This is a genomic window from Candidatus Phytoplasma bonamiae, from assembly GCF_030586845.1.
Lineage (GTDB): Bacteria > Bacillota_I > Bacilli_A > Acholeplasmatales > Acholeplasmataceae > Phytoplasma > Phytoplasma bonamiae.
Window position 1 is genome coordinate 1 of record NZ_JAOSIQ010000001.1, and the last position, 55,107, is coordinate 55,107.

Annotated in this window: 40 protein-coding genes and 1 tRNA gene; 18 read left to right on the forward strand and 23 right to left on the reverse strand. The window is 23.0% G+C overall.

From position 1 onward, the window contains the following. Positions 1–301: 301 nt before the first annotated feature. The 5 genes from pth to yihA form a co-directional block, all read right to left on the reverse strand. Positions 302–889: an aminoacyl-tRNA hydrolase gene (gene pth / locus OC701_RS00005; RefSeq protein ID WP_304514068.1), complete on the reverse strand. Its 588-nt coding sequence runs from the start codon at positions 887–889 to the stop codon at positions 302–304. A 133-nt stretch (positions 890–1,022) separates the two neighbouring features. Beyond that, entirely contained in the window at positions 1,023–3,812 is a 2,790-nt protein-coding gene (locus tag OC701_RS00010) for a cation-translocating P-type ATPase (RefSeq protein ID WP_304514069.1), read from the reverse strand. A gap of 133 nt (positions 3,813–3,945) precedes the next feature. Next, positions 3,946–4,728 (reverse strand): alpha/beta fold hydrolase, encoded by a 783-nt coding sequence (locus OC701_RS00015; RefSeq protein ID WP_304514070.1) that lies wholly within the window; start codon positions 4,726–4,728, stop codon positions 3,946–3,948. 32 nt (positions 4,729–4,760) lie between these two features. Then, positions 4,761–7,355: a valine--tRNA ligase gene (locus tag OC701_RS00020; protein WP_304514071.1), complete on the reverse strand. Its 2,595-nt coding sequence runs from the start codon at positions 7,353–7,355 to the stop codon at positions 4,761–4,763. A 159-nt stretch (positions 7,356–7,514) separates the two neighbouring features. Next, a complete protein-coding gene (gene yihA, locus OC701_RS00025; RefSeq protein ID WP_304514072.1) occupies positions 7,515–8,117 on the reverse strand; it encodes a ribosome biogenesis GTP-binding protein YihA/YsxC in 603 nt (200 codons plus the stop codon). Between the two features lie 423 nt (positions 8,118–8,540). Between yihA and pheS the strand changes: the two genes are divergently transcribed. The 8 genes from pheS (at position 8,541) to OC701_RS00065 (ending at position 19,184) form a co-directional block, all read left to right on the forward strand. Further along, positions 8,541–9,581 (forward strand): phenylalanine--tRNA ligase subunit alpha, encoded by a 1,041-nt coding sequence (pheS, locus tag OC701_RS00030; protein WP_304514073.1) that lies wholly within the window; start codon positions 8,541–8,543, stop codon positions 9,579–9,581. 57 nt (positions 9,582–9,638) lie between these two features. Beyond that, on the forward strand, positions 9,639–12,065 hold the full coding sequence (gene pheT / locus OC701_RS00035) for a phenylalanine--tRNA ligase subunit beta (RefSeq protein WP_304514074.1): 2,427 nt from the start codon (positions 9,639–9,641) through the stop codon (positions 12,063–12,065). Between the two features lie 33 nt (positions 12,066–12,098). Beyond that, complete coding sequence (gene rsgA / locus OC701_RS00040; RefSeq protein ID WP_304514075.1) at positions 12,099–13,007, forward strand: ribosome small subunit-dependent GTPase A; 909 nt, start codon at positions 12,099–12,101, stop codon at positions 13,005–13,007. Between the two features lie 147 nt (positions 13,008–13,154). Beyond that, entirely contained in the window at positions 13,155–14,972 is a 1,818-nt protein-coding gene (gene lepA, locus OC701_RS00045) for a translation elongation factor 4 (protein WP_304514076.1), read from the forward strand. 79 nt (positions 14,973–15,051) lie between these two features. Further along, positions 15,052–16,353, forward strand: a complete 1,302-nt coding sequence (locus tag OC701_RS00050; RefSeq protein ID WP_304514077.1) for an ABC transporter ATP-binding protein — start codon at positions 15,052–15,054, stop codon at positions 16,351–16,353. After that, entirely contained in the window at positions 16,347–17,201 is an 855-nt protein-coding gene (locus OC701_RS00055) for an ABC transporter permease (RefSeq protein WP_420887963.1), read from the forward strand. Before OC701_RS00050 ends, OC701_RS00055 begins: the two co-directional genes overlap by 7 nt. A gap of 5 nt (positions 17,202–17,206) precedes the next feature. Next, complete coding sequence (locus OC701_RS00060) at positions 17,207–18,004, forward strand: ABC transporter permease (protein WP_304514078.1); 798 nt, start codon at positions 17,207–17,209, stop codon at positions 18,002–18,004. Continuing rightward, on the forward strand, positions 17,994–19,184 hold the full coding sequence (locus tag OC701_RS00065; protein ID WP_304514079.1) for an ABC transporter substrate-binding protein: 1,191 nt from the start codon (positions 17,994–17,996) through the stop codon (positions 19,182–19,184). Before OC701_RS00060 ends, OC701_RS00065 begins: the two co-directional genes overlap by 11 nt. A 57-nt stretch (positions 19,185–19,241) precedes the next feature. Here the strand turns inward: OC701_RS00065 and OC701_RS00070 are convergent, their stop codons facing one another. From OC701_RS00070 to OC701_RS00110, 9 genes are all read right to left on the reverse strand, one after another. Beyond that, on the reverse strand, positions 19,242–19,886 hold the full coding sequence (locus OC701_RS00070) for a lambda-exonuclease family protein (RefSeq protein WP_304514080.1): 645 nt from the start codon (positions 19,884–19,886) through the stop codon (positions 19,242–19,244). Positions 19,887–19,959: 73 nt separating this feature from the next. Beyond that, positions 19,960–20,733, reverse strand: coding sequence for a TatD family hydrolase (locus OC701_RS00075; RefSeq protein ID WP_304514081.1), 774 nt, complete (start codon positions 20,731–20,733; stop codon positions 19,960–19,962). A gap of 475 nt (positions 20,734–21,208) precedes the next feature. Next, positions 21,209–22,594, reverse strand: a complete 1,386-nt coding sequence (gene lpdA, locus OC701_RS00080; protein ID WP_304514082.1) for a dihydrolipoyl dehydrogenase — start codon at positions 22,592–22,594, stop codon at positions 21,209–21,211. 249 nt (positions 22,595–22,843) lie between these two features. Then, on the reverse strand, positions 22,844–23,608 hold the full coding sequence (locus OC701_RS00085; RefSeq protein WP_304514083.1) for a dihydrolipoamide acetyltransferase family protein: 765 nt from the start codon (positions 23,606–23,608) through the stop codon (positions 22,844–22,846). A 69-nt stretch (positions 23,609–23,677) separates the two neighbouring features. Then, complete coding sequence (locus OC701_RS00090) at positions 23,678–23,944, reverse strand: biotin/lipoyl-containing protein (RefSeq protein WP_304514084.1); 267 nt, start codon at positions 23,942–23,944, stop codon at positions 23,678–23,680. A gap of 109 nt (positions 23,945–24,053) precedes the next feature. Then, a complete protein-coding gene (locus OC701_RS00095) occupies positions 24,054–25,040 on the reverse strand; it encodes an alpha-ketoacid dehydrogenase subunit beta (RefSeq protein WP_304514085.1) in 987 nt (328 codons plus the stop codon). A gap of 4 nt (positions 25,041–25,044) precedes the next feature. Continuing rightward, a complete protein-coding gene (gene pdhA, locus OC701_RS00100) occupies positions 25,045–26,103 on the reverse strand; it encodes a pyruvate dehydrogenase (acetyl-transferring) E1 component subunit alpha (RefSeq protein WP_304514106.1) in 1,059 nt (352 codons plus the stop codon). Between the two features lie 155 nt (positions 26,104–26,258). Further along, on the reverse strand, positions 26,259–27,596 hold the full coding sequence (gene pyk, locus OC701_RS00105; protein WP_304514086.1) for a pyruvate kinase: 1,338 nt from the start codon (positions 27,594–27,596) through the stop codon (positions 26,259–26,261). A gap of 280 nt (positions 27,597–27,876) precedes the next feature. Beyond that, positions 27,877–28,659, reverse strand: coding sequence for a YitT family protein (locus tag OC701_RS00110; protein WP_304514087.1), 783 nt, complete (start codon positions 28,657–28,659; stop codon positions 27,877–27,879). A gap of 1,646 nt (positions 28,660–30,305) precedes the next feature. Between OC701_RS00110 and OC701_RS00115 the strand changes: the two genes are divergently transcribed. Then, complete coding sequence (locus OC701_RS00115) at positions 30,306–31,979, forward strand: DEAD/DEAH box helicase (RefSeq protein ID WP_304514088.1); 1,674 nt, start codon at positions 30,306–30,308, stop codon at positions 31,977–31,979. A gap of 41 nt (positions 31,980–32,020) precedes the next feature. Here OC701_RS00115 and OC701_RS00120 read toward each other — a convergent pair whose 3' ends face one another. The 3 genes from OC701_RS00120 to OC701_RS00130 form a co-directional block, all read right to left on the reverse strand. After that, complete coding sequence (locus OC701_RS00120) at positions 32,021–35,302, reverse strand: ATP-binding protein (protein ID WP_304514089.1); 3,282 nt, start codon at positions 35,300–35,302, stop codon at positions 32,021–32,023. 1 nt (position 35,303) lies between these two features. After that, positions 35,304–35,918: a DUF4194 domain-containing protein gene (locus OC701_RS00125; protein WP_304514090.1), complete on the reverse strand. Its 615-nt coding sequence runs from the start codon at positions 35,916–35,918 to the stop codon at positions 35,304–35,306. A gap of 112 nt (positions 35,919–36,030) precedes the next feature. Beyond that, a complete protein-coding gene (locus OC701_RS00130) occupies positions 36,031–36,813 on the reverse strand; it encodes an HAD-IIB family hydrolase (RefSeq protein WP_304514091.1) in 783 nt (260 codons plus the stop codon). A 626-nt stretch (positions 36,814–37,439) separates the two neighbouring features. Between OC701_RS00130 and OC701_RS00135 the strand changes: the two genes are divergently transcribed. Next, positions 37,440–38,840, forward strand: coding sequence for a 2-hydroxycarboxylate transporter family protein (locus OC701_RS00135; RefSeq protein ID WP_304514092.1), 1,401 nt, complete (start codon positions 37,440–37,442; stop codon positions 38,838–38,840). Between the two features lie 575 nt (positions 38,841–39,415). Beyond that, entirely contained in the window at positions 39,416–40,036 is a 621-nt protein-coding gene (plsY, locus tag OC701_RS00140) for a glycerol-3-phosphate 1-O-acyltransferase PlsY (RefSeq protein WP_304514093.1), read from the forward strand. A 30-nt stretch (positions 40,037–40,066) separates the two neighbouring features. On the opposite strand, the gene priA is transcribed toward plsY, so the two are convergent. The 6 genes from priA to OC701_RS00170 all read right to left on the reverse strand — a co-directional run bounded on the left by priA (position 40,067) and on the right by OC701_RS00170 (position 47,853). Then, positions 40,067–42,295, reverse strand: coding sequence for a replication restart helicase PriA (priA, locus tag OC701_RS00145; RefSeq protein ID WP_304514094.1), 2,229 nt, complete (start codon positions 42,293–42,295; stop codon positions 40,067–40,069). Between the two features lie 90 nt (positions 42,296–42,385). Then, entirely contained in the window at positions 42,386–42,739 is a 354-nt protein-coding gene (rbfA, locus tag OC701_RS00150; RefSeq protein WP_304514095.1) for a 30S ribosome-binding factor RbfA, read from the reverse strand. After that, the gene (infB, locus tag OC701_RS00155) at positions 42,732–44,540 is read right to left on the reverse strand and encodes a translation initiation factor IF-2 (RefSeq protein WP_304514096.1); all 1,809 of its coding nucleotides are present in this window, start codon (positions 44,538–44,540) and stop codon (positions 42,732–42,734) included. The genes rbfA and infB overlap by 8 nt, the downstream gene beginning before the upstream one ends. Before the next feature lie 118 nt (positions 44,541–44,658). Continuing rightward, entirely contained in the window at positions 44,659–45,711 is a 1,053-nt protein-coding gene (gene nusA / locus OC701_RS00160) for a transcription termination factor NusA (protein ID WP_304514097.1), read from the reverse strand. 326 nt (positions 45,712–46,037) lie between these two features. Next, a tRNA-Leu gene (locus OC701_RS00165) sits at positions 46,038–46,124 on the reverse strand. A 43-nt stretch (positions 46,125–46,167) separates the two neighbouring features. Further along, the gene (locus tag OC701_RS00170) at positions 46,168–47,853 is read right to left on the reverse strand and encodes a DAK2 domain-containing protein (protein WP_304514098.1); all 1,686 of its coding nucleotides are present in this window, start codon (positions 47,851–47,853) and stop codon (positions 46,168–46,170) included. 749 nt (positions 47,854–48,602) lie between these two features. Here OC701_RS00170 and OC701_RS00175 point away from each other — a divergent pair. The 7 genes from OC701_RS00175 to OC701_RS00205 all read left to right on the forward strand — a co-directional run bounded on the left by OC701_RS00175 (position 48,603) and on the right by OC701_RS00205 (position 54,409). Next, positions 48,603–49,565: a tyrosine-type recombinase/integrase gene (locus OC701_RS00175; protein ID WP_304514099.1), complete on the forward strand. Its 963-nt coding sequence runs from the start codon at positions 48,603–48,605 to the stop codon at positions 49,563–49,565. A 5-nt stretch (positions 49,566–49,570) separates the two neighbouring features. Continuing rightward, on the forward strand, positions 49,571–50,026 hold the full coding sequence (dut, locus tag OC701_RS00180) for a dUTP diphosphatase (protein WP_304514100.1): 456 nt from the start codon (positions 49,571–49,573) through the stop codon (positions 50,024–50,026). A gap of 169 nt (positions 50,027–50,195) precedes the next feature. After that, the gene (gene rpsB, locus OC701_RS00185) at positions 50,196–50,954 is read left to right on the forward strand and encodes a 30S ribosomal protein S2 (RefSeq protein ID WP_304514101.1); all 759 of its coding nucleotides are present in this window, start codon (positions 50,196–50,198) and stop codon (positions 50,952–50,954) included. Between the two features lie 124 nt (positions 50,955–51,078). Further along, positions 51,079–51,771 (forward strand): translation elongation factor Ts, encoded by a 693-nt coding sequence (tsf, locus tag OC701_RS00190; RefSeq protein WP_304514102.1) that lies wholly within the window; start codon positions 51,079–51,081, stop codon positions 51,769–51,771. A gap of 156 nt (positions 51,772–51,927) precedes the next feature. After that, on the forward strand, positions 51,928–52,656 hold the full coding sequence (gene pyrH, locus OC701_RS00195; RefSeq protein ID WP_304514107.1) for a UMP kinase: 729 nt from the start codon (positions 51,928–51,930) through the stop codon (positions 52,654–52,656). Between the two features lies 1 nt (position 52,657). Next, entirely contained in the window at positions 52,658–53,221 is a 564-nt protein-coding gene (locus tag OC701_RS00200; RefSeq protein WP_304514103.1) for a ribosome-recycling factor, read from the forward strand. Positions 53,222–53,284: 63 nt separating this feature from the next. Further along, positions 53,285–54,409 (forward strand): phosphatidate cytidylyltransferase, encoded by a 1,125-nt coding sequence (locus tag OC701_RS00205; RefSeq protein ID WP_304514104.1) that lies wholly within the window; start codon positions 53,285–53,287, stop codon positions 54,407–54,409. Positions 54,410–55,107 lie beyond the last annotated feature (698 nt).

A 55,107-nucleotide genomic window follows, 5' to 3' on the forward strand; every position in this document is an offset into this window, starting at 1 on the left:
CTCTTCGTAATAAATCATTTAAATAAATAATATTTATTTAAATATCGTTTAATATTTAATAATTTTTATAATATATAGAATATTATAATAAATAATAAAATATCATCTTCAGTTTTCAAAGAAGTAGTTAAACTTAAAATTATATGATCTTACTTAATATACACAAAGATAAAATAAACATAATTTCAAGGTTATTTTTTCCAAAGTATAAAGTAACACAATAATTGTAATTTAAAAAATTCATATTGTCAATATTTATTGGACATTTTATTTCCAAAAATTTATTTTATCAAAACAATAATTAATTATTCTTTTTAAAATCAATTATTATTTTAAATAAAGATTCTACAGAATTTGTATTAATAAAAATCTCTATTAGTCGTTTGAAAAAACAAAAATTGGAAGTAATTAAATTAATATTTTCCGGATTCATCTTTTGCAAAACATATTGTGATAAAACCAAATTAGAGTCGCGACCTACACCTATCTTTAATTTTAAAAAATCTCGTGTTTTCAAAACCTCTATAAGATTTTTAATACCATTATGACCACCATAATTTCCATTTTGTTTGATTTTAAACTGACCTATATTTAAATTAATTTCATCATGAACTATCAAAATATTCGACAATTCAATCTGATATTTATCTATAATTTTTTTCACAGCTAAACCTGATAAATTCATATAAGTTTTAGGTTTAATTAATAAAAAATTTTGATTATCCATACAACATTGATAAATTAAATTAAATTTATCATTTTTTATTTCAATTAAAATAGATTTTTGAAATTCTTTTAATAAATAATCAATTAACATAAAACCCACGTTATGAGGAGTAAAATGAAAATTTACTCCCGGATTACCTAATCCTACAATTAATTTATACATCCAAAATAATACTCCATTAAAATTGTTTCTTTTGATTCAAATTTATTAAATAAAAATAAATAAATATTCCAATTCTTCAAAAATCAGAAATTATATTTATCAAAATAAATCAAATTGATCAATTATTAAATATTCATGATCTTAATTTAATATTATTTATAAATTTATAAATAGTATCCATAGTTAAAATAATTATAATGCATAAACTTAAATATAAATAATGTTTAAAATTAATGAAAGTAGTCCCAAAAAAATTATTTAAAATGGTTAAATTTTGAGAAATCAAAATAAATAACATTAATTCACATAAAATTCCGACAAACAGAAGATTATTTTTTTTTGTAAAATTTTGCCAAAAATAAAATTTATCAGATCGGCAAGCAAAAACATTACCTATTTGCGAAAAAATTACCGCACCAAAAGCCATAGTAGAAGCAAAAATAAACTCAGATTGTTGGGCAATAATTTTAAAAGGAATGTTTTTATGCATTAAAGACCAACCGCCATAATATAAAAAAAATATTAAAGCTAATATACCTTCTACAATACCTAAAAAACCATAACTTCTTTTCAACAATTTAGCATCTAACAAATGATCTTTAGAAGTTCGAGGTTTTTGAGACAATAAATTTTCCTCAGGTTCTTCCGCTCCTAAAGCTATAGCAGGTAATAAATCCGTAATTAAATCTATAGCTAAAATTTGCATAACAGTTAAATAAAGTGGTATTTTAAATAAAGCCATAAAAATAATTGGGAAAATTTGCGGAACATTAGAGCAAAAAACATAACTAATAAATTTTTTAATATTAGCATAAATAGCTCTGGATTCTATTACTGCTTTTGGTATGGTAGAAAAATTATTATCTAACAAAATCATATCAGCAGCATTTAAAACAACATCTTTAGTATCTTTGCCCATAGTAATACCAATATGAGCAGCTTTCATAGCTAAAATATCATTAACACCGTCACCAATAACTCCCACAATCTCGTTATTTTTGACATATGCTTCAGTAATTTTCAATTTATGTTTCGGAGTGGTACGAGAAAAAAAGATTGGAACTTTAGTGTTTAAAACTTTTTGCAGTTCTTGAACCGACATATTATCCAATTGAGAGCCATCAATATTTAAAAAATTATCATCTTTAATCAAACCCACTTTTTTACCAATTGAAATAGCAGTTGGGCCATAATCTCCAGTAATAACAGTAATTTTTAAACCAGCTTTTAATAAATCTTCAACAGCCTGACGAACTTCTATTTTCGGAGGATCAAAATTAATTGCAAAACCTAAAAATACCATATCTTTATCTTGATTTGATTGTTCAGATTCTTCTATTTTTTTATAAGCAATAGCTAAAATACGATAACCTTGACTAGACAATTCCTCATTACAACGAACAAAATAATCTTTATCATTATCTTTGAATTCGCTAACTTTATTATTGCTGTACTGAAAATTACAACTATTTAAAATAACATCAGGAGCACCTTTAACAAAAAGATATTTATTATTAATGTCATAATATTCTTGAGATACATTAAGAACTAAAACACTCATTTTTTTATTTTCTGAATTAAAAGGGGTGATTTTATCAATAATAAAATTTTTACGAATATTTTGAATATTAAAACCGTATTTAGTAGCTGCAACCAATAAAGCTGCTTCTGTAGGATTACCAATAATATTAATATTATCAGAATTTGCATCAATTAAGTTAGCTTCCGAACACATAATAGTAGCTATTAACATCTTAGAAATAATTTTATTATGAGTTAAAATATCACCATCATTATTATCAAATTTTCCTTCTTTTTGCAATCCATGACCGGTAATATCCACGCAACCTCCAGGAAATAATAATTTTTTACAAGTAATCTTATTTTCCGTTAAAGTTCCTGTTTTATCAGTACAAATTACTGTAGCAGAACTTAAAGTTTCTACAGAAAATAATTGTTTAATCAAAGCTTTTTGCTTTGACATCCTTTGAGTACCAATAGCCAAACTTAAATTAATAGTAGGCAATAAACCTTCAGGAATGTTAGCTACTAACATACCTAAAGCTACTACAACAGCTGATTTAAATGCTGATAACCAACTAGATTCACCTTGAAACTTAAAACGCCATAAACAAATTAAACAAACAAAAATAGCTAATGAAGCTGCCAAAAAACTAATTCTTTTAACTACTCTATGTATTTCTAATTCTAAAGTACTAGTACTTTTATTAATATCACGAGCTAATCGAGCTACTTCTCCTATTTGAGTATTTTCTCCAATAGCATAAACAATACCTTTAGCACTTCCTTGAGCTACTGTAGTCCCAGCATAAACTAAGTTAGGGATTTCAAAAATATTATCCTTTTGATCGTTTTTCAAAGCATTTCTATTTAAAGGAATAGTTTCTCCTGATAATGTCGAATTATCTACAAAAAAATTATTAGCTTCTATCAAACGAACATCTGCAGGAATAATAGAACCCATTTCTAAAAAAATTAAATCTCCTATAGTTAATTGTTGTGTATCTAAAATCTCTATTTTATTATTTCTATAAACTTGAATTTGTTTAGGAATCATATCACTTAAAGAAGATAAAATTTTTTCTGCCTTATATTCTTGAAAAAAAGAAAAAATACCATTTATAATTACAACCGAAATAATAGCTATACCAATAGCTTTTTCATGAATAATAAAAGCTAAAAAACCTGCAATCCATAATAAAATAGCAAACATTGAAAAAAATTGTTTAATAAATTGTTTAAAAAAAGAAAAATTTTTACTCTGCTTCATCACATTTAAACCATATAATAATTGTCTTTGACGAACTTCTTCTGTTGTTAAACCTGATTTTTGCATTTGAAAATAATCCCAAATCTCATCCAAAGATAAACGACTAATTTTAATAATATTTTCTTTGTTCATATATTTACCTCATTAATTTAAAATATTAAACAAATTATTAATAAAATTTGTTCTAGAAAATAGATAATCAATAATGAAATCGGTTTTAATTCTCAAAAAAATAATAGTAAATTAAAAACCAAACAAATATTAATTATATTATTCTACTATTTAACCACACTAAAACATCATGACAAATTTGAAACTTTTCGATATCATGAAATAAATTATGATATGTTTCATGATACAATTTTAATTGTTTATCCTTAGAATGAATAGAATCTAAAAGATAAATGCCATTTTGATAAGATACTACTTTATCTTTAATACCATATAATAATAAAACAGGAGTTAAATAAGAAAAAAAATTTTTTTTTAAATAACGCATACTTAAAACTAATAAATTTCTTAATAAACGATAACTAACAGATTCTAAACGATAAGGATAATAACCTATATCTAAAGGAATATGGGATATTTTAGAAGAACTAAAATTAAGTTTTTTTCTTTTCAATAAACTAAATACATAAAAAGGATAATTTAATAAACGATTTGAAATTTCTCTACTAGGAGCAGCGCTAATAATAACTCCATCTATATTTTTATATTTAATAACATAATTATTGGAAATAATTCCGCCCATACTATGACCAAGTAAAAAAGTTTTCATAGGATACATTTGTCTTACATATTGAACTAATTGCGCTAAATCATCTAAAAAAATATGAAAATCTTTAATATCTCCTCTTTTACCTAAACTTTTGCCATGGCCTCTAACATCATAAGCAATTACATTAAAATTATTTTTAAATAAAAAATCAATTAAAAATGAATAATCATAAGAACTTTCGCCTAAACCATGAGTAATAATAATATTAGCTTTTGCTTGTTTAGATATTGACCAAACAACATTCAAATAAGAATTATTAAATAACATAACAACAAACCATTTTATTTAAAACATTAAATTTATCTTTTTTTTATTAACTTTTGATATTGTAATAAATATTTATTATATTTTTCTTTTTCTTCTTGAACTTTTAATTTATTAGCCTTATTTAAAAAAGATTTATTTTTTAAAAGATTTTCACTTCTTTTTAACTCATCTAAAATTTTATTAATTTGAAAATTTAAATTTTTATTCTTGGATTTTTGATTAATTTTGAATAAGATTGTTCGTTTTATAAAAACAAAAATATTTTGATCTGCGAACAACAATTCATATTCAGAAATACAAGGAGAAATAGTTTCTAATTGTATATCAGATGCTTTAAACAATTTTTTCAATTCAAATAACATCTTTTGAAATTCCTTTAAATAAGACGTAGGAACTTCTAAATATAATTCCAACAAAAAGAGTTTATTCAAAGAATTCATTTGACGAAATTTACGAATTTTAGTAACCAATTGTTTTAAAGATTCAACAATAGATAAAGATACTAAATCATTAAATTTTAAAGGAGATAATTTTTCTGAAATAATAGAATATCCCAAACCTAATTCTTTATAAATAGCGTCTGTAACAAAAGGCATAAAAGGATGTAGCAATAATAAAATGGATTTCCAAATATAAATAATTACTTTATGACTATTAAGGATGAATTCAAAATTTTTATCATTATCTTGCCAACAAATTTTATAAAACTCTAATCCCCAATTAGCAAACTCGTCCCAAACAAAATTATATATTAATTTTCCTATCACACTAAATTCATATTTATTATATAAAACATCTATTTTTTCTAATAATATTGATAATTTAGTTAACAAAAATTTTTCTAGCAATAATAATTTATTTTGATTAAAATCTGTTTTCTGCGTTTTAAGATTATTTTTAATAAAAAAACCAATATTCCATAGTTTATTAGCAAATTTCCAACTAGAAATAATTTTATTTATATCAAAATAAAAATCTAAACCTGGAGAAGAGTTAGTTGTTAAACACCATCTTAACGAATCTATTCCGTATTGATCAATAATATCTTTAGGATCAAGGCCATTACCTTTAGATTTAGACATTTTATGACCTTGAGAATCTCTAATTAAACCATGTAATAAAACATCTTTAAAGGGTATTTTTTTTACAAAAAAGATACTTTGTAAAACCATTTTAACTACCCAAAAAGTTAAAATATCATAACCAGTTACTAAAACATCTATTGGAAAATGTTGCTGAAATAATTGCGAATTGTCAGGCCAACCTAAAGCGCACAAAGGCCATAAGGAAGATGAAAACCATGTGTCCAAAACATCAGGATCACGCACAAAATCATTACCTGGATTATCTATTTGAACTTTAACCTCGTTATTTGAATTATACCAAGCCGGAATAGGATGACCCCACCATAATTGACGCGAAATACACCAATCTTCTATTTTAGTTAACCATTGGTTAAATAATATTAAAAATCTTTTAGGAAAGAAATTAATTTTATGTTTTTTTAAAATTAACTGAGATAATTCTTTAGTTTTTAAAAACCATTGCAAAGAAAGACGTGGTTCTATAATAATACCTGATATATTAGCGAAACGAAGAGAATGATTATAATCTTCTACTTTGAATAAAAAATTGTTTTTATCTAAATCTAAAATTAATTTTTCTCGACATACAAAACGATCTAATCCTTGATATTTTCTCGCTAATTCATTCATAGAACCATCAGGATTAATACATAAAACCGCTTTTAAACCATGTTTTTGACCTAATTGAAAATCATTCAAATCATGAGCAGGAGTTACTTTTAATAATCCACTACCAAATGACATATCAACATATTTATCGGCAATAATAGGTATTTTTAAATTGGTACCAGGAACTAAAACCTTTTTACCAATAAAATGTTGATATCTTTTATCATCCGGATGACACATTATAGCTTGATCTCCGAAAATTGTCTCAGGGCGAGTAGTAGCTACTACAACATAATCATTACTTATACATTCATCTTTAATTAAAAAATATTTTAAATAAAATAGTTTACCTAAAACCTCACGTTCATGAATCTCGGTATCAGATAAAGTAGTTTGAGCACTAGAATCCCAATTTATTATTTTATAATCACGATAAATCAAACCTTCTTGATACAAAGATACAAAAACTTTTTCAACAGTAGAACTTATAGAAGAATTTAAAGTAAATTGTTCGTAAGCATAATCTAATAAAAGACCTAGATCTCGCCATTGTTGACGAATATCTTTCATATATTTTTGTTGCCATTCATAGGCATATTTCAAAAAAATTTCTTTAGTTAAATCACGAATGCAAAAACCTTTTTCTTGTAGTGTTTGTTTAATTTTAATTTGTGTAGCTATTCCCGCATGATCCATACCAGGAACAAAAAGAACATTATAACCTGTTAACATTTTTCGACGAATTAAATTATCTTGCAAAATATTATTCCAAGCATGTCCTAAATGTAATTTACCTGTAATATTAGGCGGAGGAATTACAATAGTAAAATTCGGTAAATTAGAAAAATTACTTTTTTTTTGTAATTCTTTGTACTTTAACCAATCAATATATTGATTTTTTTCAATAATTTTAAAGTCATATTTATTATTCATATAGTTTAAATTTTTCTCATTTATAATTTCCTAATAAGGATAAAATAGGTAGTAATATTCTACCACTTACAAAACAAATATTAACCAATCAATAAACTAAAATATAAAAAAAATTAAAATTTATATATTTTATACAAATATTTTTTATAATAATTTTTATTATACATGTAAACTTTTAATCATAAAACTAATAATTTCTGAAATTCCATATTTATCCCGGCAAGAACATAAATAAAAATTTTTAATACTAAGAAAATTATTATTAAAACATTCCTGAACAAACTTAATTTGAGATAATAAATGATTTTTTTTAACTTTATCCTTTTTATTTAAAATCACTACAATAGGAATTTTATATTTAATTAAATTGTTAAATATTTGCAAATCTAATAAAGTTGGACCAATATTAAAATCAATTATTTGAAAAATAATTTTAAGCTGATTATTATTGGTATTGGTAATAAAATGCTCAATCATTAACATTTGTTTAATACGTGCTTCTTTATTTCTTTTAGAAAAACCATAACCAGGCGAATCTATTAAATAAAAATAATTATTAATTAAAAAATAATTCAAAGTAGTAGTTTTTCCTGGTTTTTTAGAAAATAAAGCTAATTTTTTATGATTAGTCAAAGCATTTATTAAAGAACTTTTGCCAACATTACTACGTCCTATGAGTAAAAATTCAGGAAAATTTGAAAGAGGACGATCTTGTAAATTAGTAATACTTTTAATAAAAATAGCTTTCTTAATTATATTCATAAATTCCGATTAATCTCAAAATATCGATATTTTTAAAGTTGATTTGCCCCTTATCTTATATTTTTTATGCTTTAATTAACATAATATTCATTAATATAGAAAATTTTATAACAAATAAATCTAATTAGTAAAAAACTTTATTTTGTGTATTAAAAGCTTAACAATAATAAAATTAACTCTTTAAATTGTAATTATGATAATATTATAATATCACATCATGAAAATTAAAAATTTGAAACTTAAAATCTTAAAATAAAAAATTTTAATAATATTGCGATACTAAAAATTAGCCTTAACACACTAAAAAAAATTTACTTTTCTATAAAAATTAGAATTCCAAAGTCAAATTAAATTAATTTAATAAATACTAAATATTTATTTTTATTCAAATATCATAACTAAAAGGAAATTAAAATTAAAATAATGAATGATAAAAATGAAACTTTACAAAACAAAATATTCAAATTAACACAAGAAATTAGATTAAAAATTCAAGAATTAAACGAAATAAATTATTTACATCAATTAGACATTCAATATAATAAATTTAACAAATATTTTACAGAATTATTTAAATATATTAAAAAATGCGATTTAAAAACAAAAAAAGAATTAGGCCAAAAAATAAATGAATTAAAAACACACTCTATCTTTATTTACCAAAAAAATAAAATAAAAATTGAAAACAAACAATTACAAAAAAAAATAAAACAAGAAAAAATCGATATTACTTTGCCAGGTTTTTCATTTCCAACAGGAAGCATACATCCTCTAACAACAATAATTGAAGAATTAGAAAATTTTTTTTTAAAAATAGGTTATAAAATTTATGAAAGTGAAGAGATAGAAACAGATTTATATAACTTTGAACTTTTAAATATAAGCAAAAATCATCCAGCTAGAGATATGCAAGACTCTTTTTATCTAGACCAAAAACAAGAAAAACTTTTAAGAACGCATGTGTCTGCCATGCAAATTAAAGCTATGTTACAACATCCTAATAAACCTTTAAAAATAATTTCATCAGGAAATGTTTATCGCAGAGATAAAGATGATGCGACTCACAGTCATCAATTTACTCAATTAGATGGTTTTGTAATAGATTACAAAGCTAATTTGGAAAATTTAAAAACCACTGTTACCTCTCTAATAAAACATATTTTTGGCAAAAAACAAAAAATATTTTTTAGACCCTCTTATTTCCCTTTTACAAACCCAAGTTTAGAAGTAGATTTGATTCTAACAAAAAAAAACAAACAAAAAAGATACCTTGAAATTATGGGAGCAGGACTAATACATCCGAATATTTTAAAGCAAGGCGGATTCGATCCTAATAAATACCAAGGTTTTGCCTTTGGCATGGGAATTGAACGTCTAGCTATGTTAAAATATCAAATAGAAGACATCCGAGATTTTTATAATAATGATTTAAGATTTTTAAAACAATTTTCATTATTAAATTGAAATATCAATCTTTAATAAAGATTTATATTTAAAAAATAATTAAAAAGAGAAAATACCATGATTATCAACGAAAACATTTTAAAAAAATATTTATTCCGATCTATTCCTAAAAACTTAAAATTTCTAATTAACAATCATATAACAGAAGTAGAAAAAATAGAACTAATTCACTCCCAATTAACAATCCAGAATAACCAAAAATATATTATCGGAAAAGTTATTCAAATTATAAATCAAATAATTACAATAGATATTGGTGAAAATATAATATCTATTAATCAAAATAATAAAATTGTTAATTTGGATAATTGTTTAATAAATAAAAAAATTATTGTTTTAATAGAGCAAAAATCACAAAATATTATTTCTAATTTGAATAATAACCCAAATTCAAATATTAATGATAAAAACATTTACAAAAAAAAAATAATTTCAGCTAAAGACTTAAAATTATCTGATAAAAATTTAATAGAATCAGAAAAAAATGAAATCTTATATTTAGACGATCAAGCTCCTATTGGTGAATGCGCTTTGACATATTTAAATTTAAAAGGTTCGGTTATAAGATTAGCATTAACCCCTAATAGAGTAGATCTGTTATCACATATAGGATTCGCTAAAGATCTAAATGCTGTATTAGAATCATCTGCTCACAAATTAAATAATTTTCAAAACTTCAATGATACTCCTTGTGAATTAGATGAATTAAATCCTTTCTGTATAAACATCGAAAACAACAATTGTTATGAATATAATTTAAGATATCTAACAAATTTAACAATAAAACCTAGCCCTTTATGGTTACGCAATTTACTAATAACAAATCAAATAGAACCTATTAATAATATTATAGACGTTATTAATTTAATAATGATAGAATACGGGATACCGTTGAATGTTTTTGATGCTGAAAAATTAACTAACAAACAAATCGAAATAAGAAATGCTAAACCAAACGAAAAAATCGTTCACTTCACGAAAACATATCTTTTAAAAGATCAACAAGACATAGTAATTACTAATAACAATAATATTATCTCTTTAAATGAGATCTTAAATAACCCAGATTATGAAATCAAAGACAAAACTCAAAAAATTATTATTACAAGTAGTTATTGGAATATAGAAAATATTTCCAAAATAGCTAAATATCATCAAATAAATAATAATAAAACTTTATTATTTACCAAAGGAATCGATCAAAATTTAATTCAAAAAGCATTAGAAAAAGCTGCATATTTAATACAAACATTAACTTATGGAAAAGTGTACAATAAAATTGCATCTCAAAAAATACAAAAATATCATAATCCAAAAATAAGAATTACATTACAAGAAATTAATAAAAAAATAGGTTTAAAATTATCTTCTACTAAAATTATAAATATATTGAATAAATTAGATTATAATGTAGAATTTATATCTAAACCTTCTCATAATTATTTTATAGCACAAGCTCCAGAAAGACGTTATGACATTACAATTCCCGAAGACATAATAGCAGATTTAGTTAGATTAAAAGGTTTAAATAATAAAACCAATCAATCCACCATAAATAATTGTAAAGAACATAACCATCTACAAAAACAATTAATTAAATTAAAAAAATTTTTAGCTAACTTAGGATTTTACGAAATCAAAACTTACAAACTCATTAATCCAACAATTTTTAACTTATTTCATCATGATCAAAATTATTTATCAATTATAAATCCTATAAACGAAGAAAGAAAAATTCTTAGACAATCTTTAAGTGGAAATATGATGGAAGTCTTAGAATTTAATCATAAAAATAAAAATACAGATAATGCTTTTTTTGAAATATCAAATGTATTTTACAACAATAAAGAGATTTTGCATTTATCTTTGGGTATTAGCGGTTATTTCATAAAAAATAACTGGTTAAAACAAAATATAGAAAGTTCTTTTTTTATTTTAAAAGGAATTTTGGAAAAAATAGCTCATTTTTTAAAAATTAATTTATCGTTTTCAGTTACCAAAAAATATTTAAATTTACATCCAGGAGCACAAGCAAATATTAAAATTAATCAAAAAAATATTGGTTTTATAGGGGAAATACATCCAAAATTCAATCTAAACCATTTAAACAAAAGTTTTTTAGCCGAAATTAATCTAGATCTCATTTTAAAAAAATCTCTAAAAAATCAAATAATTGTTCATAAAATTAATAAATTACCTTATATAACTAGAGATTTAAGTTTTTGGATAAGCAAAAAAATCAATTTTAAAAAAATATTAGAAAGTTTGACCGAAGATTTTCAAAAAATTTTAATAAAATGCGAATTGTTAGATGTATATATACCAGATTCTAATTCCCACAATACAAATCCAGGATATTATTCTTTATCTTTTCGTTTAACATTAGAAAATATCAATAATGACTTAAATAAAAATACAATAGAGCAAATTATCAATCAAATAGAAAACAATTTAAAAAATAAATTTCAAGCAAAAATAAGATAAACAAAAACTATATATAATAAACAGGAGATTATCTTGTATAAAGGAATTGTTATTAAAAACTTAATTACTAAATATGTTATTATTGATTTATCCCAAAAAACAACCATAATCGCTCAACCTAAAGGCAAAATGAAAGATTTTAATCAAAAAAAAATAATAACTAAATCAATATATCATTTCCCTATCAAAATAGGAGACATAGTAGAATATGAATTTAAATATAACAGTTTTTTTATTATAAATATACAAAATCGTAAAAATGAATTAGAAAGGCCTAATATAGCCAATATTGATCAAGTTCTACTAATATTTTCTCTTACAAAGCCTAAAATAGATTTTAAGTTATTAGATAAATTTTTAATAATTCTGCAAAGACTAAATATTAAAATAATATTAATTCTAACTAAAAAAGATTTAATAAATCAAGAACAATTCCAATATATCCAAAATCAAATTTCATATTACGAAAAATGGTATTCTGTAATATATATGAACGCTAAACAAAAAGAGGATATAAATTATATAATTGAAAAATTAAAAAATAAAATAACTATTCTAGCAGGGCAAACTGGTGTAGGAAAATCAACTTTATTTAATAATTTAACTTCTCTTCAAGTTAAAACTCAACCGATCTCACTTCATTCACTTAGAGGTAAACATACCACAACAAGCGCACAATTATATATGTGTCATCAAGGTTATTTAGCGGATACACCTGGCTTTTCAAAATTAAAACTATCTAATTTAAAAACTAATGAAATTAAAAATTTTTACCCAGATTTTAATTCTATATCTGAACAATGTTTTTTCGGAAATAATTGTTTACATATCAAAGAAAAAAAATGTAAAATAATAGAAAATTATCAAAAAGGTTTAATTACCGAAAGTAGATATCTTAATTATGTATTCTTAGTCAAACAAAATAAAAAAAATAAAAATTAAAATAAGATTAATAAAATATTTAAATCCGATTTATCTATATAAAGTATTTTTTATTATATAAAACTAAATAAGCAATTATATACTAATACTTTAACTAAATTTTAATGATTATATAAATAATAAAGAAAGTCGGTTGCATAAAAAAATATGGATTTTGATAAAATAAAAAAAAGGCAAAAACAAATAAGAAATTTTTCTATTATTGCACATATAGATCATGGCAAATCTACTTTAGCTGATAGAATTTTAGAAATAACAAATACTGTTAAAAAACACGAAATGAAACCTCAATTTTTAGATTCTATGGCTTTAGAACAAGAAAGAGGAATAACCATTAAATTAAATGCTATTCAAATTAAATATAATAATTTACAAAACAAAGAATATATTATGCATTTAATTGACACACCAGGGCACAGTGATTTTCGATATGAAGTTTCTCGTTCTTTAGCAGCATGCGAAGGTGCTTTATTAGTAGTAGATGCTACTCAAGGAATACAATCACAAACTATATCTAATCTAGAATTAGCTTTAGAAAATAAACTTATAATTATACCTGTTATAAATAAAATAGATTCCCCTAACGCAAATATACCTAAAATTCAACAAGAAATTCGAAATCTTCTAAAAATAGATATAAATTCAATTATATTAGCGAGCGGAAAAACAGGAATAGGAATTCAAAATGTTTTGGAAAAAATTATAACCAATATTCCTTATCCTAAAGGAAATCCCCAAGCACCGTTACAAGCTTTAATTTTCGATTCAAAATTTAATAATTATAAAGGAGTAATACCTCATATTAGAATTATAAACGGAACTATTAAAAAAGGAGATCGTATACGCTTTATTAAAAGCAAAGCTGTGTATGATGTTATAGAAGTAGGTACTTTTCAACCCAATCCTGTTATAAAACCTTTTTTAACCACAGGAGATGTAGGTTACTTAACTGCTTTTATCAAAAATATTGATGATGTCAAAATCGGCGACACCATTACTTTAAACAAAAATATTGAAGTTCAAGCATTACCAGGCTATAAAATTATTAATCCTGTAGTTTTTTGTGGTTTTTATCCTGCCGAAAGTAAACAATACATTAATCTTCAAGAGGCATTACAAAAATTAAAATTAAACGACTCATCATTAATTTACGAAAAATCTAATTCTAATATTTTAGGCATGGGGTTTCGTATTGGTTGCTTAGGCTTATTACATATGGATATTATTAAAGAAAGAATTACTCGTGAATTTCAAATAGAAGTTATCATTACTGCTCCTTCAGTTATTTTCCATGTTTATACCAAACAAAACCAAAAAATTATTATAGATAACCTGCAAAAATGGCCTCAAAATCAAGCTATCGAAAAAATAGAAGAACCTTTTATAAAAGCTTTTATCACATGTCCTGAAAAATACATAGGTTCAGTAATGAAAATAACACAAAATAAAAGAGGAATTTTACACAATATTAAATATTTAGAAAACCAAAACGCAATATTAACATATTTATTACCTTTTGGAGAAATTATTTATGATTATTTTGATCAATTAAAATCTACTACTCAAGGATATGCTACTTTTGATTATCAAATGGAAAATTACTATCCGAGTAAATTAAAAAAAATGGATATTCTATTAAACTCTGAAATAGTTGATGCGTTATCTTTAGTAGTTCATGAAGACTTCGCATATACTAAAGGTAAAATAATCTGCAATAAATTAAAAGAATTAATACCAAAACAAATGTTTGAAATTACAATTCAAGCGGCTCTTGGAAAAAAAATCATAACTAGAGAAAATATAAAAGCTTTAAGAAAAAATGTTACAGATAAATGTTATGGTGGAGATCATACAAGAAAAAAGAAATTATTAGAAAAACAAAAAGCTGGAAAAAAGAAAATGAGAGCTTTAGGAAAAGTAAAATTACCTCAACAAGCTTTTTTAGCTATTTTAGCAAATAAATAATTAAAATATTTTTACAAAAATTTAGTTCAAAATAATTTTATTAACATCAAAACAAGAGGGAGGTGAGAGACACATATATATGAATAATTTGATAGAACTAAAAAATATTACTAAAGTCATAAATAATCAAATAATTTTAAAAGATATTAATTTAAAAATTAAAACAAATGAATTTGTAACTCTATTAGGACCTTCAGGATGCGGTAAAACAACTATTTTAAAAATTATAGGAGGTTTTGATACTTGCAGTAGTGGTGATATTTTTTTTAAAAATAAAAGTATTTTAAATGTGCCTCCTCACAAAAGATTAATTAATACAGTTTTTCAAAATTATTCGCTTTTCCCTCATTTGAATGTTCTAGAGAATATAGCTTTTGGTTTAAGAGTAAAAGATTTAAATTACGAAACTAAACAAAAAATAAAAAACGTTAACAATACTACAAAACAAAAAGTTAATTCTCTTAAACAACAATATAAACAAAAAATAAAAATGATTCAAAATACTTTAAATCAAAATTATTTATTTTCATGGTTACCATTTTATAAAAAAAACCCTTATATTCAACAATTAAAAATAGATTTAAAAAAAGAAATAACAATTATCCAAAATCAACAACAACTATTATTAAGCAAATTACATCACAACTTATTATGCACAATAAAAAAAGAAGAATTTATCAAAAATAAAGTATTACATTATTTAAAATTAGTAGGATTACAAGGATTTGAAAATAGAAATATTTATCAACTATCTGGGGGACAACAACAACGAGTAGCTATCGCTCGAGCTTTAATTAATGAACCTGAAGTGGCTTTATTTGACGAACCTTTAGCGGCATTAGATCTAAAATCAAGACAAGAAATGCAATACGAATTAAAAGAAATGCAAAAAATTTTCGGTATTACTTTTATAGTAGTAACACATGATCAATCTGAAGCTTTAACTATGAGTGATAAAATAGTAGTTATCAAACAAGGAACTATTCAACAAATAGGCAACCCTGAAGATATTTATAATGAACCTGCTAATAAATTTATAGCTCAATTTATCGGAGAATCAAATTTAATTTCTGGAATTATGAAAGATGATTTTGTAGTTTTATTTGATAATAAAGAATTTCGTTGTATAGATTATGGTTTTCGTAAAAATCAACCTGTCGACATAGTTATAAGACCAGAAGATATAGATATTGTAAATTATAAAGATGGTTTAATTACAGGAAGAGTGCATTCTATATCTTTTAAAGGAGTTTATTGGGAAGTGATTATCCAAACTAAATATAGAAATTATTTAATTCACACAACAGATTTTATTGAAAAAAATACCCAAATAGGAATCTCTTTCAATCCTGAAGACATCCATATTATGGAAAAATGGTAAAATTAAAAATGAATAATATTGTTAAAAATAAATCCAATAATTTTTACAAATGGTTAGCTTTACCATATTTAATTATTATAATTACATTAATTATAATGCCAATATTAATAATTTGTTTCGATTCAATTCAAGAATATGATGATACTAAAATTATTAAAATTGTTTTTACTACCAAATACTATTATAATTTTTATACTAATTTAAATTTTATTTACATTATTATAAGATCTATTTCTATTTCTATTATTGCTACTTTTTTTGTTATTATTATTACTTACCCGTTAGCATATGGCGTTTCAAAGTTAAATCCTTTAATTCAACCTATAATTGTTTTATTAATTAACGGTACTATTTGGATTAATATGATTTTAAAAATACAAGCTTTAGTGCAAATTTTATCTTTAACAGAAAAATTTTTAAAAATTAATATATTAGAAACTAATATAGCCATGTTTATTGGTTTTTTATATTTGTTTTTGCCTTATATTTTTTTATCTATTTATCTAAATATTTCTAAAATAGACAAAAGTTTGATTGAAGCTGCGCAAGATCTAGGAGCTAATGAACAACAGGTTTTTAAAAAAATTGTTTTTCCTTTATCATTACCAGGAATTATCGAAGGAACTATTTTAATTTTATTACAAATAGTAACCAATATTATTGTGCCGAAATATTTAGGTCCTACCAATGTCATGGTTATAAGCGAATTAATAGAAAACAAAATCTTTTTAAATGATGAAACAAAAAGCGCTTGTGTTATAGCTATTAACTTAACCATTATAATGTTACTAATATTAAAGCTTTGTCCTAAAAATAAATACCAAAAATACACTAAAGAAGGGAAATAGTAATTATGAAAATTAATATAAAAAAAAATTTATTATACATATATTTAACAACTATGTTAATTTTTATTTATCTCCCTATTATATCTTTAATAATTTTTTCTTTTAACGAAAACGAAGGAAGAATAGCTTCATTAATACATTTTAACAAATTTGGTTTTAAATGGTATTATAAAATAATACAAGATGAATCAGTTAAAAAAGCTATAATAGTAACTTTAGAAATAGCTTTCCTATCCACTTTTATATCAACTGTAATCGGCACTTTAGCGGCCATTTCTTTAATGAATTATAATAAAAAATGGCAAAAAATAATTTTATCTACAAATAAATTTCCTATAGTTATACCTGAAATTATAAACGCTCTATCTTTATTCGTTTTATTTAGCTTTATGAGATTAAATAATGGATTTTGGCGTATGTTATTGTCGCACATATCTTTTAGCGTACCTTATGTTTTAATTACCATTTATAGTAAATGTTGCAATTTAGATTTAGATACTATAGAAGCAGCTTATGATTTAGGTGCTACGCCAAATCAAACTTTAATCAAAATTATTTTACCTCAATTAAAAAACTCTATTATAGCAGGAGCTAGTATAGCGTTCGCTTTATCTTTTGATGATTTTATTATTTCGTATTTTGCAGGAGGTTCTGAATTTCAAAACATCTCAGCTTATATATATAGTTTAAAAGGCACTATTAATCCTACCATTAATGCTTTATCATCATTACTAATTTTATTCATTTTAATAAAAATAATTTTTAATTGTTATTATGTGAAAAAAAATAAACATGAATACTAAAAAAAAAATAATAATTATAATATGGTGTCTATTAATAATTTTTATTTCCAACTTATATCGAATTATATATCACAATTCTGCTAAACAAAATATAATATTATTTAATTGGGGAGAATATATTGATCCTAAAATTATTTCAAATTATAATAATCAATCAAAAAATTTTATTATTAAACAAAATTTTTTCTCATCAAATGAAATAGCTATAAACAAAATAAAAACAGGAGATATATATGACATTGCTATTTTAAGCGAATACGCTATAGAACAATTAAAAGATAATTATCTCAATAAAATAGATAAAAATAAACTTATCTGTTATCCTGAACTAAATCAAAATTTTCAAAAAATTCAACAAGATAAATTACCCAACAATATAAAAGAATATATTATCCCATATTTTTGGGGAAAATTAGGTTTATTATACAATAAAAATAAAATAAGTCGTGAACAAATAAGTAAAAATTGGACACAAATATTACCAAATAATAATTATAGAGTAGCACTATATAATAATCCTTTTGAAGGGATATTTATAGGATTAAAAGCAACTCAAGGTAATATCAGCCAAGCCACTCCAACAGAAATTCTTAAAGCCAAAGATTGGTTATTAAATTTAAAACAAAAAAATAAAAATTTATTTTTTGTAACGGATCAAATTTTAGATAATATGCGTATAAGTGGTCAAGAACGTTATGACATAGCAGTTACTTATTCTGGTGACGCTAGGTATCTAATGAAACAAAATCCTAATCTTGAATACTATGATTTTGATAATCAGGAAAATAATATTTATCAGACAAATATTTGGGTAGATAGTTTAGTCTTACCTAAAGGCAGTAATATAACAGGAGCTTATGATTTTATCAATTTTTTATTAAAAACTAATAATCTTAAACAAAATGCTTTATTTGTAGGATATGATTCTCCTTACGAAAATATCAATGAAAATGATGATATTTTAAAAATAAATATAAATAAAAAAGATAATATATATAAATATAATATTCAAACAAAAAAACAAATTAATGATGCCTGGAATGAAATTTACGCATATCCTAGGCCACAAGATAAATATTTATTATTATTAAGTTTTATAATAATTATATTTTTTCTAATAATAAAACTAAAAATAAATTTTCCTAAAAATACTAAATTTTTTATTACCAAATATAAATAAATTAAAAAAATAATCTCAAAATTGTAATTAAAATAACAAAATTATATTTTTAATTTTTTATAATTTAATCCAGTCTTGCAGTTGCTTTAAATTACCTAATTGTTGTAAAATTTGCTTAGCTTCAGTAAATAATTTATAAAAATTAAAACATTTAGCATACATCTTATCAATAAATTCTAAATCTCTATACACTTCCTTAACTTTAGAATGTTGATAAGTATAATATACTAAAAAAAAAGCTTTATCAGCATTAGAACAATAAAGTTGAGCTTGAATTTGCGCATAATAAAATTTTGGTATTTTATCATTCAAAAAAAAATCTTTCCAAGAAGAAGTATCGCAAGAAATAGGACATTTAATTTCTAAAATACTTCGAGAATCGGAATTCCAACCATCTAAAGAAGCAGACATAAATTGTTTTACAAAAACAGCAGGAACAAAATCCATTCGACAAACAGAATTAAAAAAAAATCTAGCTTCAGGTTCTAAACGACGTCCACGACGCATAGCTTCATTCACTTCTATTTTTTCTTGAAATAATTTTCTTTTAAACAATAACTTAACACTTTCAAAAGGATTTAAACCCATTATAGAAGCTACTTCTGAAGCATTAATATAATTATTTCTATGTTCATGCCAAGAGATAGAATCTTGTTTAATATCTACTAATTTACTTGAATCATCTAACATATAAAAACTCATTATCCTTTCCTTTATAAACTAAAATAATTAAAATTTATTAAATTTTTACCCCATTAAATTATAATTTATCAATTTATCCAATTAAAAAAAGATTTTTAGCATTCTTAGTGGTTTGTTGAACAACATCAGATAAACTTATTTGTCTCAAAGCAGCAATCTTTTCTGCAATAATACTTAAATAAGCAGGTTCGTTTCGTTTGGTTTTTTCCAAAGGAAAAGGCGTTAAAAAAGGAGAATCGGTTTCTAATAATATTTTATCTAAAGGCATTTTACGAGCTACTTCGTGAGTCACCAAAGCATTATTATAGGTAACAATACCACCAATACCTATATAAAATCCCAATTCAATAGCCTTTTGAGCCTCTTCTAGACTATTCACCAAACAATGAAAAACTCCTTTAATTTTATTTTGATAAGGCAATAAAATTTGATAAACTTCTTCAAAAGCTTCTCGAGCATGTAAAATAACAGGTAAATTATATTTAAGAGCTAAATCCAATTGAATTTGAAAATTTTTTTTTTGAATATGTAAAGAAGTTTTATCTCTGTATAAATCGATACCGATTTCTCCTACTGCTACAACTTGTGGCAATCTTAAATATTGTTGAATTGTCATAGGATCTTCATTTTGCCAATAACACGGATGTATACCAACTGCAATTTTAATACATTCATATTCTAAAGCTAAATGAAAAGCTTTTGCATTAGTTTGAGCATTTAATCCTGGCACAATAAAATATTTAATACCATTATCATTCGCTTTAGCAATAACTTCATTTAAATCTTTTTCGTAATCATTTATATTTAAATGTGTATGTGTATCAATTAATAACATATGTTTAATCAAAAAAACTCCTATTTTCTTTTTTAAATTTACAAAATTAAAAAAACCGAATAAAAAAATTTTAATAAATACAAAATATATATTAATTTATTTTTTAATGTATTTATATTAATAGATTATTTGTATTTTGATCTCAGAATTTTTCTTCCTGATAGCTATTAAAACAGACCACCATCCCAACATGAACAAACAAGTTTAAAAAACATCCGAATTACTATAATAAATTATCAATAAACCATAAATTTACAATCTGCAATTACTAACTAAAAGAAGAAGAAGAGGATTATAATCTTTTAACCCTCCCTTTTGTCGCAAATATTCTATATATGGACATATAAAAAAATATTTAATTCATATACAAATTTTCTAACATCCGAATTAAAATCATTTATCCTCTTTATCAAACCAAAAAATTATTAAAATAATTATGAAAATTATTTAAATTATTGATATATTTACCAAAATTATATAAATTTCATTATAAATGAATAGGCTTATCAATGGCTCCTAAAAAAGTTTCTAAATTTAGTTCTGATAAAGTTGGGTGAGGATGAATTATTTCCATAGCGTTATATGCTGTACCATTAAATGCCATTAAAGCACCAGTCTCAGTAATTAATTCTGTAGCATTATAAGCATAAATATGCATACCTAAAATTTGAAGTGTATTTTTATCGACAATTAATTTGGCAAAACCTTCTAAATCGCCATCAGCATGAGCTTTTCCTATAGCTTGAACAGGCATTTTAGATATTTTATAATTTAAATTGCGTTCTTTAGCTTGTTTTTCTGTACAACCGATAGAGGCTATTTCAGGAAAACTATAAATACATGAAGGAACATGTTCATAATTAATAGGCTGAATTTTATCTTTTAAATTTAAAGCATGATGTGTAGCTATGATACCTTCATGACTTGCAACATGAGCTAACATATATTTACCATTAACATCTCCGATAGCATATACATCGGGTGTAGAAGTTTGTAAAAAATTATCAGTCAAAATGCCATTTCTATCCATAGTTAAATTTAATTTCTCTAAACCTATTAAATTAGGTTTTGTTCCAACAGCCATCAAAATAATATCTGCTTTGCCTTGGTATACTTTTTGTTGATATTCATAATAAACAGTATTTTTATCAATTTTAATTACATTAGCTTCTGTCATAACCTGAACATTCGCATTTTGAAGATTTTTAGTATAAACACTTATAACATCATTATCCATTGTGTTGATAATAGATTTTTGTTTTTCTAAAATAATTACTTCAGAACCGAATTTATTAAAAATAGTAGCAAATTCAACACCTATTATTCCGCCACCTATAATAATTATTTTCTTAGGAAAATTTTCTAATTGTACTAACTCTTTACTGGTGTATAAATATTTATTTACATAAGATTCTTGAGCTCCTGGTATAGGAGGTATAAAAGCATGAGAACCAGTAGCTATAATAAGTTTTTTAGTTTGTAAAACTTGATCATTAACAACAACTCGATAAGCAGTTAACACTTCTGCTGAACCAAAATAAAAATCAATTAATTTATTTTTTTTCAAAAGAGAAGTTATTCCGTTAGTCAAAGTTTTCACAATTTTATCTTTACGTTGTAATATAGATTTCCAATCAAAAGAAATATTTTCTATATTGTTCAATCCAAATTTACTAGCATTTTTGCATAAATCCCAAACTTTAGCGCTTTTTAAAAAAGCTTTCGTAGGTATACAACCGTAATTTAAACAAATACCGCCTACTTTATGTTTCTCAATTAAAGCCACTTTAGCACCTAACTGAGCAGCTTTTATAGCTGAAACATAACCCCCTGGTCCGCCACCTATAACTAAAATATCATATATCTGCTGCATATCATTAAAAAACCTGCTTTACAATTAAAATATTTTTTTTGGTTTAAATAAATTAATAAATTAGTAAATTTATTTATGACTATTAATTTTGAATTGCCAGAAAATTAAAAATTAAAAGATGTATAAATTTTATTATTTTCAAAAAATTATTTATTTTATAATTCGTAAAATCCAACTTTAAATTATAAATTAATTATGAATCGAAACAATTTTTTTAAAAATTAATAAATTGAATACATTCATTTCTTATTATTCAATTAAAATTGACGGATTATTAAACAAATCTTTAAAAGAACTTAAAAATCTAGAAGCTAAACCACCATCTATAACACGATGATCAAAACTCAAAGATAAAGGCAACATATAAGCTTTTCCAATATTGCCATCTTCTAAAATAACGGGTTTTAATTTCATTAAACCCATACCTAAAATAGCTACTTGAGGAAAATAAATAATAGGTGTACCATAAGAAACTCCAAAAGTCCCCCAATTACTTAAAGTAAAAGTGCCATCTTTAATATCTTCATAAACTAATTTTTTATTACGAGTACGTTGAGATAAATCTTGAATCGATTCCGCAATTTTCCAAATATCTAAAGTATCAGCATTTTTAATATTAGGCACAATCAAACCATCATTAGTATCTACAGCTATACCTAAATTAATATACTTTTTAATTATAATTTCCTCCTTTTGAGCATCAAAAGCAGAATTAAAAATAGGGAACTCTCTTAATAATTTAACTAAAGCTTTTGCAACAAAAGCTAAATAAGTGAGTTTTATAGTTGATGTTGAATTTTGAGATTTTAAATCTTTTCTCAAATCCACCACATTATTCATATTAAAATCTTCCATTAAAGTAACATCCGGAATAGTAGATTTAGCAATAGACATTTGATTTGCTATAGTTTTACGTAACCGAGAAATTTTGTGAATTTCGAGTTTGTCACTATCCTGAATTCCGATTTCGTAATTATCTTTAAATTTTTTATTTTTTTGATCTAAATCTGACATATACTTGTTATCCTTTTAATTTTAATATTATTATTATTTATTCTTGTCTATAAATATATAAATTTATATTTATTCTTCAACTTCTCTTTCTATAATTGCTAAAACTTGATTTAATTGTACTTCATCAGAAGGAGAACATTTTATTTCTATAATAACGCCATCCACAGGAGATAATAATGTGTCAGTTAATTTATCAGTTTCGACTTCAAACAATTTCTGACCTTCTTTAACTATATCTCCAACTTTACAAAGACATTTAATAATAGTTCCCCTATGTAAACCTTCACCTAAATCGTGAAATTTAAATTCATATTTTTGGATTTTTTTATGTTTCATAATAAATAAACCTGCTTCTTTTCCTAAATTTTTTTTAATATATATAAAAACTTGTAATTATATTACAATGCAATAAAATACTAATAAATATTAAATGTTAAAATTATTTTTATAATTTGTTAAACATCTTTTTAATATAATAAATAATTTTAGCAGGATTTAAAATTTGATGATATTCCCCTCTACCTAAAGGCGTTATAATATCGTGGCCAGTAATACGCATAGGAGCGGATTTTAGAGCATCAAAAGCATATTCATTTACTAAAGTAATTATTTCTCCTGCTGGTCCGTAAGTTTTAGTAGCTTCATGAGCTACTACTAACCTACCAGTTTTTTTCACAGATTGAATAATAGTTTCTTGATCTATAGGAGTAATGCTTCTTAAATCAATTAATTCAACAAAAATATTATCTTTTTTCAAAGATTCGATAGCAGTTTGAATCACAGGAATAGCAGATGACCATCCTACTACAGTAACATCAGAACCTTCTTGAACAACTCGAGCTTTACCAATTTCTATTTCATAAGGTTCTAAAGGCACTTCCTCTTTCGGACCACGATATAAAGTTTTTGGTTCCAAAAAAATCACAGGATCATTGCATTTTATAGCAGACAACAATAACCCTTTGGCATCAATAGGATTAGAAGGGACTACTACATGCAATCCTGGAAAAGAAGCTAACATACCTTCAATAGATTCCGAATGATGTTCTAAAGCTTTAATATTACCTTGTATTGTAGTCCGAACTACCATTGGAACTGTTAATTTGCCGCGAGTACGATTACGTAATCTAACAGCATGACAAAATAAATCTTGTAAAGCTGGAAAAATAAAACCTTCAAATTGTATTTCCGCTATAGGACGGAAACCTGCTAAAGCTAATCCGATACCACTACCTACAATACTAGATTCTGAAATAGGAGTATTAAAAATTTTTGATTTCCCATGTTTACCATATAAATCCTTAAGAACTCTAAAAACACCACCTAAATCTTCAACATCTTCTCCAAACAAAATTACTTTTGGAATATTTTCTAATGCATAATCTAAAGTATGCTTAATAGCATCTAACATATTCATGTTTTCAAAAGCCATAATTTTATTGCCCTTTTTCTGTTGATTTTAAAAATAATTCATAATCATGCAACTGATTTTTTAATTGAGGAGTCATAGTTTCATAAGTATGCTCGAAAACCTCTTTTGGTTCTACTACATCACCATAAGTTAAAATACGTTTATGAGCTTGTTTTATCTTCTTAATAGCATCCTCTTTAATATTTGTAATCAAATTATCTGTTAAAATATTTTTCTCCATTAAATATTTCTGAAATCTCGAGATAGGCTCTTTTTTACGCCATTCCTCTTCTTCGCTCGCAGAACGATACGCAGAGGGATCATCGTTGGTAGTATGCCCTAATAAACGATATGTATAAAATTCTATTAAAGAAGGGCCATTACCATTTCTAGCAGATTCAATAAAATATTTTGAAGCCGCATAAGTAGCTAAGATATCATTACCATCAACCATTATACCAGGTATACCAAAAGCAATAGCTTTTTGAGCTAAACTTTCGGCGTGACAAGCTACTTTTCTAGGTGTAGAAATAGCATATTGATTATTTTGGATAGCTACTACCAAAGGAACTTGAAAAACCGCTGCATAATTTAAACCTGCTGCGAATTCTTCGCTTGCGGTACCGCCATCTCCAATAGTTGCTACCGTAACATCCTTTTTATTATCTAATTTACTAGCTAAAGCTAATCCAGCGCCTATATTTATAGAACTACCAATAATAATATTAATAGGTAAAATGCGTTTTTGAGAATCTATAGCTGAACCTCTTTCATTACCATACCAATAAAGCAAAATATTTTCTACAGAAACACCACGATACAAAAATATTCCTAAATCTCTAAAATAAGGAGAAATCCAATCATTTTCCTTACAAGCTGCTGCAAGACCTATTTGACAAGCTTCATGACCTGAATTTAAAACATAAGAAAGCATTTGTCCTTGACGCTGGTATTGAAGAGCTAAATCATCTGTCTCTTTAGTAAACACCATAAACTCATACATTTTTAACAACTCTTCATTTGATAAATTAGGTTCAAATTCAGGATTAATTACAACACCTTGTTCATTTAAAATTTGAAACATAGGTTTTTGTTCTACAGTATATACAAAATCATCTATTTTTTTTGGCAAAATTATAACTCCTTTAATTTCTTTAAATAACGTAAATATTAATAATAAATTTTAAAAAGTCAAATCATCTAACTTAAGTTAATTCGTAAATCCTAACAAAATTAAAATTATTTAATAAAAATTTGAGATACATCAACTTCAATTAATTGATTGGTTTCTATTTGGAAATCAATCAATTTTTCTTTTAATTCATTATAATTTAAAATCGGTATGACACCAAAATGCAAAGATAACCAAAACGCTTCTTTAATATTTTCAACTACAGCTAATACTGGGAACGCAGAATGAAACTTAGAAATAATACAAGCATCTAAAAAATTATTTACTAAAATAGCTTTAGCGTTTGTAATATTGGCTAATTCAATTGCACCTAATAAAAATTTTTCTCTCCAAATTTTAGGTTCATAATAATTCAAAAACACATCATAATCTAAAAATTTTTCGGCATTTTTATTAATTTTATGCATATATTGAACAGATTCTATAGGATAATTCCCTGAGGCACTTTCGCCGGATAGCATAGTAGCACTCGTCCCTTCTCGAACTGCATTAAAAACGTCTGAAATTTCAGCTTTAGTAGGGCGAGGATTTTTTTGCATAGATTCTAACATTTGAGTAGCTACAATTACCAATTTGCCCTTTTGAAGACATTTATCAATAATTTCGCTTTGATATAAAGGGACCAAAGTGCCATCAATTTCAATACCCAAATCGCCTCTAGCAACCATAATACCATCTGCAATAGATAAAATTTCATCTATATTATCTAAACCTTCTTGATTTTCTATTTTAGCAATAACTTTCAAATTATCACATTCCTTCGATTTCAAAAAATCTTTAATATCTTTTATATCTTGAAAATTCCGAACAAAAGAAGCCGCAATATAATCATAATTTTGTTCAATAGCAAATAAAATATCTTGTTTATCCTTTTCCGATAAAAAAGGGATCTTTAATTTTACGCCAGGAACATTAACTCCTCTTCGTGATTTCAATAAATGACTATTTTGGGCTTTGGCGATTAATTCTTTTTTTATATCATCTTTTTCAATAACTTGTAAAGATAAATAACCATCATCAATATTAATAAAATCACCTAAACATAATTCATTATAAAAATTCGGATAAGTTACAGAAAAAATTTCATTATTGCCCACAACTTCTTTAGAAGAAATCCTCACTAAAGAATCTTTATTTATCAAAACATCACCATCAAAATTATGAGTTCTAATTTCAGGACCTTTAGTATCTAACATTAATGCTACATATTTATTTAATTCTTGATTAATATTTCTAATCATAGAAATTATTTTTTTACTCACATCATAATCAGCATGAGAAAAATTAAATCTAGCAACATTTAAACCATTCAAAATCATTTTTTTTAAAATTATTTCAGAATAACATGAAGGTCCTAAAGTACAAATAATCTTTGTTTTATTCATAAATAATCATATCTCACTTCATTTCTTTTCGATTTATTTTAAAAATTACTTAAAAATTGAAAAATATTTTATTAAAAATCTTGAACAAAATTATGTTTCAAAACCGATCGTCACTACAGAATTCAATAAAAAATTAAAATTACTACTATATTATAAATCTTTTTTTATTATTTGCAAATCTATCCCAGTAATATATTCTAAAATAAATTAAATATTTTTCAACAAATTTATCTCTAACAAAAATATGCAAAATAAGAGATCTTTATATATGATTACTTTATTATTTAAATAAAGAAATTAAATTAACAACAAATATTAGAATTAAAAAAGAAAAAAAATATTTTATAATAATAAAATTTCTCATATATTTGTGACGCAATAAATCTATAATAAAAGAAATGAATATAATAATTCCATCTACAAAAAACAAAATATAACATAAATGAAAATTAAATTTTTGATTTAATAATAAAAACATAATATCGGTTCCACCAGTAGAAGAACCACTAGAAAAAATTAAACCACAACCAATTCCTATACAAAAACTTATAATTAAAGAAACAACTAAAAGTTTTAAGAAATTATTTTTTTTAATAAAAACTGGTAATAAATTAATAAAAAAACTCTTATCAACAGAACGTTTAGACAAAAACTTAATAGACCAAGTAAAAATTAAATTAAACAAGATAGTAGTTATTAAAAAAAAACAAGTATTAGGTAACCAAAAACCACAAAACAACATAATAATTAAACGAGAAATAATAATGCCTAAAGGAGTGCTAAAAAAATAATTTTGCTTTTTTTCGACACGATTATAAAAAAAAATTTTGTCTAAAAAAAGCAAATTACTTTCTAATCCTCCTACTATAAATTCTTCGGCTAAAATAAAAAAATAAACACTAAAAATTAATAATAATAAACCTAATATAATTTTCGAAATCAGAAGTAAATGAAGTAAAAAAATATTATTAAAACTTAATTTATAAAAAAAAGATGAAAATAACATAATTAAACTCAAAATTAATAAAATAAAAATTGACATAAACTTACTATTTTTTTTCATTTAAAAATATTCCAGACCTACCTTTCTTTTATATAATTTAATATTATTTTTTTGATAAACTTATCAACATTAAAATTAAAAATAATAAATAAACAATAAATAAATTATAAAAGTGACTAATATTTAAAAATATTAGTCACTCAAGTGCATAATAAATTAAAATAAATCGACGTAATGCTATATATTTTATTATTTAACATATAAAATTAAAATTATCAAAAGAATAACCAGTAATGATAATAAAATATAAACTTATTATCATTTTCAATAACGAGATCTATCATTCAGTGATATATCACGAATATACCATCTAAACCAGACAAACAAATTACCTATTATCCAGATTGTCAAAATAATTTGTCCTGTTTACAGAAATAACTTTATGTCACCGCTATTTAATTGTATATTTTTATCATCCTTGATCGCTTAAATTCTTTAATATCGTATATTTATTGATAATTTTTCTAACGAAGGTCGTTTTTACATAACACGATAGCTTGTCCTCCTCTCCCTGCATCAATTTTCATACTATGTACATCTTTTATATAATAAAATAATAGTGGTATATATATCCTAAAGTTAATCAGAATTAATATTTTTGTGGCATTCATCTAACAGTTAAATTATTATTATGTTTTTGAGGAAATGAAATTTAATCATCACATCCGTCCGAAACTCTCTTTGGTGTTTCTTATTCTTTTCATCTTTTCTCAACAACAGATAATTTCAGTTCTCATTTTGATTCTTATCTTTTTAAATTCGAAATATTAAATATCTTGAAAGGAATCTTTTTACCTGTAATCTTGAAAATACTAAAACGATTGAAGTTGATAATAACCGTTATTATTGATGGTATTTCTCGATCTTCATCCGATACCATTCGATAGTCTATCTTTTAAAATTTTTAATCCGTTCCACTGAATTTATTAGTAGCAATTTGATTTGAATATTTAATAGATATTTATCATGTTATTTAAATCCCACTTCTAAACTCTTTTGGTAAGACTTTCATTATTTAAAGAACGATTTTAAGTAATCTTTAATCTTGACAAAAACTTAGTTGCTTGATTTCATCATCGAATAAACCATAAATTACTGACTTCTTTCGCCCTATCAAGGTCGTTAACCTTGTTCCAGAAAGGAAGATTAACTTGATCATTCCAGATCCAGTTTTACTCCTCCGACTACTAAGAAGTCACTTTCTCCTTGGGCTATATAATGACTTTAATCTCATTATTCAAACAAAAATAATAGTTATTTGTATTGATAATAAAAAAAATATATTCATTTTAATACTACTTTTTATCGTAACTTAAAAAAGAGAAAAATGCAAATTTAAGACATACAAAATACAAAAAAATATTCAATTTTTTTATAAAAAAATTCTTTTCATAAAATGTTTTAATTAATATATTTTATAGGATAATAATTGTTAAAATATTTATATATTTATAATTTTCGTATATTCCATGGTTAATTAGTGAATCATATCTTAAATAATTAGTTATCTAACATAAGATATAGTATATTTATTTAATTCAAAATAATAAATCTAATTATAATTAGTATAAACAACAAATGCATCATGTTAATAGTTCAATAGGAATATGTAACATTTAACATAAAATAAAAAGGAATTATTTTTTATGTTACTTAATAAAATACAAAAACAACTTACTGACAAAATTATTAAAGTTTTTGAGAATCAAAAAACTACTTTACTGGTAGCTCCGACAGGTTCAGGAAAAACAATTATGTTTTCTTACATTCTAAGTCATTTTTTTCAAATAAAATCGATTAATAAAGCTTGTGTATTGGTGCATAGAGAAGAATTAATGCAACAAAATAAAAATGCCTTTGAAAATATTAATCCTAATATAACCACATGTTGTTTTAACTCAAAAATTAAAAAATGGGATGCTCAAGTAATTTTTGCTATGGTACAAACTTTAGTCAAAAATCTTCAAAAAAACCCTAATATAGATATGTTGATCATCGACGAAGCACATCACTCTGTAGCTAATACTTACAAAATCATTATAGATCATTTTCTCCAATTTAATCCTAAATGTAAAATTCTTGGTGTTACAGCTACTCCGATAAGAGGTGATAGAAAAAAATTAAAAGAAATTTTTCCAGAAATTACAGCCCAAATTACAGTACAAGAATTAATTCAAGCTGGTTATTTAGTTAAACCGGAAGTTTTTATTAGAGATGTCGGTATTCAAAAAAAAATATATAATTTATATCAAAAAAATCAAGAATATGATTTAAATAAGGTAGCAAATATTATAAATACAACCGCTATTAATTCAGAAGTGATTACTCACTGGAAAAAATACGCCCAAAATCGTCAAACTGTAATTTTTTGCGCAAACATCAAACATGCTCATGATGTAACAGAAACATTTAAAAAAGCCGGAATTAAATCTCAATTAATTACAGGCAATTATACAAGCGAAAAAAGAAATATAATATTAAAAAATTTTGATAAAACCAAATTTCAAGTTATCGTTAATGTTAACATCTTAACAGAGGGATGGGATTGTCAAATCGTTTCGTGTGTAGTATTATTAAGACCAAGTTCTTTTAAATCTACAATTGTACAAATGATCGGTCGCGGTTTAAGACCTATAACAAATCATATACAATATCCTCATATTATTAAAAAAGATTGTATTATACTAGATTTTGGAACGTCTATCCAAAATAATCCTAAATTATTTGAATATTTATCTCTAAAAAATCCGAAAAATAAAAAAAATTTAAATAATGTAAATAATAAAAATTTTACAGATATATCGGAAAATTCAAAAGAATCCAAAGAAATACAATTCACTAAAGATATTAAAATGAAAAAATATGATATATTAAAAAATTCGAATTTTGAATGGTATGATTTAACTAATCATAAAAAGCATTATATAGCAGGATTTCATGCTTGGGCTTATATAACTCATTATAAAGACATTTATATAGCTATTGGTGGTAAAAAAGAACCCAAAACAGCTAAATGTTTATTTAAAGGAAATGAAGATAATTGTTTTGCTATCGCTAATGATTGGTTAAATTTACACGAAACAGATAAATCAGCTTATAAAACTCAATATTGGAATCAACATCTTTATACATCTAAACAACGCGAGTATTTATTTCGTTTATTAAAATTAAGACAAAAAAATAAAAAAATTAACTTTTCTATTTTATTTGATAAACAAAAAATGAAAAATATGAACAAGTATCAAATGTCTAAAATAATAACTTTTCTAATAAAATATAATGAAATCAAAAAAATAATACTAAAAATAATAAAACCTTAATAATAATTAGTATGATTAAAAAATAAAAATAATTTTAAAAATTAAAGATTCAGTATATTTCTTGTGAAATTTTCAACAACAACATGATTATCATCTTTCATAATAATTAAATTAGTTTGCACATAAGGAGAAATATCTACAATCCTTTGTGGAGGAATGGCCATAATAAATTGAATATTTAAAGAATTAAAAAAACGCATCATGCCTTCTATTCTAGCTTCATCCATATTATTGAAAGCTTCGTCAAACAAAACCAAACAACCTTGATTATCGTTTGCGCTATTTAACTGTTCAAAACAAATAGACATAATAATGTAAAAAGGCACTTGAGTTTCGCCTCCAGATTTTTCACGAAAAATTTTCGAAAAAAAAGAATAATTATTATTAATATCTTTTATTTGAATATCATACGTCATATAATTACGATAATCTAAAAAAGATTCTGCTATATCTTCATAACCTTCTTCAAAAGAAATAATTTTATCAAATAATTCCTCTAAAAGAATATTTTCGCACATTAAGCCTCTTTCAAAGAACTCATTTTTGGAATTATTATTATAACTAGAAATTATATCATAATATTTTTTGTAATCAGGATCGTTAGAAGGTTTAATCATTATTTGATAACTATCATTGCCAAAAGGTCTATCATTTAATAATTTATTTAACTTATTAATTTGTTGTTTAGTATTATCTATACTTTCTTTTAATTTATTAATAAATTCTTCTTTAAAAATTATTTCAGTTTTATAAGTTAATTCTTTAGCTTCTTGTTCGTAATCTGATAAATTTTGAGTATTCTTAGAATTATATTCTTGATAAAAATATTCCAAATTTTCTAATCGAGCTTCAATATCGGAAATATTATATTTTTGCAAATAAATTTGAATTTGATTGATTAAATCCATTTGTTGATTTAATTTTTGCTGTTCTATATTTTTTAAAGAATCATTAATTTTATTTAAAATAAAATCATAATTGTCATTATATTGTTGGTAATAATGATATAAGTGTACATTTATTTTATCTTCTATGGAATTAGAAATTTTTTTACCTATCAAAATAGTTAATTTTTGATTTAATTCAGACAAATTAATTTTAATTTTGGTAGTTTCTAAGTCATAATTATTCAAATTATTATTTAAATTTGCTATTTTAAACAAGATTCTTTCCAATTGTTCATTATTATTCTTTTTTTGATTCATAATGGCAATTAAACTATCTTCAATATTTCGAAGATTTAAATCTGAACTTAATTGTGTTATTTGTTGTGAAACTTTTTGTTTTTTAACTTTAATAGATAATAATTCTGAATATAAATTAAAATTATCTGAAATTAAAATATTAGCCAATTTACTTTTATTCAATAAATTAATTATTTCTTGATATTTATTGAAAACACTTTGATGTCGCAACAATAAAGAATTAAATTTTTGAATTTCTGATAAAATAAGATTTTCACGTATCTTAATAGAATTATTGCCAATGTAAGGGAATTGATAAAATTTTGGATTAATTTTTCTTAAAGTGTATTGGCTATAAACCAAACAATCAGGAGTAATAGCTGTTTTGTGTTTTTTTAAATTTACAGGATCCAATTCACATATAATATTAGATAAAAGTAAACGAATATATTTTAAAGCATTTTTGTTATCAGAAGATATCTTAGTTGATAAACTGTTAAAATTATCTTTAATAAAAGGTATTTGCGCTACATTAACTAATCCTATATCATAAAAATTATTATCTACAGATTGTGGTAAATTGCTATATATTTTTAATGCCTGATCAAAATAATTTTCTTCTATCAACAAATTAAATTTTCTATTCCCTAAAAAACCTTCTATAGCGTTTCTCCATAAATTATCATTAATATCTATTAATTCACATAAAGGATAAATGCATACCGATAAACTATAAAAATCACTTAACTTTTTATTTAAAATTTCAATTAAATTTTGTATATGTTGAGGATAAACAGACATAACGGAAGAAAGAAGATGACGATCTTTTTCTTTATCTAAAATTTTTTTCTGCAAATCTAAAATAAACTTATTAGAATCATTTGTTTTTATATTAAAATTAATTATTTCTTTTGATATAAAAAGTCGTAATTTTTCCAAAATAACCTTTAATTTTGGGAAATTTCCTTGAATTTCGGAAAATCCTAAATTCAAAAAATCACTTATACAATTAATACTATCTGAATAAATTTCGGAAGGAGATAAATTTTGCAACTGCTTTAAATTCATTAATTCTTGAGTAATTTGATTTTGAAAAAAATTAATTTTTTCGTTTAAAGTATGTTCGAGATTTTCATAAAAAACTAAATCTTTGCGAAGATTATTTAACAATAATTTTCTATCATTAGATTTCAAAACAACTAATTCATTATTTAAAGTTTCTATAGTTGAATTAATTTGTTCTTTTTGGAATAATAATTTTTTTAAACTTAATTCGTCAGCTTCTTTCTTAGATTGACACGAATCTAAATCAAAATTATTTTTTTTAATTTGCACTTTATATAAAAGACATTGATAAATCTGAATCTGTTCTTTTAAGTGAATAAATTTTTTATCAGCATCTATAATATTAGTTAAATAAAATAATTTCTGTTTTTCAAAGTTTATCTGAAGCTCTAATTTTTTTAATTGTTTAAAACTATTTTTTAAACTTGAAATATTTATAGGATTAGGTTCTAACAAAAACTCAAAAACAAAATTTTGCAAATTAAGCGGTTTAAAAGCTAAAGCTTTAGGTAACATTTGAATATATTTGCTTACATTAATGTTCAAATAATTACCTATAGCATTTTGATATTGTTTTTTAGTATCGAAAAAATTAAAATTAGGAAGGTATTTTCTTAAAAAAAGAAAAAATTGTTTTTGAGTTTTGGGTTGATCATTTTCTACACACATGTTATTAATAAACTTCATATTTTCTATAAAATAAAATTTTTCTTTTAATTGACCACTACGAGAAAGTTCTAAAACACAACCAAAAAGACTATATTTTTTATTAACATTATCATAAAATTCCAATAAAATATGTGTAATAACATCTTGATCTCTTAAAAATTCTTTATTCTCTGCTCCGATTTTACAACGCATATAACTTTCTAAAGAGCGCTTAGCATTAACATTCGCTGCTATATTAAACTTAACATGATTACGTTCTCCTATCAAAACATACTGTAAAGCATCTAATAAAGTTGATTTTCCGGAACCATTTTCTCCAGAAACTAAAGTATTATTTTCAATATCAATAATTTGAAAAGAAAAAAAATGCCAATTTACTAATTGTATTTTCGTCAATTTTTTCATTTTAATTTTTCACATCCGTAGTAAATAATTCTTGATAGTATTGTAACATGCCCAAATTAATTAAATATAAAATAGTAGGATAAATACGAATAATCAAATCATTTGGTAAATAATGATTATAATCAGAAAAATCAATAATATTATACTGTTTAAATAAAATTAAAGAATTTTTTATCTTTTCTTTAGTTAATTTATGCATTTCGGCATAACCAATACTTTTTAATTCAAGATAAATATCTTGTAAATAAATTTCAATTTTATTATTTAAAGGTATTAATTCTTTCTTTTTTTGAAATAAAATTCTAAATAAAAATAATAATAAACTTTCTTCTTTTTTAATCCGCAATCTGTTAAATTGTTGAATATTTTTAAGAAAAATCACTTCATCATATTTATGAATTTCTAATTCGAAATCAACTAATTTTAAAAAAGAAATAAACATTTCTTGATGTAATAAAATAAACCTATAATCATTTAAATCAGAATTTTTTTGAGCAGTTAGATAATTAACTTGAAATAATTTATTAATAATTCGAGAAAAAATATCTTTTTCTTTTTCTTTTAAAATTTTAAATTTCTGAGAAAATACTTGCAAATCTTGTGTTTTTTGATCCATAATTACCTTTCCTAAAAGTCTTCTGAATTAAAAATCCTTATAATATAAAAATGAAAATATAAAATGATTTAAAATTTTCCTAAATTAAAAAAAATATTTTTTTAATCTAAATTTAAATAAGTATATTTTTTTCAAAAAAATCATATAATTGATCTGAATCAATATGCGGAGCTATAAATTTAGCTACTGCTTTAGTTCGTGGATACAAACTATTTCCCATAGCTATACCAATATCCGCATAAGATAACATTTCGATATCATTACTACCATCTCCTGTACAAATTAATTGATAATCAGGATATTTTAATTTAATTTTTGAAATACCATAATATTTGTTAACATAATCAATAGTTAAATCTACATGACTATTCCAAAAACATATATTTAAAAACTTTAAATCATTTCTAAAATTTTTAATTTTCTTGACATCTGAACCTAAAGCAACCATAAAATATATCTTAGACATCAATTTCAAATCATAAACCACATCATAATTTAATTCTTTTTGATAATAATTAATCAAAGATTTATCTGATGAATTAGGATGATACAAAATTACTTCCTTATCAATATTAACACCGGCTAATAAAATATTAAAATTTTTAATTTTATTAACAAAACATTCGATATATTCTGATGGAATAGGATTTTCATTAATAATACCCTCGTTTTTAGATATAGTAACGGCGCCATTCATAATAACAAAATACTGAAAGCAAGATATCAAATCCCCTAAAACATTTAAATTGCGATAATTCCTTCCTGTAGCAATACCCAAAATAATACCGGGTTTATTTGCTAAAGCTAAAATTAATTTTTTAGTTTGTGGCAAAATGGTTTGTTTATTGTTATGATAAAGAGTTTGATCTATGTCAAAAAAATATATTCTTTTCATCTAATGTTATCGTCCTAATTCTTGTTTTATAATAATTTTTACAAAAATTTATTCAAAATATAAATAAAAATTTTAGATAAAAATTTTATTCCAAATATTAAATAATAGAAGTTAAAATAAATAATAAATCTTATATAAACCAAATAACAAAATAATTTTTATCTTGGAATATAAGTTATTTTTTAGAAATTTGAGATATAAACTAAATTACTGTATTTATTTTATTTATAATTTTAAGAATATCTTAAAAATTGTTTTAAAAAAAATTGTATAAAAAAACTAACCTAAATGTGTTTTTATTATATATTTAAAAACAAAAAATTTTAAATTTTTTTAATTTATTTATGCTAAAATAGATTTATGTTAGATATATTTTTGGGAAAATAAAATCCTAAAAGTCTAAACATTGTAAATATTACAACTTTGTAAATTTCCTTTAAATACAAAAAAATTCAATTTTTGGATTTTAATATTCATTTATAAAATTACTTTCCTCAGTCGCTAAACATTATAAATAAAATATTAAATAAAATAATTAATAAAATTGAATTTTTACAGATATTTTTAAAATAAAATTAAATTTTGAAATATAAAAAGTCTGTTAACAAAAAAGGGGTATTTCTGATATGTCAAATAATCAAATAAAAGAAAATAAAAACAAAATATTCGGTTTTAAACCTATATTTTTTATAACATTACTTTTGATATTAGGATTAAATATTTTTTGCATAGCTCATTATCCGGCAAAAATTAATAAATTTTACCATCCTTTATTAACTCCTTTGTTTTTAATAACTATGTTGGGAATTACTTTAAGTTATGTAGGCTCTAAAGTTCCTGGTTTAAATAAATTGGGTTTGGGTTTTTTACTTTGTATTTTTGTACCATCTTACTTAGTTTTTAAAGGATGGATACCAAAACAACTAGCTGAACATATCGATAAAGGATTTTTTAATAAACCTAATGATTCCTATGGAATAGGTATTAATTTTTCACAATTTTTTATAACTATTGTTATAGCTGGTAGTCTTTTAAGTGTGGATAGACAATTATTAAGAAGATCTTTAATAAAGTTTGTTCCTCTAACAATTTGTAGTGTTTTTATATGTGGTTTAACTATTGGTGGATTAGGGTATTTATTAAATTATCAATGCCCAGAAATATTTAAAAAACTTAGTCAAGGTCCTATATTAGATTCAATATTTTTTGTATTTGTACCTTTGACTAACGGAGGTACTAATTTAGGAATTAACGGTTTTGCCAATGGAATTTATAAAGAAGCTTTTCAAGTTGAAGCTTCAACCATTAGAACTGCTATTCTAGGACCTTTAATTTTAGCTCGTACACTAAGTATTTTTATAGCAGGATTACTTTACATTATTTTTGATAAAAGTAAATATAGCGGACAAGGGAAATTAGAAAAATCTTCTTCTCATTTAAATCCTAAAGATCAAATAAAAACTACCAAAATAAATGAAATAAAAGATTTTAAAATAATATGCATGGGATGGTTAATTATTTTTGCACTTTATTCTGTGGGCAGTATGATAAATCAATTATTATTTGGTAAAATGGATCCAATGGTTTATATGATCATTTTATTATTAATAATCAAAATATTTGACCTAATGTCTCAAGAAAATCAAAACGCTGTCACTCAATCCGGAAAATTCATGACAGAAAATTTCACAAGCGCTGTATTAGTAGGTTTAGGATTAACTACAAATTTCCAACAATTAAAAGAAACAATTGTAAATCCAAGTGTTTTAATAATTGTTTATGCTTCTTTATTCATAGCTACTTTAATTACATTTTTAATGGCACCAAAATTAGGATTTTATCCTTTAGAAACAGCTTTAACATCAGGAATTTCATCTTATAGTATCGGTGGAGCAGGTAATGTAGGAGTTATGACAATATCTCATAGAATGAATTTATTACCTTTTGCAATGATAGCCACTAGATTAACAGGACCTTTAGTATACGTTATAGCAAATATAGCTTTTCGTAGTATCTACATGGCATAAAAATTCTTTTTATTATAAAAATAAATTGTATTAGTCAAATTTAAAAGTTTTAAACGAATAAAGATCAACATATATTAAAACAGTTGATCTTTATTTTTTCTTACCACATTTAAATAAATATTTTAATATTTGTATATTTCCAATTAAAATATTGTTTTTTATTGTTAAATTTAAACAATAACAAAATAAATCGCATATATTATACAAAAAAATGCAATAACATATTTTATAACAATACTAAAACACAAACGACACCATCGAACAAATTGTTTTTTAAAATCAAAATTACCATTCCAAAAATTATAATAAATAAAACAAAAAGTACAAAAAAGCAAGTGTAATAAAAAAATGGAAAAAAATAATTTTTTTTTTCTACTAAAACATGTTTTTATAACTTGTAATATTAAATATTTTTTTAACATAAAAAAATTGCAACCTATTCTGAAAATTATTTAAATTTAATTAAGTATTTTTTTATAATTTTTAATAAAAAATAATTTTTTTAATGAAAATTAAAATACTAAAATTGCCTTAAGTAAAATCAATAATATATACACAAGGAGAATAAAAACAATATGTTCCAATTATCATTAACTAATATTAACATTTGCATAATATGTTATATCATAGGATCCATCCCTTTCGGTTTATTAATAGGCATTTTCAATAATAGAAAAATTAATTTATTAGGATCTAAAAATATCGGAGCATCCAATGTTACAAGAATTTTAGGTTTTAAATACGGTTTATTAACTTTTTTATTAGATTTTCTAAAAGGATTTTTACCTGTTTTTATTTTTAAAAATTCTAAATTAAATTTAAATTTTCCTCAAGACAAAACAATAATTCTAGGAATATGCGCTATTTTGGGTCATATGTTTTCTATTTTTAATCATTTTAAAGGAGGCAAAGCTATAGCAACTTCTGTAGGAGTAGTTACAGGAATTAATTTTTGGAGTGGTTTTTTTGGAGTTATGATTTTTATATTTTTAGTTAAAATTACTGGTTATGCTTCTTTATCTTCTTTAATTGCTACAATTATTACTAATATTAATTTATATATAACAAACCAAAATACATATAACTCTATAGCTATGGCTATTATTACTATTTTAATTTTTATTAAACATAAAAAAAATATTATTCAATTGTATTTAGGAACAGAAAATAAATTTAATATTAAAAATAAACTTTAATTAATCATATTTTAAAAAAATTCTCATAAATTAAAAAAATGTCAAAATATCATGGTCTGTTAAAATATCAAAACGATCAAATATAATATAAGTATTTTTATCAAAATGATTTTTTTTTAAAAAATCTAAATCTAAAGGCCAATGTTTATATTTTAATGTTAAAAAAAACCGGTAAAAATGTTTTTTATTAATAATTTGAAAAGAACGTTTAGCTATAGAAGGTCCTAAAACATTAGCTATATCAATTGAAAGATTATTTTGTAAAATAATCTTAAGTTTTTGAGCTATTTCTCGAGCCTTAAAAAAATTTTGATGCATGATTAAAAATTTACTAATCAACATAAAAGGAGGGTACCCGCTAATTTTGCGTTCTTCTAAAGTTTTTTCATAAAAATAATCAAAATCATTATTAACAATAGAATTTAAAATATAATTATTGATATTATAAGTTTGTATTAAAATACGAGATTTTATTGGCATGTTATATATTAATTGAACTAACATTTGAAAAGTTTTTTCTTGAGCTGTGAAATGAGATATATTAAGTAATGCATCGAAAAAAACAATACCTAATAAACTCATTGGCCAAGAAATACCATTTTTAATTATCATGGTAGTACCTAAATAAATATCTACTTTATTATCTTTTATATTAGATATAATTTTGTTATACTCTTTAATATTAAAATTACGAATATTATCCGAATCTATACAACCAACAAAAGCTTCTGGTATTTGTTCTTTTAAAAAACTTTTAATAGATAAAATACCAGAAAACATACTAGAAATAGTTTTTTGTTCACATAAAGAACAATATCCAGGAAATTTCTCTTTATAATCGCAAAAAGAACATTTTAATATTTTGCAATTAATATAAGAATGTAAAATACGGTCACATTTAAAACATTTAGGGATATAACCGCAATTGAAACATAAAACTAAACGAGAAAAACCTTTAATATTCACAAATAATAAACTTTTTGATTTAGATTTAAAATTTTTAATTAATAATTCGGTTAAAGATGAAGATAAAGGTGATAAATTTCCTTGTTGTAATTCTTTTTTCATATCGATTAATTGAATATCATATTTAATTCCCGTTTTTTTTAAATTCAGCCAGATATATTCGCCTAATTTTTTAGCTCGATAATAACTAGTTAATGATGGTGATAAACTAGATAAAATCAAAGGAATTTTATGATAATTAGCCCTTAATTGGGCTAATTCTCTAACATCATAAAAAGGCATCTTTATCTTTTCAATAAAAGCATCATGATGTTCGTCATCTATAATAATAACTCCCAAATCTACAAAAGGAGTAAAAACAGCAATATTAGTACCTATTACTAAATCAAATTTTAAAGATTGTTTAAAATTATTATTGACTTTATTAGGTATTTTGCCACTATGATTAATAAATATAACAATGTCAGGAAATTGTATTTTAATTCTTTTCACCAATCGTTCAATCAAAATAATCTCAGGCATTAAAATAAGAATTTGTTTTTGTTTTTTTAAATTTTCTTTAATTAATTGCCAATATATCTGCAATTTATCATATTCTAAAGAATAAATTAATAAATAAGTTTGATAACAATCTAAAAATAATTTGTTAAAAATATTTTGTTGTTCAATAGTTAAATAAACTTTTGATATTTCTCTTTCGTTAAGTGAATTGGTTGGGACATTATTAGCCCCAAATTTTTTATCTTCTGTTTTTTCTTGATAAACCAAAGATTTAATATGATTAAAAGACAATTGAGAAATTTCTTTTTTAGGTACAATAGAAATTTCAATAATTTTTTCTTTTTTTAATTTTCGCAAAATATCCATTTGAAAATTACTTTTCACATTTAATAAAAATTTTTGATCATCTAAATATTTTTTTAACTCTACTGGCACCAAATCCGATTTTAAAATAGAAATTCTACGAACATAAGAAGTTAATAGTTCTTTAGGCAAAACCGTTCTATAAACAGAAATTTTAGAATTTAAAGGTATTTTTAATAATTCATCAATTAACAAAAAAAATTCTTGATTTAGAAAAGGCACTAAATCAAGAACTTCTATTATTTCTTTGTTAGCGAATGCACTATTTTCCTTAATAACAAGCACGTAACCCAAACGAACAGTATTATTGAAAGGAATAATAACTCTAGTACCTATTTGAACTAAATTTCTCATTTTTTCAGGAATAATATAATCAAAAGATGAAAAATCAGAATTTAATGATAAATCAATTAAAACCTCAGCAATCATAAAAATAGCCTCTAATGATTTAAAATTTTAATATATAAATTGAAAAAATTATAATTAAAAGACAAAAAAACAATTATTAATAAGTAATTTTTATTTATTTAATTTATTCAATAATTCTTCTATACGTTGACCATGTAACAACTCATAATCATATTCAAATACTAAATTAGGAATATAACGGATTTTTTTTCTTATTTTAAGAGCTAAATCTTTACGAATAACTGTTTTATGTTCTTCTAAAATATTCTTGACTAAATTTAAAATTTCAGGTTTTTTATCAATAATAGTATAAAAAATTTTAGCTAATGAAAAGTCTTTATTAAGCTTCACATCTGTAATACTAATAAAACCTATTTGAGAATTTTGTATTACTTTATTAACAATACTTACTAATTCTCTGTGAATAATACTAGACATTCTTTCTACTACTATCAACTTATTCATCAACTATTTCCTCCATTCGGGACGCCTCTATTATATCATCCATTTGAAAATCATTAAAATTATCAAATACAATACCGCATTCACTATCTGTTTTAGCGCAATCAATATTATTTCTTAAATGTTTTAAAGAAATGATTTTTCCTTGATAAATTATTTTTTGTTGACGTTTAACCTGAACAGACGCGCCATTATAAATAACACCATTGATAACTCGACAACCAGCTATATTATTTTTATCACTTCTATAAAAAATCTGAATAATAATAGCTGTTCCTGTAAATTTAAGTTTAAAAATAGGTTGAGCCAAAGTTTTTAATTTTTTAGAAATATCTTCAACCAAGTGATATAAAATTTGATAATTTCTTATTTCTACTTTTAAACTATCAGCTAATTTTATTATATTATTATCTACCAAATTATTAAAATTAATAATAATAGCTTGGAAAGTATTAGCTAACATAATATCATTATTTGTTATCGCGCCAGTATCTGTTTTAATAAAATTAATTTTAACTCCATGAAAATTTAAATTTTTTAATGATTCTGTTATAACCTCAATCATACCTTGTGTATCCGTTTTTAAAACAAAATTTAATACTGAATAAGAAACGTTTTTTTTTAATAAATCTTCCATAAAATTTTGCTCTAAATTTTTTTTAATTTCTTGATGTTTTTGTTCTTGAGTTTTTTGTCTTCTTATTTCTATAATATGTTTGGCTATTTTTTCATTAGTTGCAACCATTAATAAATCGCCAGCTTGCGGAACTGTTTTAAAACCATAAACAACTGCAGGTTGTGAAGGCAAAACTTGTTTAATATTTTCTTTAATGTCATTTTCCAAAGCTCTAACTTTTCCATAAGCATGGCCAGCAATAACAATATCTCCAATTTTTAAAATTCCTTGGTTCACAATAACAGTAGCTGCAGAACCTTTATTCTTAATTAAACTAGCCTCTAAAATGATTCCTAGAACGTTTTGTTTAGAATTGATTATTCTAGGGCGTTTATCATTTACTAACAAAATAGTTTTTAATAAATCATCGATACCTTGAGTTTTTAATGCAGAGATTTCTATATAAAAAGTATCTCCGCCCCATTCTTTAGGAATTAAATTATATTCAGATAGTTCTGACATAATACGTTCCTTTTGATTAGGAATTTTATCTATTTTATTCAGAGCTATAATAATATCAACATTAGCTTTTTGAGCGTGTTGAATCGATTCTAAAGTTTGAGCTTGAACACCATCATCACAAGCTACCACCAAAACACAAATATCAGTTATTCGAGCTCCCCTACTACGCATTTGGGTAAAAGCTTCATGACCAGGACTATCTATAAAAGTGATTTTGCGTTTGTTATAAATAACTTCGTAAGCGCCTATTTTTTGAGTAATACCGCCGACTTCCTGATCTACCAAACGAGTTTTACGAATCACATCTAATAAAGTAGTTTTTCCATGATCTACATGACCCATGATTGTCACAATAGGAGAACGTGTTATTAAATTTTCTATTGGCGTTTTAGTAATCATATTTTCTTCATTAACTATAAAATCATCAATAATATTAATATTTAACTTTAAACCTAATAACTCAATCAAATCTCTTGTTAAAGATTGATTATTTTTAAATTTTATTCCTAATTTTCCAATTATCCCAATTAAAAATTTTTCTGACATCTGCCAAATTTCAGCTAATTCCTTAATAGTATGATTAGAATTGTACACGTAATCACGCATTAAAGAAACACTTGATTTATCATCTTTTCGATAATCTTCTTTTTTATTTTTATTTTGCATATAACTATTATTTTCTCCTCCTAGATTATATTTAACAAATATTATGTATTAACCATAAATCTATAAGTTGATAATAAAAAGATAATTTAAAAAATTTATAAACAAAATGAACACATCATTATTGATTAGTTTGAATTTCAATTTGCCATTGAGTTACTTTCATTGCTAACTTAAGATTTTGTCCTGATTTGCCAATAGCTAAAGCAACTTGATCAGGCGCTACAGAAACTAAAGCAATTTTTTTTTCAAAATCTAAATTTAAAATTTGAATAATTTGAGCCGGTTTTAAAGCGTTAATAATTAATTTTTCTATATCTACACTCCATTTAAATAAATCTATCTTTTCGCCTCTTAAAATGTTTAAAATATTTTTAATTCTATAACCTTTTTCTCCAATACAAGTCCCAATAGGATCTATTTTTTTATTATTAGAGAACAATCCAACTTTAACTCTACTAGAAGGAATACGAGCAATAGCCATAATTTGAACCAAACCATCTCGAATTTCCGGAATAAAATATTTTAACAATTCAACAACAAATTGATTATTAATGCGACTAACAAAAATTTGAAGATGCTTGGGTGTAGAATTACGAACTTCTGTAATTAAAACAAAAATTTTTTCACCGATATTAAAATGATCATTCAACATTAAATCTTTTTTAAAAATAAAAGTCTTAAAATTTTTCTCTAACATTAAAATAAAAAATTTTAATTTTTCTTCAATTACCTCTGCCATCATTAACTTATTTTCATATTGTTTAAAAAAATTAAAGATATTTTCTCTTTGAAATTTCAATAATTCTTCATTAAATTTATTTTTAAAGTCACGACTGCCATAAAAATTGAAATCTTTTTTTGGATCTACTTCAATTTCCAAAAGTTCGCCTACCTCAACAGAAGGATTAAGTTCTTTAGCTTTTTTTAAATGAATATAATCTTGTTCTTTAAACACAGAAACATCGCATTTTTCATCGACAACTATATATTGTTTATACAAGGTAATTTTATCATAATTTGAATCAAAAAAAACTCTACATTTTTTTATTTGAAAGGTCTTTTTACAACCAGATATTAAAGCTTTTTCTAAAGCATTAATAACTTGTTCACGAGTTATTTCGTATTCTTGCGCTATTTGATCAATATGTTTTAAAAAATTTTTATTTTCCAAACAAATTACCTCTTTCTTATCAAAATATAATTTAGATTATCAAATCATCTTATGTTCTTTAAAATTAAAAAAGTGGTTATTTAAAACAAACCACTTTAAAATAAAAATTAACTTTAGAAATTCGATTATATATAAATATAAAATTAAATATTAAATAAAAATATAAAAATTTATATTTAATATTTAATGAACAAGCTAAGATAATTTAATCATTTTAATATTTTATAATATTTTTTCAAAAAATTATCGTATAACATAGTTTATCATATTATATTAATAAAAAACTAAAATAATAGGAAATTTAAATAAAATTTTTTAACAAAATATGGTACGGATAATGAGATTCGAACTCATAAGAGAAAATTTCTCACATGCCCCTCAAACATGCGCGTCTACCATTCCGCCACATCCGCATAAAATATCTTGTTTTATAAAAAGATATTTTAATTAATAAAATTAATTTTCCACTAAAATCAAATAATAATGTAAATGGTCGTTATTTATAATTTTATTGATTTCTAAATCATTATAATTCTTAGATAAAAATTTTTCCAAACCTATTAAAGAATAATGTTTTTCTAATTTTTGATCATAAAAAATAGTAACTAATTGAGTTGTTTTTGTAATCATTCTTTTTAATAATGCGATAATTAAAATTTCTAAATCATTATGTTGTTGAAAAAAAATAGAATCTACAAAAGCTTTCAATTCTAAAGAAGAATTTTCTGATAAATTATAATTTGGATTAAATAAAATTTTACCTACTAAATTATTTTTAACATTATCAATCATATTAGAAATATTTTCATTATAAGATAATGTTTCATCAAAAGAAACAAGAGCATTATAACCTTGAGCAATATTGCTAGTATTCATAACACTAATGTTAAATTTATCAAAACTTTTTGTAATTAAATCACTCTTAGCTAATATTTCTGGATCATTAGGTAATAAAATAACATTACAACATTCAACTTTATTTAAAATTGCTTTTAAATTATTCCAAAAAAAATCCCACATAAATTTTCTATTTTTAATAATAATATAATCTAATTTAAAATCTTTTTTAAAAATATTTAAAATTGTTTCATTAGGAACAATAGATATTAAAATATAATTTTTTTGAAAAATTTGATTATTATAAGAATTCCGTTCTTTCAGAAAATTTTTATTTTGCTCTTTCATATTATCAATTTTAGACTTAATTAAAAAGCCGTATTTTAATACATTTGTTAAAACCAATCCAGGTTTATTAGTATGAATATGTATTTTAAGCAAAGTATCATTAACTATAGCTATTAAAGAATTGCCAAATTTAACCAATTTTTGACGTAATTGTGACAAATCCAATTCTTTTGGATTATATAAATTAACAACTAATTCTGTACAATAACAATAAGGAATCTCTGAACATTTTATATCAGATATTTTATCAATATTATGATTCTCAAAAACCTCCGTTTCTTGAGAAATCATAAAATCTTTAGAAAAGTCTTTTAAAGAAATATTTGAATTTGAATCTTTAAAACACAACAACATACCTTCAAAAAAATAAATCAAGCCAGCTGCTCCGCTATCCACAACATTAGATTCTTTTAAAATAGGTAATAATTCAGGAGTTTTAGCTAAAGATTTTTTAGCATATTTAATAATTTTACTCAATAATTCTTCAATATTGTTAAAATTTTTTTGATTATTCACAGCTTCAATAGAATCGCGCAATACCGTTAAAATAGTACCCTCTACAGGAGAAAATATAGAAGAATAAGCTTGTTGATAACCACTAAGTAATGATTGAATAAATTCTTTTATATTAATAAAATTTTTCTTTAATAGAATTAACTTATTAGAAAATCCAGTAAAAAATTGAGATAAAATAACACCTGAATTACCTTTAGAATTCATAATTAAAGCATTAGCTAAAACGCGAGAAACTTCAATAATAGAATTTTCATTAAGAGAATAAATATGACGAATACCTTCAACCATAGTCATATACATATTAGTTCCTGTGTCGCCATCAGGAACAGGAAAAACATTTAAATTATTTATTTTTTGACAATTTTTTTTTAAATTAATAGTACCATTAATAACCATTTCTTTAAAAAGAAGACCATCTATTGTTTGTTCTGATATTGCCATTATTCAAAATCCTTTTTCTTTAACCTGATGAAAAAATAAAAATTAGATCTTTTTATTTATAAAAAAATAATTATTTTTTTATAAAAAATTAAAATTGACTTCAATAAATATTCTTATTTATGATTAAATTACCAATTTCACATACTAATTATTATTTTATCCAATTGAAATTCAAAAATTCTCATTATCAATCAACTTTTTTAATTTATATTAAGTATAAAATAACAATAAATATCATTATTTTTTTATAAATTAAATAATTTTTTTCATCAATTAACTTAAACTTAATATAATAACATTTTCTAAAAAATAAATTTAAATATTTAAAATTTTATTCCTTAAGAAATTAAAAATTTAAATTTAGAAGTTTATATTTTTAAAACAATTATAAAAAAACAATAACAGTAATATATTACAATAAATATATTTTTTTGTCTAAAAAATTCTAAAATATAACTTTCCATTTAATAAGAAATAAATTAATTTTCAATAATATAACTGAAACAAATTTGAGAAAATAATATAAAATTACTAATATTAGCTTAAATAATTATTTTATTAAAATAAAAAAATATTATATTTAAAAATTTCATATAATTTTCAATAATATAATTATCATAAACCAATAAATTTAAACACTTTAATTATGAAATAAAAATAAATTTGTTAAAAACCGACAACTAAAATGATGTAAACAATAATATAAATATAATCATTTAAAAAATAATTTTGAAAAGCGAGTTAACGCAATGGATTTAAAATTAATCAAAGATTTTCAAACATTTTTAAAAATTGAACGAAACTATTCATTATCAACAATAGTTAATTATACTTCTGACTTAAAAGAATTTATATTACTTTGTAATCGAAACAAAATAGATTTCAATATTAATGAATTAAAAAATGACAATTTATCTCGTCTCTTTTTAATCCATTTAACTTCTAAAAAAAATAAAAATACAACTATTAAAAGAAAAATTTCTGCTTTAAAAACTTTTTATAACTTTTTAAAAGATAAACACAACGTTCAAAATAACATATTTAAATCTTTGCCTAATATCAAAACAAATCACAAAATACCTAAAATTATTGAACCCTATCATATAAAAAAATTACTACATTCTATAAATATAAACCATAGTATTACAAATTATCGCAATTATTTAATAATAGACTTGCTTTATAGCTGCGGATTAAGAGTAAAAGAATTAGTTGATTTAACTATTAATAATATAAATTTTTTAAATAATCAAATATTAGTTAATGGTAAAGGTTCCAAAGATAGATACATACCTTTGCATAGAAAACTTGCTGATATGTTAAAAAGCTATATAGAACATGTAAGACCTAAATTTATTAATAATAAAAAGAAAAAACAAATATTCTTCTTAATTACTAATCAACATGGCAATAAGATAACTACTAGAGGCATCAGCTTTATCATTCAAAAAATCTACTCAAAAAATAAATACAAAGGGAAAATATCACCACATATGTTTAGACATGCTTTTGCTACTGTTTTGCTAAAAAATGGAGCAGATTTAAGAATAGTGCAAGAATTATTAGGGCATAATCATTTAAAGACAACTCAAATTTATACTTATATATCTGATAATGAATTGCACAAAAAATTTTTTTATTATAATAATATAATAAATAAGCATAATAAAGAAAATAAAAGAATAATATTTATAAAAGAAAGAGAAAAATAACAAAAATGTCAAATGAAAGTTTTTTTGAAATAGTAAGTTATTACAAAAAAAACAATATTCAAATACCGAAAAGACAAACTAAATATAGTGCAGGATATGATTTAGCAGCCGCTATAGAAACAAAAATTTTACCACAAGAATTAGCAATAATACCAACAGGATTAAAAGTATTTTTGCCTTCCAATCAAGTTTTACTAATTTATTCTAGATCATCTTTATTTATAAAAAAAAAATTAATGTTAACAAATAATGTAGGAGTAATAGATAGCGATTATTATAATAATTCCGAAAACGAAGGGCATATCCTAATATCATTATACAATTTTTCTAATCAAACGGTTGTTATCGATAAAAACGAAAGGATCGCCCAAGGAATATTTCAAAATTTTTTACTTACTAAAAATGATAATAATGAAAATAAAATTCGAAAAAATGGCTTTGGTAGTACTAAAAAAATTTAATCAAATAATTGTCAAAAAATATAAAATATGTTAAAATGTTAAGGTTAATAAAAAATACGATTGGAAATTAGGGACCAAAACCAAATAAAAATAATACCCTTTTAATGTAAAATTTTAATAAAATTAAAAAACTTCAAAGTGAAAAAAGGAGTCACACAAAACAAATAATATGGGTAGTGTAACAAATATTAAACAATTATTAGAAGCCGGAATACATTTTGGACATTCAGCAAAAAAAACACATTATAAAGCTAAAAAATATCTTTTTTGCTTAAAAAATGATGGAATTCCTACAGTAAGAAATAAAATTCATATCATAAATTTAAAAAAAACTGTAGAGCATATCGATATTGCTTATAAAAAAATTGTAGAAATAGTTTCTTCGGGAGGAAAAATTCTTTTTCTAGGAACTAAAAAACAAATACAAGATATTATAAAAACAGAAGCTCAAAGATCAAAACAATATTATATTAATCAACGTTGGTTAGGAGGAATTTTTACTAATTTTAGTACTATCACCCAAAGAATTAACTATTTAATAAACCTCTATAAAGAAGAAGAAGAAGGTTTATGGAATCATTTAACTAAAAAAGAAGTAGCAAAATTAACTCAAAAAAGAAATAAATTAGAGAAAATTTTAGGTGGTATTAAAAATATGACCAAACTACCTCAAGCTATTATTATTATAGATACACAAAAAGATTCTATAGCTATTGCAGAAGCAAGAAAATTAAATATTACTATTTTCGGCATTATAGATAGCAATTGTGATCCAGATTTAGTAGATTATGTTATTCCCGCTAATAATGATGCTATCAAAGGAGTTAAATTAATAACTTCTATTTTAGCTAATGCTGCTTTGGAAGGTATGAAATCCAATGATAAAACAAATGAATCGGAAAAAAATATTTCTAACAAAGAAAAATAATTTTATAAATTTATAAAATAATATTCTTAAAATTCATGTGAAAAAACAAAAAATCAAATTTTTTTCAAATTTTTTAAAAATTTATAATATAGAAAAAATTAAATAAAAGAGTTTAATTAAAAATATGGAACCTGAAATAATAGAAAAAGTTAAAAAATTAAGAGAAATTACTAATTTTGGTATATCAGATTGCGCAAAAGCTTTAACAAAAACTCAAGGAAATATAGAAAAAGCTATTGAATTATTAAATCAAGAAAAATATATAGAATATCCGGAAACTTTTGAAGAAAATTTGACAGAAGGCGCAACTCATGTAGCTTTTAACAAAAACAAAGCTGTACTTTTCGAAATAAACATAAAAACAGATTTTGCAGCCAAAAATATAAAATTTATAGAATTAATACAAAACATAGAAGAAATTTTGTTAAAAGCTCCTAATAATTTTGAAAAATTAAATGATTTCTTAAATTATAATTATCAAGGAAAAACAGTAAAACAAATAATAAGTCAAAAAATGACTATTTTTCAAGAAAAAATCAGATTAAAACGCATACAAGTTATTTATAAACAAAACGAAGAAAGTTTTGGCTATTATATACATCAAAATGGAAAAATTTCCACCTTAATACATATAACTAAACCATGTCAAATTGTTGAAAAACATTTACCTATTCACATTACAGAATCAAACCCTCAATCTAAAGATATTTTACTGCAACAAAATATGTATAATAATTCTAAAATTAAAGTTCAAGAATATTTAAAAACACATAAGACAGATATTATTACGTTTTATCGTTTCGCTTTAAATGATTAAAAAAATATATCTTTAAATATAATTTATTTTAATAAAAAAAATATTCAATAAATTAGGATTATTTTAATCAAAAATATTAAATAATGAATTAAAAATTTTAAAATATTAAAAAAATTTATTAATTTACAAAAATATATAATTTTAGTCAAACGGGAGATATTAATGTTAGGCAAGATTCTTTTAAAATTAAGTGGAGAAGCATTAAAAGGGGAAAAAGTAACTATTGATCCACACAAAGTAAAAGAAATTGCTAAGGAAATTAAAGAAATTAAAGATTTAGGCGTACAAATTGTTATAATTATTGGAGCGGGTAATATTTGGCGAGGAATTACTGGACAAACTCTTGGAATGAAAAGAGATCAATCAGATTATATGGGAATGTTAGGAACTATCGTAAATGCTTTAGCTTTACAAGATGCTTTAGAAAATTTGAACGTTGAAACTCGTGTAATGACATCTTTTCAGGTACTTGCGGTAGCTGAACCTTATATCAAAAAAAGAGCCGATCATCATTTAAACAAAAAACGTGTTATCATTTTGAGTGGAGGTATTGGAGTACCTTTTTTTTCTACAGACACCGCAGCCGCTCTAAGAGCTGCTGAATTAAGTATTAACATAATTTTAATGGCCAAAAATAATGTGAAGGGCGTATATAATTCTGATCCCAAACACAATCAAAAAGCGATTTTTTTAGAAAAAATAGAACATAAAGAAATTATATCAAAAAGATTAAATGTTATGGATATCACCGCTGTTTCTTTATGTTGGGAAAATCAAATAGATATTATAGTTTTTGATATGAATCAAAAAGGTAATATTAAAAAAGTAATTTTAGAAGAAAAAATAGGAACATTAATCACTTCTAAAACTTCTAAGGAGAATTAAAATGCAAGATTATAATAATCAAATAGAAATTATACTAAATGAAATGAATGAAAAAATGCAATCTCAAATTAAAATCATGACCGACAAATTCAAATATATAAGAACTGGAATAGCTAATCCGCAAATATTAGATCAAGTATATATCAATTATTATAACCAAATGCAACCTTTAAGACATTTTAGTTCTATTTATGTGTCTGAAGGTAATCAATTACATATAAAACCATTTGATAATACTTTAACAGAAAGTATTAAAACAGCTATTTTAAAATTAAACATAGGTATTCATCCGAAGACTGAAAACAATATTATTAAATTAATTTTTCCCAAACCTTCTGAAGAACAACGTATTCAATTAACTCAAAAAATCAAAAAAAATTCAGAGGAAGCCAAAATCATTATTAGAAATATTAGAAGACAAAGTAAAGACAAAATTAAAAAAATAAAACTTAACCAAGACTTAGAAACGCAAACATTTAAACAATTACAAACAATTCATGATAAATTTATCAAATCTATAGACGAATTGACTAATCAAAAAAATAAAGAATTATTAAAGTATTAATAAATATTTATAAATCTAATTTATATGAAAATTAATAAAAAAAAAATATATATAGGGATTAATATGCTCTTAATAACCTTTATATGGTTAAGCATTTTAACATATATAGACAAACAACGCAATACTAATATTTTATTTTATAATTGTGTTTTACTACTTATAACTTTTATATATTCATCTTTTCGAGAAGTCATTCAACAGTTGAAAATCCAAAAAACTTCAACAAACGCAATAATATCTCATAATCAAAATAAACCAAATTTTTTGAATATATTATCTTTTTATATATTTAATGCTGCTTATGGTTTTTATTTAATAAAAATAATTTTAAACTATTTATACAATAATCAAATTATTAAAATAAAAAATAATTATATCTTGCATACCTATATAAAAAAATTTTTTTTATTAGAAAAAACAAATGTAATAAATAATAATTCAATCATATTATTTATATTTTTAACAATTATTTTCGTTTTATATATTTATTTTATAAGTAAAAAAAATTTAAAAATAAACCAATTAAGTTTCATATTTCAACACCTCATCATAATACAAGGATTATTATATTATTTTATATTTAATAATAACCGGACTGTTATGATAACTATATTTTTATACATTATTGCTTTATTATATAATTTTATTTCAACACGAAATAATAAAAACTTTTATAACAAATTATTTCAACATATAGCTATTTTTATATATATTTTATTAGGTGTTATTTCTATATTTAGTTTATTTTTAATTAAACAAAAAATAATATTATATTTATTTACTATTTCTATTTCAAGCGATATTTTTGCATTTTTAGGAGGTTATTTTTGGGGTAAAAACCTTTTATGTCCTTCGATTAGCCCAAAAAAAACTAAAGAAGGATTTTGTTTTGGAATATTATGTACTATTATAATTATCAACATTATTTTTGATAATCCAAAAAAAACATCATTTTATATTATTTTCTTTATATTAACCATAATAAATAGTATAATAGCCCAAATAGGAGATCTTATAGTTTCAAAATTTAAAAGAAATTTAAAAATTAAAGATTTTGGCAAAATAATTCCAGAACATGGAGGTTTATTAGATCGTTTTGATTCAATTTTATTCTTATCTCTTTTTACAATTTTAATAATAATTAATCCATTTTCGCAAATAATTCATCAATTATTATTAATAATTTAAAAACACAATAATTTTTATAAAATTAAATAATTTCAATTTATTAATAATTTTTTTATACAAGTTAATATAAAATAATACAAAAAATAATTAATATTTTGAAAAAATCTTTATTTAAATAATTCATTCACAATTTGGAAAAAATTTTAAAATTTATTGTTTCTAAAAAAATTTAAATAAATATTTTTAAAATAACCAAAATTTATATTTAATTATAAATTATTTTAAAAACCAAAAAAATTTAATGTATTAATAACGTATTTTTAAAATTTTTGATTTTTTTAGTAAACTATAAGAAATTAATTAAATTAAACATTAAAAATTAAATTTAAATAAGAATAAATTATTTAAATTTTAATAAACAAATTTATATTTTAGTTATTATCTCTATGTATAAACAAACCTACTATTCTAAACCGGAAAAACAAGTGTACTAGCATCCAGTTCTTTGATATCTTAATTCTAAATATTGAAACTATTTAAAATTTTAAAAATAATTATATAGATTTTGAATTTTTGGTTGGGTTATCAAAAATATACGGATAGATTATTGGCGTTTCCTTGATAAGATTTGTTTTCATCAACTATTACCAACAGCCCCCGTCCAAACGGTGCGAGCAAGTTTCCCAGCACACCGCTTTCCATAATTTATCCCTGTTCCGGGTTTAACTTCGTGTCACCACTGGTTAAATGTTTATTCT

What these genes read in the sequence shown, in the direction of transcription:
- pth (WP_304514068.1), bottom strand. Translation starts at nt 889, where the DNA reads ATGTATAAATTAATTGTAGGATTAGGTAATCCGGGAGTAAATTTTCAT.
- OC701_RS00010 (WP_304514069.1), bottom strand. Translation starts at nt 3,812, where the DNA reads ATGAACAAAGAAAATATTATTAAAATTAGTCGTTTATCTTTGGATGAG.
- OC701_RS00015 (WP_304514070.1), bottom strand. Translation starts at nt 4,728, where the DNA reads ATGTTATTTAATAATTCTTATTTGAATGTTGTTTGGTCAATATCTAAA.
- OC701_RS00020 (WP_304514071.1), bottom strand. Translation starts at nt 7,355, where the DNA reads ATGAATAATAAATATGACTTTAAAATTATTGAAAAAAATCAATATATT.
- yihA (WP_304514072.1), bottom strand. Translation starts at nt 8,117, where the DNA reads ATGAATATAATTAAGAAAGCTATTTTTATTAAAAGTATTACTAATTTA.
- pheS (WP_304514073.1), top strand. Translation starts at nt 8,541, where the DNA reads ATGAATGATAAAAATGAAACTTTACAAAACAAAATATTCAAATTAACA.
- pheT (WP_304514074.1), top strand. Translation starts at nt 9,639, where the DNA reads ATGATTATCAACGAAAACATTTTAAAAAAATATTTATTCCGATCTATT.
- lepA (WP_304514076.1), top strand. Translation starts at nt 13,155, where the DNA reads ATGGATTTTGATAAAATAAAAAAAAGGCAAAAACAAATAAGAAATTTT.
- OC701_RS00050 (WP_304514077.1), top strand. Translation starts at nt 15,052, where the DNA reads ATGAATAATTTGATAGAACTAAAAAATATTACTAAAGTCATAAATAAT.
- OC701_RS00055 (WP_420887963.1), top strand. Translation starts at nt 16,347, where the DNA reads ATGGTAAAATTAAAAATGAATAATATTGTTAAAAATAAATCCAATAAT.
- OC701_RS00060 (WP_304514078.1), top strand. Translation starts at nt 17,207, where the DNA reads ATGAAAATTAATATAAAAAAAAATTTATTATACATATATTTAACAACT.
- OC701_RS00065 (WP_304514079.1), top strand. Translation starts at nt 17,994, where the DNA reads ATGAATACTAAAAAAAAAATAATAATTATAATATGGTGTCTATTAATA.
- OC701_RS00070 (WP_304514080.1), bottom strand. Translation starts at nt 19,886, where the DNA reads ATGAGTTTTTATATGTTAGATGATTCAAGTAAATTAGTAGATATTAAA.
- lpdA (WP_304514082.1), bottom strand. Translation starts at nt 22,594, where the DNA reads ATGCAGCAGATATATGATATTTTAGTTATAGGTGGCGGACCAGGGGGT.
- OC701_RS00085 (WP_304514083.1), bottom strand. Translation starts at nt 23,608, where the DNA reads ATGTCAGATTTAGATCAAAAAAATAAAAAATTTAAAGATAATTACGAA.
- OC701_RS00090 (WP_304514084.1), bottom strand. Translation starts at nt 23,944, where the DNA reads ATGAAACATAAAAAAATCCAAAAATATGAATTTAAATTTCACGATTTA.
- OC701_RS00095 (WP_304514085.1), bottom strand. Translation starts at nt 25,040, where the DNA reads ATGGCTTTTGAAAACATGAATATGTTAGATGCTATTAAGCATACTTTA.
- pdhA (WP_304514106.1), bottom strand. Translation starts at nt 26,103, where the DNA reads ATGTTTCAAATTTTAAATGAACAAGGTGTTGTAATTAATCCTGAATTT.
- pyk (WP_304514086.1), bottom strand. Translation starts at nt 27,596, where the DNA reads ATGAATAAAACAAAGATTATTTGTACTTTAGGACCTTCATGTTATTCT.
- OC701_RS00110 (WP_304514087.1), bottom strand. Translation starts at nt 28,659, where the DNA reads ATGAAAAAAAATAGTAAGTTTATGTCAATTTTTATTTTATTAATTTTG.
- OC701_RS00115 (WP_304514088.1), top strand. Translation starts at nt 30,306, where the DNA reads ATGTTACTTAATAAAATACAAAAACAACTTACTGACAAAATTATTAAA.
- OC701_RS00120 (WP_304514089.1), bottom strand. Translation starts at nt 35,302, where the DNA reads ATGAAAAAATTGACGAAAATACAATTAGTAAATTGGCATTTTTTTTCT.
- OC701_RS00125 (WP_304514090.1), bottom strand. Translation starts at nt 35,918, where the DNA reads ATGGATCAAAAAACACAAGATTTGCAAGTATTTTCTCAGAAATTTAAA.
- OC701_RS00130 (WP_304514091.1), bottom strand. Translation starts at nt 36,813, where the DNA reads ATGAAAAGAATATATTTTTTTGACATAGATCAAACTCTTTATCATAAC.
- OC701_RS00135 (WP_304514092.1), top strand. Translation starts at nt 37,440, where the DNA reads ATGTCAAATAATCAAATAAAAGAAAATAAAAACAAAATATTCGGTTTT.
- plsY (WP_304514093.1), top strand. Translation starts at nt 39,416, where the DNA reads ATGTTCCAATTATCATTAACTAATATTAACATTTGCATAATATGTTAT.
- priA (WP_304514094.1), bottom strand. Translation starts at nt 42,295, where the DNA reads ATGATTGCTGAGGTTTTAATTGATTTATCATTAAATTCTGATTTTTCA.
- rbfA (WP_304514095.1), bottom strand. Translation starts at nt 42,739, where the DNA reads ATGAATAAGTTGATAGTAGTAGAAAGAATGTCTAGTATTATTCACAGA.
- infB (WP_304514096.1), bottom strand. Translation starts at nt 44,540, where the DNA reads ATGCAAAATAAAAATAAAAAAGAAGATTATCGAAAAGATGATAAATCA.
- OC701_RS00170 (WP_304514098.1), bottom strand. Translation starts at nt 47,853, where the DNA reads ATGGCAATATCAGAACAAACAATAGATGGTCTTCTTTTTAAAGAAATG.
- OC701_RS00175 (WP_304514099.1), top strand. Translation starts at nt 48,603, where the DNA reads ATGGATTTAAAATTAATCAAAGATTTTCAAACATTTTTAAAAATTGAA.
- dut (WP_304514100.1), top strand. Translation starts at nt 49,571, where the DNA reads ATGTCAAATGAAAGTTTTTTTGAAATAGTAAGTTATTACAAAAAAAAC.
- rpsB (WP_304514101.1), top strand. Translation starts at nt 50,196, where the DNA reads ATGGGTAGTGTAACAAATATTAAACAATTATTAGAAGCCGGAATACAT.
- tsf (WP_304514102.1), top strand. Translation starts at nt 51,079, where the DNA reads ATGGAACCTGAAATAATAGAAAAAGTTAAAAAATTAAGAGAAATTACT.
- OC701_RS00200 (WP_304514103.1), top strand. Translation starts at nt 52,658, where the DNA reads ATGCAAGATTATAATAATCAAATAGAAATTATACTAAATGAAATGAAT.
- OC701_RS00205 (WP_304514104.1), top strand. Translation starts at nt 53,285, where the DNA reads ATGCTCTTAATAACCTTTATATGGTTAAGCATTTTAACATATATAGAC.